Below are 57671 nucleotides of genomic sequence, written 5' to 3'. Positions count from 1 at the left end.
CGCTTCAGCCTGGTTTTCCCTTTTTCGCTCTAATCCGTCGACTCACGCTCGATGGGTTTTTTACGAGCGCAATTGGATACCAGTATCTGCGGTACATGGGCAACGACTACGTGTCATCCTTCGAAGGATGCCCACCAGTTCCTGAACCGTAAGAGCTGCCGCTGTTTCCCTTTAGATGTCAATGAACGGTTTTCTTCGCGATCTTTTCTACAGCGCGAGACTTGTTGCGAAGAGTCCTACATTTACGATCGCAGTGGTTCTTTCCCTTGCGATTGGAATCGGTGCGAACGCTGCGATCTTTAGCTTGCTTAATGGAGTATTGCTGAAGCCACTCCCCTTCGAAGATTCCGGAAGGCTTGTCGTTTTATGGGAAAAACCCTCAAGGCAACGCGAACTTCTCTGGGATGTGTCTGGACCGAATTATAAGGACTGGGTCGAGCAAGCCCGAGTCTTTGACGGCTTATCCGCTTCAACCGCTGCGACAGAGGCTACCTTGGCCACCAATTATGGCGCCGAGCGCATTGGGGTGCGGAGTGTAAGCGGCAGTTTGTTTTCGATATTGCGACTTAAGCCCCGGCTTGGTCGTTGGTTTGTCGAGGATGAATTGGGAACGGAAGAACGATCCGTCGCAATTATCGGCGATGCTTTATGGAAGAGGCATTTTGCTTCACGTCACGATGTGATCGGCCAAAAAATTACGGTCGACCGAGAAACCTACAATATCGTCGGGGTAGCCCCGCCGATTTTCGAATCCTTCGGTTTTCGGACAGCAGATGTCATTCTTCCGCTTCGTTTTAACTCAAAGGAGATGCAGAACCGCGATCTGCATCTTCTTACTGTCATCGGCAGATTGAAATCGGCAGTCACCCTTGCGGAGACTCAAGCCCAAATGAATAACATTGCCGCACAGCTCGCGAAGATTTATCCGGGCGTGAATGGCGTTCCTGAGGTTAAGATGACAGATTTGCTGGAGACACGGATTGGAGGATATCGAGGCCTTCTAGTCATACTCCAAGCGGCGATCGTTTTCGTTCTGCTCATTGCCTGTACAAACGTAGCCAGCCTTCTCTTGGCGAGGTGGACAGGCCGCCAACAAGAGTTGGCGATTCGGGCGGCGCTAGGCGCGACCCGCTGGAGCATCCTGCGTCTTTCGGCAAGCGAAAGTATCATTCTTGTATTCGGTGGTACGGTTCTCGGCATCTGGATCGCGGATGGGTTTCGGCGGGCTGTTTTGTCCGTTGCCCCGGCTGATATCCCGCGTCTGGCTGAGGTGCGAATTGATACGAGTGTATTGTTCGGCATCGCAGCGCTTTCGGCAGGCATGGCCATATTTTTTGCCATCGTGCCTTTACTCTTTTCGGGCGGAATTCAAATCAACGACTGGCTGCGCCAGAGTGACCGGTCCGGCGGCGCTGGCTTGGGACGGCAGCGACTGAGAGGTTTCCTTGTTACTTCCCAGGTAGTGCTAACCGTGGTTTTATTATCAGGCGCCGGCCTCTTAATTCGGAGCCTTTGGCGGTTACAACAGACTGATATCGGCTTCCAGTCTGGGAATCTGCTCAGCTTTCATCTTTTTCCGCAGGGCCCTCGATATAAGACAGGTGACCAGATCGCCACCTTTTATGCCATGGTCTTCGACCGCCTCAAGAATACCCCCGGTATAGGCGAGGTGGCCGCGGTCAGCCACTTGCCATTTACTTCGGGAGCAATGGGAAATCGCATAACTCAACCAGGTCGAGCACAGAATACCGGCGAGCAAATGGACGCTCAAACCGTCCTTGTGACTCCGGAATATTTTCGCACACTCGGAGTCCGAATCACCCTCGGCAGATCGTTTACCGTTACGGACGTCCAGGGAGCGCCGCCCGTAATCATGATTAACGAACATCTCGGGCGTCAACTTTTCCCATCAGAGTCTCCCATAGGCAAGCAACTCGAGATCGAACCGGCCGAGCGCCTCGATCCGGATAATGTGGAGCCGCGCGTTGCGCAAATCGTGGGAGTTGTCGCCAGCGGCAAACAGTGGGATGTCACCGAGCAGCCTCACAACGTCGTGTATATTCCTTTCGCGCAAAGCCCGGTGCCGTCCATGTTTGTAGTGGCCGAGACGCGCACTAAATCGCCGGGCTTGGCAGATCGTGTGCGCGACGCCATTTTGAAGCTGGATCCGAGTCAGCCGGTTTATGATATGGAAATGATGGCAGAACGCATTCGCGCGTCACAACTGGCACGAAGGTTCAATGGGACATTGCTGGTACTTTTTGCCATGTTCGCTTTGGTCGCGACGGCCGTCGGAATCTACGGGACGCTTGCATTTTGGGTGGCTCAGCGTACCCGAGAGATCGCTTTGCGAATGGCGATTGGCGCTAATCGACAGCAAGTAATGTCGCTCGTCTTCCGGAAAGTCGCCGGTCTATTACTTGTCGGCTTTCTCGTCGGACTTCCCGCATCCGTGGGACTTGTGCGTGTTGTTCGGTCGGCCGTTTACCAAGGCCAGCCTTCGGATGACATATTCTACGGAGTAGCCGCCTTTGATCCTCTGACAATGTGCTCCGTACTCGTTGTACTCATCGGGTCGGCTGCATTGGCAACTATCATTCCTGCATGGCGTGCGACCAGAATCGATCCGGCGCGGATGCTACAGGCTGAATAAATGAATTCGAGCGCGTGCGAATGTAAGTCTGGCGCTGCCAGGGCCGAAATCTGCGGAGAGAGACTTAAGGAATCTTATCCTTATCCATTGTCTTGATACCTTTGCTTGCTTCAATCTCAACCTGCGAAACTGGTTCAATCGATATGCCTTGCAGCAATGTTCGCGCAGTCGGAACAAAATTTTCTGCCGCAAGTCCCAACAACATGCTTGTACGCTGTTCGCTATTCGTCTGATCGCAATGGGCCCACGCGGCCGGCCAGTTTCGAGCATTATAGAAGCGCCAGAACAGTCTATTCCGGAGCTCCTCTCCGTCCGCGGACCGATATTGTTCGCCAAGGGTGTTTCCGCGCAGGTTCACGAATCCAAACTCTTGGTTGCGATCGAGAAAATTGTTTTTGTCTAAAGGATTAAAACCCCCGCCGGCAAGTTGAAACCAATCCTTGGATGGCTCATGGTCGATAGTTTGGTTTGGGTAGAAATACTGGAGATAATCGGCCGGGCGAAGATCGACTTTCCGAATATCTCTTCCCGCACTGAGCCACAAAGTCTTCCGATCCGCACCGAAGGCAATCGAGCTGCAACCCTTGATGAGGAATTGACGGACAAATCCTGACTTCACTCCGCACGGCCATAACATCAACCCCATTTCATTTGAGCTGCTCCCGAGATATGTTCCGTCCTCGTTGAACGCGACGGCATCGACCGAACCGGACTGCTCGTGATGAACGCGAGATCCAAAAGAGGATTCATTCAGGTCATAGGTAAATACTCCGGCCCCGTTCGTCCCGACGGCCAGTTGATCCCCGCGCGGGTTAATGGCTAGCGCTAAAATCGAGTAAGTCGGCACTTGCTCGCCCCGCAAGATTTCACCATTGGAAGCATCAGCCAGGAACAAATTGCCGCGCGGATCTGCTTTGGCTTTGGGACCGAAGAGGGCGCCACGCGCCTTTCCAGCGCTCGACGAAAAGATGAGTCGCTTTCCATCGGGACTGAAGGCGATCGTTTCGACGAAGAGCACTTCTGACGTCTCCCAGATCGGCCTCTGCAAATTGGCTGTATCCCAGAGGCGGACGCCCTCCCAACCCGCGGTCGCAACATGCCGCCCGGACGGCGATATCGCGACCGCTTTTACCAACCTGTGTCGTGGCGTCCACGTGGCAATCTTTTCCATGTCTGTCGTTCGCCAAAGTTCACAACGTCCTGCGGTTTCATCGGGCTCGACACTTTGACCGTCCCCAGGAAGATCGTTCCCTCCCAGTACGAGCAGATCTGCTTGTGCATTGTATGCCCATGAACTCGCTAAACCGACAGCACTAAGTTGCCGTCCGGTGATGCCTCCTGTCTCTTCCCCCACCACGTTGATCATGGTGCCGCCATTGTGCATAGTGATCGCGATGGTGGGATGGTGGGAGTCTCCGGCGAGCAGACCGCGGACATGAGATCCAAAGGTGACGTTGTCACTCGCAATCTCCCAGGCCTTGACGGTGCCGTCGTCTGAACTGGATAGCAGGTACGACCCGTCAGGCGAAAACTCAATCCGATTCACCGCATCTGAGTGAGCTAATAAATCGGCGACGGCTTGATTGATTGTCGTGTCCCAAAGACGAATTTTCCCGGATTTCGTTCCGGCGGCAAAAAAGTGTCCGTCGATACTATAGGCCAAGGAGGTAATCGGCGTTCCGTCTACCTCTTTGGTAGGGTAAGTCTTGGGCGTGGGGGAGCAGCCGTAAAAACGAATCTTTCCATCCAGTCCCCCACTCGCTACCGTGTCTCCGACTGGGCTGAAGACGATTGCATTGACCGCCTCCTTGTCGCCCTCAAAGCCAAAGAGTTTTTGCCCAGTTTCCGGATCGATAATCAAAATCTTATGGTCGGGCTCATCCGGATCCAGAAGAAGAACCTTCTGGTCGGTCCCCGCGCGCGCCGCGGATATGGCACATGCAAGCCGGCGACCGCCGGGACTAAAGCTCAAGGCCGTGATCGTCTGGGGAAGGTTTATTTTGGCATCCAGAGCGCGAAATTCCGGATCGTTGCGGGCTCCAATTTCGTATTGCCGATCAACTTCGTGCAGCGAAGCAAGCTTGCGAATTTCGATCCGGCCGCAAGTGAATCCTACGGCGACCTCCGCAGTGTCGGGATTGACGGCCATGGCGAATGCCTGACCCGGTCGCAATTGAAACGATTCCTGGATTGGCTCGGGGTGCCCTAGCTGGATTCGCACCAGCAGCCCGGCGCGGTCCAGTGCCAGCAACACGCCGCTCTTGCCCAAGAATGTAACCCGGCGGTACTCGCTATTCCAATGGGGAGACGCGGCGGACTGCTTGATAGAGCCATTTGCCGAATCCCACACTTCGATCGTTCCATCCGTGCCAGCGCTCGCGAAAATGCTCCCATCTGGGGAAAATGCCACATCGTACACAGGACCGCCGTGACCGTGCGCATATCGGGCGTCCAAGCGGCCCGACGGCAGCTGCCAGGCAGTAATGGTTCCAAAGGTGGATCCACCGTAAAGCAATTGATCGTCCTTTGAGAACCAAAACGACGAGACCGGACCTCTCCCAGGAAAGCGCTGCAAAGGACCAAGACATTTCTTCGCAGGCAGATCCCAAAGCATCGCTTTCCCTAAACGAGAATCGGGAGTTGGCCGTGAAACGGCGAAGCGCCCGGACGGGCTGACAAAACAACTGAAACCATCGCCCCACGGTTCGGATGGTGCGATGCGCTCGGTCGCTCCGCGTATGTCAGTTATATAGCAGCTACCGTCATTTCCTACAAGAAACAGGCGCTCTGTCCGGCCACACCAACTAAAAGCCTTTACGCCAGTATCGGCAATGGACGGTAGGTGAGGAAAGATTTTTCCTGTTGCGACATCGTAAACGGTCACTTTTCCGTCCGACTTTACGGCAACATAATCCCCCGTGGGACTAAGCAGGCCGGACTGTGGAAGATTCGTTTGAGGTAGTCTAATGATCTGAAGCCGATTCCCAGTGCTCTTCTCCCAAATTTCCACCGTGTCTTTTCCGGTTATGCTTAACCGTCGCCCGTGCTCGTCCAGCGACAAATACATATCTCGTAGTCCGCCCGCTAACGACTGAATGGGAAACCAAGTATCCGCATTGAAAATGGCAATTTGTCCATCGTGGCTGCAGACAGCCCAAACCTTCTCATCCAAGCTTGCGCAGGCATGGCTGACGTCACCCTCGAACCGACGGGCTCCTTCCATCGTGTTTGTCTTCAAGTTCCAAATACGCGAATATCCGGAGGCATCCAGAGAGAACAGGCGCGATCCGGGCAACGACTGAAGCAGCGTAATGGAATTCGCGTGCTGTCGGACAAGCGGACTCGACCAGATGAGAACCGGCGCGGCCAGGTTCCAACCGGCCAAACGCAAAGCGTCTTGATATTCGTCTGGGGTGGCATCCGGACTTAGAAGCTGGGGAAAGCGCTTGCTCCGTTCGCCAACAGGACCCGTTGTTGGAAAACCAACGGCACGAGACGCATAAATCGGCAGCAATGGATAAGTGCCAACTCCACCGCTGATGGATTGTTTAGCCCGCTCAAGATAAAATCTGCCCTCGCCCACGCGAGCGATATTGCGTTCAAGAAGCGCCAGGTTCCGCTGCTTTTGGGAATATCCTGCCGCGAACAATGCGCAGAGGCTCAGCCCCAGCAAAAGTGCAATCGTTACTTTTAGGATTCGCAATCTTTTCGTATTTTGATGGACGAATCTGAAGTTCCGCTTTAGTTCAAGCAGAACCGACTCAGACGGAGTCTCAAGGGGACCCGCAACAATCTCAGGAATCCGCAATCTCTCGGCGAACAGCAACCGGTACAAGCGGTGCTCGCTCGGCAGTTGGGAATAGGTCTCGTTTATATTAATCGTGACAACTCGCCTATGAGGCCTCCTCGCTACAAAATAGGTGACTTCGTCATAAACCGGTTCCGAAGATAAAGCGCCTGGGCTCAGCACGACAATTAGCATCGTGCTGCGTCGTAATGCTTGCGCTCCTTGGATTGTCCATGAGGCACCTTTTTCGAAATCCCGCGAGTCGATAAAGCACCGCAAGTCTGGCTCCAATCCGCGTACTATCGCTTCAGCGTACGCGTGCGAGTCTTTCCAGCTGTGGCACACAAAGTAGTCGTATCCGAAAGCAAAATCCCAAATGCTTTCGACCAACGTGCTTCGGCTCTCTGACAGTGGCAAAGGAAGAGGGGAGTTAATTATTGCGCTGGACTAGGGATATCCAACGCAGAGGCAGAACTCCAGCAAAAATGTGTTTGGGTGAGATCAGAACCGGTCCCACGTAGGGGCGCTAGCGCGCCCCAACAAGTTTCCTGGCTTTCGTAATCTGTGTATTATTTTGCCGAATGGAACCGCGACCAAGGCGGCGTATTTCGAGGTCGACGCAGCCCGTTAAAACGCACAGTTGGGTGCAGTAGACGTGAATGCTCAATAAACTTGCTCTAGACAGTGCGTTGCGCTTAAGGGTACACGAGTGTAAGTGCATTTGCCTGCCCCCCCTCTGGATGCTACTTTCTCCAAAAGCACCTTCAAACTGGTCCCTCTCACCACACAACATCAGAGGGTCTACAAAAGACACAACAAATTGCGGCCCCCATTCATTTATCTATGAATCTCTCAGGGAATGAGCCGCTCCAGATTATGCTTTTAATTGATGCCTCCGAAAAAGTAGTGTGTGAACACCGATCTCTCCGCCCGCCGGTTCCTCGACCTTTTTCCGGCAACAGAGCGCTCCGATGGGCGATGGAGCCACACGACCATCGCGCGAGTCTCTCTCCGAGGACGAACGCTTGACTGCGAAGATGCAGCGCCGGGTATTTTTGAGTTATGCCGCGGCAGATACGGGTGAAGCCATCGCACTTCGTGACGCTTTAGAAGCCTATGACATCCATTGTTTCTTCGCCCCGCGCGACATAGGATTGGGCACAAAGTTTGCTGGCGCGATTACCGACGCGATCGCACGATCGAGCGCTCTGGTGTATTTCTAAAGCGCATCAGATTGAAAACGCAAATACTTGAATCGAACCGACCCAGCGATCTCCCAGGCCGACGATACGATTCGACTATTGCCGAGACTCTGTGAACCTTGCAGGGTGAAGGCCACCGATGTCCGTTGATGCTCACGAGAATGTCGGAATTGTCGCCGTACGGGCCTGTTGGATTTTTCCAGTAATATCTCCTTCTAGATGACCGAATCCGCCGTCTTCTATTCGCCGTGTAGTGAAGCCTTTCTAGTACTCTGCTGGTTGATTAACGTTTATCTGGTTGTCCGTCTATGGCGCGTTAAACGCGCCGATCCTATCGGTCGCAAGCTGATTTGGTCGGTAATTCTCGTGCTGCTTCCGATTTTGGGCCTCATTTTCTATGCGGGCTTTTATCAGGCACCCAAGCCATGTTCCCACGAGAAAGACGATAGTAGCGGGCTCATTGGATAACGATCCTCCCTCCGGGACAGATAAGAATTCATGTCGAAATAGTTTTGTCTTAATGAAGAATACGAAGCCCTTTCGCGGTCCCACGTCAATGGGCATTGATCCTGAGTCTCGAGACGCTCTTGCAGGGCAATTCCTTTAGCTAAGGACGCGTTCGATAATTAGAGATAAACCGGGGAGGAAGTTGAGGGCAAAATGTAATAGTATGATCATCCAGAGACCCGTCCAAAATGAGATGTGCCGGCAGTAAGCATAAGTCGCTGCGATTATGAACAGGCCGGGGGCAACCGCGATCGCCGAAAACCAATAGAGTCTGCCGTGCATTAAACAACTCACGCCGACAGAAGCAGCCACTTGGATACACACCTTGAATCCAAACCGGCGCACCAGCTCGATAATGCCGATCATTATGAGTGATTCGATAACCGGAGCAAGAAGCAAAACTTCGAGTAGCGGGCGGCCATCGAAGCCCGGCCGCACATAGTGCGCAACATCATTTTGCGGATCGACGCGAATCTCCCAAAGACCGCCAAGCGCAATCAATTGACTCGCGATACCCCCCAGGGCGACCGCATAGCAATACATCGCGAATAGAAAAACAAATCTTGATTCGCTTCGTGGAACGAATCTCTTAAGCCAAGAGCTGCCACTGGCGATACTTTCTACACGGTCGTCTGGCGACGCATTAAGTGGAGCGCCATTGGACAGTCGCCAATCCACGGGGGAGTCGGTGGGGTCAGGCCCTTTTCCTTGCATTTTGTCAGCCATACTCATCTGCAGACCGCAACGGTTGCTCAACCGACCATGCAATCCTGCGAACTCGACGGGATCTGTAGCTAGAAAGATCGACCTTACGCGTCCAATGCAAAATGAAGGTTCGCTGACCGACGTTATTCCTGCCTCATGGTTCAGCGGGTGGGTGAAATCCTTCGCCCGCCTCAGGGCCTGGAAAGGAGGCCCAGCCCGGATTGATTTCTTCCCAGCCGCCGCCGCCGGTGGAAATCAGAGCGCTACCCAGCCCCCTAATTGGAATACCGTGGAAGTATAAAGTTCCACGGAAGGCAAAAGAATCTCCCAAATGCCAGCGGAGTATGACACGCCCGTTCACAGCAATTTCCCCGATTCCCGGCCCGCGGTCTAGTGCATAGGCACTTACCGTACTAATCGCCTCCGCGATTCCTACCTCCAAGGAGGGAACTGTGTGCATTGGTGCTACAGAGCTAAGCCGAGTTAGAAAACTCATATTCACATTTGGCCCGCCGGCGTTCACATCACCTCTGTACTTGTACTTTGGACCGAAGAATTCCAGGCCCTCTCTGAGTTCTATCCCCAAATTCCGAAGGATGGTCTCTACCAACGCGGCATTGTAGTATATCATTGAGCCGTCTGGCTGCATGGTGTTTCGTATCCCGTTTTGGTCTAACTGTGGGCGGGTATTAGGCCAATTCGTAACGGGCCCACGCCCGGGAAAGAGGAGGGGCGCCGGGCCAACGGGGCCAGCGGGAATCGGCTGGAGCCCGCTATCGTCATAAAAGTTCACTGGATCATTCCCGCAATAGCGATACAGGTTTGTGTCGCCGCCGTCGAAACCCGACGGATCCTCGCTCATGAAGCGTCCCAAACCGGGATGATAGGCCCGAGCGCGATTTTCATAGAACCCGAAGCGAGACACCCATTCGCGTCCTGCGAAAAGAATATTGTTGTTAATGTGTGTTGCCGCGACGTCGAACGGATTCCCCTCTTTATCAAAGCTAATGAAATGAGGCGTGCCAAAGGCCTCGTACCAATATTTCTCCAACAGCCGTCCGTTCGCTCCCGTTACCGCGATGGTGCTGCCGAGTCGATCCTGTATCGGGAACTGCGGCTGACCGTTGTTATCACGCGCGATAATCTCATCCAGCCCCAATCCATATAGCGAGCGTCCCCTTACAATTCCGGCGCCGTCATATTCAATGATCGACCGGGCACCATCATAGATAAAATACTTCGTGTCCTGGTTCGGGCCTTGGTTCATCTTTCGCTTAACAGTGCGGCCTAACGCGTCGTAGCCGAGCTGGTAGAGGTCTCCTCCGGCTGACACTGGTGCCGCTACTACCGCGAGGCGCGTGTCGCCACGATACGCGTAGCCCGCGTTATCGTAGGAAATGATCTCGTGTTGCGGCCCGTTACTCACGGCGCCGCCTGGGGTTTGAATATACTGGTTGAGTGGCTGTGGGTTCAGCACGTACGGCGCGCCCTGCTCCGATAAGCGATTTCCCGCAAAGTCATAAACAAAGGTTGGGACAGTCTGTGGGCTTTCAATTTCGCCATGCTCATTTACATGCAAGCCATATTGGGGGAGGGTTAGCTCGCCCGTGAAATCGTAGACAAAGGTGTCGACCAGTCCCGGTTCCTCCTCGCGGTATGTGTAACTGAGTCGTCCCATCGAATCGTACCCGTGGTGAAGATGTGACAAGGTGTCGTTCCCTGACAGGATGGCTTCTTGGGTAGGCCGGTTCAGTTCGTCCGGCGCAAAGGAAAGCGTTGTGCCATTAGTGTAATTCACACGGGCGGTCACGTTGGAGGCGGGATCGTAGGAATATTTGTAGCTTCCTTCATTGCCAGGAGTAACGTTTGGTTCCGTAATCCATTCAAGACGTCCAAGTCCGTCGTATGTGTAATCATACGAGTAAATAGGCAAGACGGAGAGGTTCTTGGGCCTTCCATCATCGTCATATCTATATTCCACCGTGGCCTGCGGGCCCGCCGCTGCAACAGCTTGCTCGTCCTCACCGGAGGTTTCGCTTACGTCGTTCACATCGTCGCCGTTTATGACCCCGTCAGTATTTACGTCCGATCGGAAATTGCTAGACTCAATATGCTGATTCTCCTGTTCCTCTACTTGCAAAACATCATCTTTGTTGATCGCGCCGTCCCCGGTGATGTCGCCGGTTAAAATATGCATTGGAACGATCAATTCTCCCGTTGTCGTGCCATTGGATAGTCCAAAAACCTTCACAGTTAACACTTGGGCGTTGCTGACATCCGTCAGATTAACGGTTACAGTATTCCCATTCGCCGACGTGTTCGCCACCGAACCAATTCCTGAATTGACTGAGGCGCCACCTACCGTTACAGACTCCGCAAAAGTTAGAACTATCGTGTACGCCGGGCCATTGCGACACTCGATTCCGGGATCGCCGGTTAGAGGCAGAGCAATGTCGAAAGCGCCAGCATCTCCGTGGGCTTTTCGAGAAGCGATAGCTATCGGAGCAATTGTGATCGCGGCGGGATTCGAGGTGGCAGCAAGAACTTGTCGTTCCCAGTTCATGCGTCCCGACCTCTGGTCGTAGTCCCGAGTAATCGTTGAGTTCGGATTGACCGCCCATGTCAATTGGCTCGCGTCGTTATAGCCGAAGTCGCTAAAATCAACGCCATTGCTCCATCGCATATGCTCCAATCGGTTTCGATCGTCGTAAGTGAATGTCTGTGTCGGCAAGCCGATAGTCGGCCGCTTTGTCATGTTTTCGTTGCCGTCATACTCCCAACCTTGCAAAATCGCACCATTGGGATATTTCATTAACGATTTCAAGTCGCGTCCATCGTAGCCGAATTCAGTGGTCTGATCTTTGGGATCTTTTACTTTCCAAACTCGACCTGACGGAAAATATTGGAAGGTTGAGATGCGATGGCGTTGTCCGTCCTGACTGATCAAGTCATGCGTCCAAAGGCGATTCATTGCGTCGTACTCACGATGAATTTTAGTTTGGTCCGCCTGTAGGATATCGCGCACATTGCCAACGGGATCGTAAAACCATTCTGTGATATACCGGGCAGGACCAGATTCAGTTGTTACTTCTGGGCTGGTGACTTTTTTCCGGCGATTACGCTGATCGTACTCAAGGTGTGTTTGGTAGGTCCGAGGATCGGTTACAAACTCTAGATTGCCCACTGGATCAAAATCGTAATGCGTAGTGGCGGCGTCGCTGCTTCCTGCCCCTTCAGTTGTTTCAATCCGCCGGAAATTTTCGTCGTAGCGGTGCGTGGTCATAATTCCTTCAGCACTCGTTATCTTACTAACTGCCGACGACGTGTGGCGATAACTGGGCGAAGTGGGGACATGAACATTCGCGCTCGGGTCGTATTCATAACTCATGACTCCAGATCGATTGTTTGGCAAAGGAAGCGTAACGGTAATAAGACGATTGTAGGCGTCGTAGGAAAAACTGGTCCTCTGCCGCAACTCGTTTTCCTGCCAGAGCTTATTACCCCGGGAGTCGTAGCCAAACGAAACGTAACTGTTGTCTGGGTGTATGATTTTCGAAATTAAGCCCCGCCCGGCAATCGCCGTGCCATTTGACCTCTCGTATTCGTAGATAGTTGTCTTTTGTCGCAAATCGGTGACGGATTTGAGTCGATCTTGCCATGGATCACCCAACGGATAGTAGGTTAGTGTTGTCTGTGGGGCACCCACCGTAAGCTCCATCGTCCCGTTCGCCGTCGGAGCTGAACGATGTTCTAGCAAGCCGCGAGGATCGTATCTCACGTGCTCGAAGTATCCATTCTTCCGTTCATATCTCGTTACCTGCCCGAAGCCGTTATACTGAAATCCTTCGTGTCCGCCGTCAGGGTAATCAATGTCGGAAACCCGCCGGCTGGACGTGTCACGCCTGTAAAAGGTCTGCTTTTCGCGTTCATTAGTCGTGCTCATCACATAATACCCACCGGGATTCGAGTCGTATTCGATTATCTGTTTTTTCGGGACTGGCGGGCTGCCGTTCGCGTTATCATCCGAGGGTGTCAAAGGAAATGTCACCTCGGTCATATGCCCTGTAACTGAATCGCGGACGAAGTCGGTTTGATTCTGCCGCGCATCCTTGACGTAACGGATAAAACCAGTAGCTCCGCTTGTGAAGTGCTCTTGCGAAAACGTATTCGTGTTCGGAGTCGCCTTGAAATCAGTCCAGCTCTTCAGGAGCCCACCCTGGTAGGTGAAGGTGCGCGAGGGCCCATCGCCGCGAGTTTCGATTCTTTTGTTCGAATTCGCGGGATCGATTGCGAGGCTGGAGACTTTGGGGCCGGGGTTTACCGGATAGTTTCCATCGAAGTAGCGCTCGCTCTCGATGAACCCATGGGGGCGATCGCTGGCGAAATCGTACACGATCCGGTTCATCGCCCCGGAATATATTGGATCGTCACAACTTCTTATAAGGGGCGGCTTGGGAGGATTCGCGAAGATCTCATTGCTGGCCTGATAGGTATATTTGGCGGTGAGCGACGAATCACCGAAATAGACCACATTGTCCAGGACGGTTGTGCCGTCGTTGAAGCTGGAATAGTGGTACTGCACGGTTCTTCCCACAATTACAGTCGGGAGGCTGCGGGCCCATTCTTCCACCCGGTCGATCGTACTATCAGAGTTGTAATATAGTTTGAGGCTTCGGCCGGCCGGCTCGGTGATGGTGTCGATCTTGCCGTTATTCCACGCAATCGTGGTTTCCTGGCCGTAGGGGTTAATGATCCCGGTGACGGCGTAAGTGTAACCCGTATGATAGATAGTATTTCCAACAGGAATGCAGAGTGGGGCCGGAGGAGAGTTGTGCGTGGTGACGTTAAACTTAATCCGACTACCATCGGACAGAATAAGAGAACACGTAACGACATCCGCCTCGGGAAATTCCAGGCCGCTCATACGATCGCCAATACCCGTCGTCGCGCTCGATCCATCCGCGTGAAACGTCACTTTTCTGCCGTCGGGATATGTCACGGTGTAGCTGGATGGCGGCATAACGTAGCAGGGATCATCCCCGATGACTTGCGTCGCGGGGCTAGTGACTTCCCATTGGTAGTTGTGACGCCAGGCGCCTCCTTTTCCGAATGGATAGTAGAGCGCGCTGGTGGCTGGACCGAGGTTGGTCCGGCTGTTCATCGTGCGAATGAAGGCGAGCGGCGTCACCGCACCCGTAACGGAGATATCCACCAGAGAACGGCGGGCATTTCCAGTCAGCGGATCGTAATTACAACCGGTCTGGACGGAGCCGTTAAACTGCCCGGAGGCGCCGGTCGGGTTACCGTAATCAGGCTCATCGGCGCGCAAAATGCCTATGAAGGTGATAAAACTTACGGCAGAAAGGGAAAGGGCGAGTCGGTAAACGAATGGGGTTTTCATAAGGTTCCTAAGTGTGCCAGGACTGGGGAATCGCGGAGAGCTTTCCCCTGTATTTGAAACGGATTCGAATCTTTTGCGTCGAATCTGAACGCGGGGATTTCACGGCTGGGATTTAAGCCAGGCGGCGAATGCCTTGGCAAGAGATATTGTCTTTTTTTTAATGACCCCTCTGCGTGCAGCGAGGTTCCGCCAGGACCCCGGTCGGTTGGAGTCACCCGCAAACCGGTCGCGAGGCCCGATGTCGCCTGCGAACTTCTATTCGCAGATGTCCATCAAATTGAACCTTGGCGACCGGTGTTAACGGACATCATAAATCTCGACGAGACCGATCCCAGTACCGCCGTTCTTGCCGCCCAAGATAGCCGTAAAACCTCCCGGCCATAACGCGGCGTAGATGCCGGACTCGGCTGCGTTGGTGGGTGCAAGATTAAGGGCGATCAACTGCGAGGCCGAAACAGCGTCGTCCTGCCAGTTGTCGTTTGAAACTAGGAGGGATCCATTACTGTCGCGCAGTTCAATTGTTGGATCAGCCAGGACGGGATCTAAACCAAACTGAGTGAGCGACGGTCCAATCCCGCGGATAACCACATGAGTAATATTGGCACCGCCAAGAATGAACCCGCCGATCATGACATTGCTGCCGGTGCGGACAAAGCCGCGCGTACTGATATTGGCCAGCCTTGATCCGCTGCCGGACTGAGTATCGTAAATTTCCACCAGCCCGACTCCAGTTCCTCCGTTTTTGCCTCCGAGGATGGCGGTATAAGCGGCAGGCGACACGGAAGCGACGATGCCCGACTCATTTGGATTTTGCAGGGCGAGACCCAGAGTGGTTAGTTGAGCCGCTTGCGAGGCATCGTCCTGCCAATTGTCATTTTGTTGCACCATGGCGCCAGTGCTGTCCCGCAAATCGAGGACGGGATCAGCTAGTGGGTCTGGCACGCCGAATTGAGACAGGGAAGGGCCAATCCCCCGCAAGGCCACCTTCTTGGATGCAGTGCCGGCCACGATAAAGCCTCCAATAAGCACGTTGTTATCGGTTTCCACTCGCATCCGGGTCGAGATATTCAATGCTTGGACCGGGGCATATTGCGTCACAAAAAATTGCTGCCCGCCGTGAAGACTGCTTCCTCGTGTCAAGTCCTGCGAAAAAAAAGTCGGCGCATAAATACGACTTCCGACCAGAAGTTGCCCGGATGAATCCAGAAACAGATCATCCGCATAGCTAAAGATCACACTATTCAGCAAAGCGCCAGTTGTCGCATTGACCCGCATGATTCTGTCAGAAAATCCAGTGTATCCGAGATGGGTCACAAAAAGGATGTTCGTTGCCGGGTTGTATTCGACCCCGCGAATGTCGTAGAAAAAATTGCCGGTGCCGGTGAGTTGAATACGCCTCACGAATGCGCCGTTGGTGGTGATTTCATCGACATAAATTGCCGAGGCAACGAGCAGGTGGCCATTTGGCAGCGGCTTCACGTCGACGATTTGCTCTTCCGTGTAGATCGCCGTCCCGGATGACGGATCCCCTAGCAGAAATCTTGTTAACTTATTCTGTCCGCAAACGTAGAGATATTGATTGTCCATCGCAATTTTCCCATAGGAAAGATTACCGGCGACATAAACCGAACCTGCATAGCTCGCCGCTACGTTGCCGTCGCTCTCCAACGCAAGAACGACAAAGCCAGAAGGACCCCGGGACAAAGTCGCATAAAGGCGTCCGTCTGCGCCGAAGGCCAGTCCTTTCACCTCTTCGCCCCAGGCAGATGGGACCGTGTATGAACCCACGACAGTTCCGACTGAATCATATTCAGTAATGACTCGGGAAGACTCGTTCGAGCTGTAGTAGTGGCCTGGAACGAAAGCAAAGGCCGCGGGCGCCATTGGCCAAACTGGTTCGGGCGTGCCGTCGCCGAAACCTTCAAATGAACGAAAAAGGACATTCCCAGCATGATCCACGATGCGCCCACGCCGGGCGTTACTATTTGGCGCCGGGACCGCAGCAGGATTGGACGGCTCCAGCACAGGCGCCTCTGCATCGAGCTCGTCTGCAACCTGCCCAGGAACCTGGCTGAAGGCGATAAGCGGGAGGATCGCGCCGCAGAAACAAGAGGCGAGCGAGCGGCGGACAATCACCAACATGTCTGATTTAATACCAAATGTTCTCATGAGGGAGGATCGGCGATTGATTATAGACCGAGATCAGTCAGGTTACACAAAATTCTCACCAGAGTGTAAGTCTTGCATGTGGAACCCAATCCGCTCTCGGCGAGAATCTCGGGCGGACTCGTTATGCCAGGATTTGTGCCAGATTGAGTTTGTCACAAAGGCCAGGTCTCAAGAGTTACGTCCCAGACAGATAATGCGCGGACCCCGAAAGGCTTTGCGGGCACGTTCAATCGCGATTGCGGTAATGGAGGCGCGGATGGGCGCTTAGCAGTGATTAGACAGTGTTGTCTGGCATGGGCCTGCAGGGGGCGACTGGAAGACGATTACCGGCGAGCAGGCTCTGATCAGTACGAATGAGATGGCTTCTTTGAAGATCTCGCGTAAAAGTGGCTTCGTTGGGCGGATGACCGATTCACTTATCTCAAAGCGCATGGCTCGATACGGGAATTGACCGAATATGACCCCATAGAGAAGCGATATATGCACACCGGCCCGCCACTCAGGCCTTGGACACAACCGCCCAATGACGTGGATTATTTTAGGAGGTCGAAAAACGAACTCGTGCGCGGCGCCATACTTTTTCCCTGCGAACGTGAGCGTTTGATGGCGAAGAGAACTCAACCGGCCTCCGCCATTATACGCGAGAAACCTGACGGCGCGCTTACGGACGACCTGCGCCCACGCCACGGTGATTCGGTTGATCGGCTATTCGACCTCGGGCCAAGACATTCCGTATCTTAGGAAGATTTTCTCCGACGCCCGCGAATGCGAGCGATGGGAAATCTACAGCCCCAAGACCTCGTTGGGGAATATCCGAGACCAGTTGATTACTATGTTGGACGTTCCAAAAGAAAAAATTTTTCTCGCTGAGCACAATTTTGGCAGAACGCGTCGCAACGGTTGACGCGATTGGATCCCGCCGGTCCGATATCTTCGTGCCGCGCGGATTGCAACTCCTTCCCAGCGGCCTTACCCTCCGCGCTTATGCTGAGCGCCGGAATCGTGGGTTTGCCGAATGTGGGGAAATCCACGCTGTTCAATGCTGTCACGCGCACCCGAAAAGCGCAGGCCGCCAATTATCCTTTCTGCACGATTGACCCGAATCTCGGCGTGGTCAGTGTCCCGGATTCCCGCCTTGAGGTCCTCTCGAAACTTTCGCATTCGCAAAAGATAATCCCGGCGGCGATCGAGTTCGTGGACATCGCGGGCCTCGTGAAGGGCGCCAGCGCCGGCGAAGGCCTCGGCAATCAGTTCCTGAGTCATATTCGCGAAGTAAACGCGATCGTGCAGGTGGTTCGATGTTTTGAGAACGCTGACATCCACCACGTCAGCGGGGCCATCGATCCGGTGCGCGACATTGAGGTGATCAACACGGAGCTCGTCCTGGCCGACCTGGCGTCACTCCAGAAACGGCATGATCGTTTGCAAAAGGAAGTGCGCGCCGGCTCGAAGACGGCCAAGGCGGAAGTCGCCGTCATCGACAAGCTCCTCCCCCACCTCGATTCCGGAAAACCGGCGCTCACTCTCGAACTGACGCCGGAAGAAAAGGAGATCGCGCGCGAGTTCTTTCTCCTGAGTTCGAAGCCGACGTTATTTGCCTGCAACGTCGCCGAATCCGATCTCGGCAGGGCAGAGAAGAATTCTTTCGTCGGCGCGGTCCAGGAATATGCCCGGAACCATTTTGCCACGGAAGCGGTGGTGATCAGCGCGCAAATCGAGAGCGAGCTGGTGGATTTGAGCGAAGCGGAGGCACAGGAATATCTGCGCGATCTCGGCGTCGAAGGCAGTGGGGTCAGCGCATTGATCCGGGCCGTTTACCATCTGTTAGGCCTGCGCACTTACCTGACCACAGGTGAAAAGGAAACGCGCGCCTGGACCATTCGGGAGGGCGACAAGGCCCCCGCGGCGGCCGGCGTCATTCACTCGGATTTCGAACGCGGCTTTATCGCGGCCGAGGTCGTTCATTACGACGACCTCGTCGGACTTGGTTCCCACGCGAAAGCGCGCGAATCCGGCAAGCTGCGGATCGAAGGGAAAGATTACGTCGTCAAAGACGGCGACGTGGTCGAATTCCGGTTCAACGTCTGATCCAACGATTATTCCGCGGCGTAGAGAATCCGGCCGCACTGCTCGCAGCTGACGATTTCCTTGCCGTTCTTCACCCGATGGGCGGTTTGGGTCGTCACCTTCATGTGGCAACCGGTGCAGACTTCGTGCTCCAGGGCGACGATCGCCGCGTCGCCTTTGCTGGCAAACAGCCGTTCAAAACGCCCGAGCAGGTCCTCCTCGATTTTGCCGGAAAGCTCCGTCCGCTCCGCGGTCAGTTCGTTCAAACGGCCCTCGAGCGTTTTCCCTTTCTCGTCCAGATCAGCCATTTGGCGGGCAATTGAATCCCGGATGCCGGAGGCCTTCTTTTCCTCCGCGGCCAATTCGGCCTTCGCCTTTTCGGCCTGATCCATCAGTTCGAGTTCCTGGTCCTCGATTGAGCGAATCTCGTTTTCGTAACGCTCGATCTCATTGCCCATGGCGCGAAACTCATCGTTCTTGCGCGTTTCGTATTGCTGGGTCTTCAGGCGATTGATGCTCTCCTGGCGGGTGCCCGCATCCAGCTCGAGCTTTTTCCGGTCCATTTCCAGATGCTGGGCCTTGCTCTTGAGAGCAGCAACCGCGGCCGCACTGGCTGCCAGCTGGGCCTCCAGACCCTGGCGCTGCTGCGGCATGGTCTTGATCTCGGCCTGGATTTGCCTGATCTTTTGCTGCCGTTCTTGAAGAACGAGCAATTGCTCCAGCTCCGTTTGCACGCGCGAATGTTATGGGCGGACGCAAGAGCCGTCAATCGCATCGGCGCGAAGGCCGGCAAGAGGCCATTCGCTCAATACGTCTCCACCGGCGAACGCTTGCCATCCTCAGGGCTGCGCCGGGCCGCCTCTTCTTCACCCAGGACCGCCACCCGCAGGTCCCAGATCTCGCGGTCGACTTCCCGGAACTTCGTTTCCGAAAAGGCGTCGGGCGCCGCCAGCTTCGTTTTTGTGCGAGCGACGTTATCGAGGGCACGCTGAATTTCGTCGGCCGGAAGTTTTCCAAGGACGGAATGGACCTCGTCGATGGCGGCAATGCGATGGCAGATCATGACCCAATCGTTGCCGGCCTCGATCGCCAACCGAATCGTATCTTCGAGGCCGTACTCGTTGAGGATCGCGCCCATATCCAGATCGTCGGTCATGATCAGGCCCTCGAACCGAAATTCGTCTCGCAACAGATTCGTGATGATCTCCCGCGAAAGCGAGGCGGGCCGTTTCGCCGAATTAAAGGTCGGATACCACCCGTGGCAGATCATCATGCTATCGACCGCGTTAGGGCCTCCGGCGAAGGCCCGGAAGACAGCCAGCTCCTCCCTGTCCAGCTCGGCACGGCTGCGCTCGATCTTCGGCAGATCGTGATGCGCGTCCACGGTTGCGGCCGAGTAACCGGGAAAATGTTTGCCGCAGCTCAGGATCCCCTGCTCGCGCATGGCCTCATTGAAAGCCCCGGCCAACCGCGCCACCTGCTCAACGTTCTTGCCGTAGCAACGGCCCCGGAGCGAATTATCCGCCTCGTCATCGAAGGAAATATCCAGGACCGGGCAGAGATCGAGGTTGAATCCGAAGAGCCGCAGAAGCCGACCGGTGATGTCCCCGTGCCGCTGGACGAGAGCAACGTCGTTGCGATCCCGCAATTGCTGGGCGTTTGGCGGCTCGTTGCCGATCAACCGGAGCCGGGAAACGCGGCCTCCCTCCTGGTCGATCGTGATGATCGGCTCGATATCGCTCAGGTCCCGCAGATCGTCGATCAGCTTCCGAAGCTGCGCCGCGCTTTGGATGTTGCGCCCAAAGAGAATGAAGCCGCCCGGCTGGATTCGCCGAAACAAGGCGGCGCTTTCGGAATCGAGTTCGTAGCCGGGAACGCCAGTGAGGATCAATTGACCGAGCGGAGCGCTTTTCACGAGGTCCACTTTACTTTTGGCGTCGAACTGCGAAACAAGATTTCACGCATTGAAAAAGATCGGCATCTTCGGAGGCACCTTCGACCCCATTCACCACGGGCATTTGCTCCTGGCCCGCGATGCCCTGGAGCAACTTGGGCTGGACAGCCTGCTTTTCATTCCAGCCGCGCGCTCTCCCCACAAGACAGGGCAGAAACCGGCCGAGGCCGATCTGCGCGTGGAAATGATTCGTGCCGCGATCGAAGGCGAGCCGCGCTTATGTCTCGATGAGCTGGAGCTAGCGCGCCCCGCCCCTTCCTACAGCGTGGAAACCATCGAAGCGCTGAAACGGCGCGAGCCGGATTCCGAATTCATTTATCTCATCGGCGAAGACAATGTCGCGCAACTGCCGAGCTGGCATCGTTTCGCGGAACTGGAGAAGTTGGTGCAATTCGTGGTGCTCGATCGGAGCGGCCTGAAGTTCGAGCACCCGTATCCTGTAATTCACCGGCACATCGATATTTCCGCGACGGACATCAGAAACAGGGTTGCCAGCGGGCAATCCATTCGTTATCTCGTACCGCCCGCCGTCGAACAAATCATCCGCGAGCGTCAGCTTTACAGGGAGACTTAGAAATCACTGCCGAAAACCTAGCCAGGAGTTGCGCGGACCTCGCGGCGAACAAGAAGGGAGAGGACATTGTCGTCCTCGATCTCCAGGGAATCTCGACCTTCACGGATTTCTTCGTGATTTGCTCGGGGACCTCGGAGCCGCATCTGAAAGCGATCGCTGCTGAAATCGAAGAAAGATTAAAAGACGACCACGGCGTGCGCCCCGTTTCCGTGGACGGCTTCCCGGCGAGCCAATGGATCGTGCTCGATTACATGCAGGTCATCGTGCACGTTTTTCGTCGCGAAAAACGCGAGTTTTACAGCCTCGAAGACCTGTGGGGCGATGCGCCGCGCCTCGCCTGGGAACCGGCGGAAGAACGGCAATAGCAGCTTGCCAAATCCCGGCGCAGCCTCGATTACTTCGCGGTGGGTCTCGCCGGCGCCGTCGGCGTTGCAGTCGGCGCATTGGACCCGGCAGGCGACGGCTTCACCTGGGTTGTCCCAGGCGCCACGGCACCCGGAGCCACCGTCACCGGCGCTTCCGGCGGTTTGACGCTTAAAAGCTCCACTTCAAAAATCAGGGTCGCGTTTGGACCGATATCACGTCCCGCCCCACGTTCGCCGTAAGCGAGTTTCCCGGGAATAAAAAGCTGGTACTTGGAACCCGGCTTCATCAGCTGCAACGCTTCCGTCCAGCCGGGAATGACGCGGCTAACCGGGAAGGTCGCAGGCTCATTCCGCTTGTAGGAACTATCGAATTCCGTCCCATCGAGCAGGGTCCCTTTATAATTCGTCACCACCGTATCGGTCGCCTTGGGCGGATCGCCACTGCCTTCCTTCAGGACTTTGTACTGCAGCCCGCTTGCCGTCGTTTTCACTCCGTCCTTCTTGGCGTTTTCCGCCAGGAATTTCTCCCCTTCGGCGGCGTTTTTTTCCGCTGCTTTTTTCGTGTTTGCCGCCTGTTTCTCCATCATTTCCTTTTGAAAATCCTGCAGGACCTTGTCCCGATCTTCCTTCTTCATCGCTTCCTTGCCGGCGAGAGCGTCCTTGAAGCCGGCAAAAAATACGTCGGAGTTGAGCTCGACACTTTGCTTCTTGAAAGTGGTGCCAATATCATGGCCAATGCTGTAGCTCGCTTTGTCCTTTTGATCTTTGAGCTGTACTTTATCCTCGGCTAAACCAATCGAAGCCGCGCCAAGAACGGCCAGGCAAATAATGATACGTTTCATAAAAAGAAGAAGGCCGCGCGCAGTTGGGATTGTGAATCTAGGCGCTGCGGGAACTGGCACGCTAGAGAGGAAACCCGGATCGTCAAGCGCAGCCCTCCCGCCCCGCCGGAGCCTCCCCAGCCTCCTCGTGGCGGCCCTCGTGATCGCCGCAGCCTCGAGCAGCATCGCCGCGATCAATCTCTCGCCCGCCGAAACCCGCCGGATTGGAAATCGGATCTGGCAAAACGAATGCGGCGGGACAGTGGCCGGCCTGACTTCCTGGAATTCCGGGGAAAATTTTGCCTCGCTCGGCATCGGGCACTTCATCTGGTACCCGAAAGGCGTTCGTGGCCCGTTCGAGGAAAGTTTTCCGAAATTTGTCGCGTTTGCAGTCGAGCGAGGCACGGTGCTTCCAGCGGTTTTGAAAGCCAGGGGGGAGTGTCCCTGGAATTCCCGCGCCGAATTCAACCAGGCTGCCCAAAGCGCCCCAATGAGGGAATTGCGCGCCTTCCTCGCCAAAACGATCGATCTTCAGGCGGAATTCCTCGTCAAACGGTTGCAACAGGCGCTTCCAAAAATGCTGGCAGAAAGCGGGGGAGGCAACACCGCCCGGGTGCAGCAGCGCTTCGACCGGGTGGCAAGCTCCGCCATGGGATGTTATGCGCTGGTCGATTACGTGAATTTTAAAGGAGAAGGTGTTCTTGCCACGGAGCGTTACGCAGGACAGGGTTGGGGATTGTTACAAGTGCTTCAGGGAATGTCGCAGGAAACCAATGGACGTGACGCCGTCAAAAGCTTCGCGGAATCAGCTAAAACCGTCTTGAGAAACCGGGTCCGAAATTCGCCACCGGAGCGGAACGAAACACGCTGGCTTCCTGGCTGGCTCAAGCGAATCGATACTTACACCGGAAGCTAAATCAACGTGAGCTCTGTTTTTATTCGATCCAGCTTCGTCGCAGGGTGTGTCGCTTTTGCCCTGGCTTCGGCGTCCGGCCAGATCCCACGGCGGACTCCGCCACCCGCCCCGGCCAAAACGACCCAGACGCGCCAAAACCCTCCCAGGCTCGCGCCTTCCACTTCACCGGCCGCTCCCCAGCCGATGAAAAAAGCCAGCGACCTGATCTCAAAGCAACTCCCGATTAGCACCAACAACGCCGTGCTTCAGAAGACGACGCCCGAGAACTCGCACGTCATTGTTTCCCTGACGAAACAGCGCGCTTATCTGATGACCGGCGAAGAAATCGCCATCGACAGCCCAATCTCCTCCGGGAAACGGGGCCACACCACTCCGAGCGGCAATTTCACCGTGCTCGAAAAGGACAAAGATCATCACTCCAGTCTCTACGGCGACTACAAGGATTCCCAGGGCCGAACGGTGAGGGGCGGAATCAGCGCCCGGATCGATTCGGCGCCCAGCGGTACCCATTTCGTCGGTGCCTCGATGAAATGGTTCATGCGCCTGACGGGTGAAGGCGTCGGAATGCACGTGGGAATTCTCCCGGGCTACCCGGCGTCGCATGGTTGCGTTCGCATGCCGGAGCCGGCTGCGGCTGCCTTTTACGCGCACGTGAAGGTCGGCACGCCGGTCCGCGTCGATCCCTAACTCGCGATCAAGGCGCGCCGGAGCATTTCGAGCGCGGCCTGGGCGGTCAGCTCTTTGAACGTCGGCCGATCGTCCGGGAAAAAACGCTTCTGGATCTTCGTGGGTTGATCCGGGGCCGCGAGCGCGATGAAAACCGTGCCGACCGGTTTCTCGTCGCTGCCGCCGGAAGGGCCTGCAATTCCCGTGGTCGCCAGAGCGAAATCCGCGCTGCTTTTTTTGCGAGCGCCTTCCGCCATCGCGGTGGCGACCTGCCTGCTCACGGCTCCGTGTTCAGCAATCAGGGCCGGATTGACTCCCACGGCGCCAGTCTTCGCCTCGTTCGAGTAGGTCACGTAACCGGCAAGCAGAACCGCGGAGGCGCCGGGGACATTTGTCAGGCGGTGAGCGAGGTAGCCACCGGTGCACGATTCGACCAACGCCAGCGTCCGATTCTGTTCCGTCAGCATTTTCACGACGACCGTTTCCAGGTTGCTGCCATCGGTCGAAAAGATCGAGGGACCGAGCTTTTCGGTGACTATTTGCCGGGCCTGCGCAATGACCGACGGTGGGCCTATCAAACGAAGATCCATCTCTCCGGGGCGAGCACAATAGCCAAGCTCGAGGCCCGGAAGTTTCAGCAATTGTTCGCCGACCGCTTCTTCCACGAGCGATTCTCCCATTCCCGCGATCCGCAGCACCTGTCGCTCAACCGCCGCGTTTTCCGGGGGAACGATTTTGCCCAGAAGCGACAGGACCGAACCGCGAAACATCGGGTGCAATTCCCGCGGCGGACCGGGCAAAAGGAAAAGATGGGGGCGCTTCAGTTCGCCGTTCGCCGGCAAATAAAGTCCCGGCGCGCTGCCGTGCTCGTTGGGGAGGACCGTTGCGCCCTCGGGAACATCGGCCTGCCGCGCCACCCGATCGGTGAGCCGGAATCCGCGCCGCGCCGCCCTTTCCTGGATCGCGCTCAGGATCGCCGGATCGTGTTCCAATTTCAGACCGAAAAGATCCGCGGTAATTTCCCGGGTGATGTCGTCCGTCGTCGGGCCGAGTCCGCCCGTGATGAAGATGATCTCGGCCGCGCCCAAAGACTCCTCGATAGCCTTTCGAATCGCCTCTCCATCCGGCACGGTAATCTGCCGGTCAATGCGCAAGCCCAAAGGAAAAATCTCGCGGGCAATAAGGGAAAGGTGGGAATTCAGGACATCCCCAAGGAGTAGCTCGGTGCCGGTGTTGATGACGACGACGCGCATGAGAAACCACAAAACGTTACATCGTTAAATGGTTACAGCGAAAGCTCCGCCGATGTAACGCTCTTAACGATTAACGAATAGCGGCCGCGCAACGGCTACGCCGCGTCCTTGTCCTGCTTCTTCCGAATCAGCGGAAGCTTCTTCCCTTCCACCACGGCCCGATTGATCGTGACCTCGGCGATATCCTCGCGGCTCGGCACGTCGTACATGATCTCGAGCATGATCCGCTCCAGCATGGATCGCAGGGCGCGCGCCCCGGTTCCCTTGGTCACGGCTTGCGCTGCCAGGGCCTTTAAGGCGTCCTTGGTCACGCTCAGCCGCACGCCTTCCATCGAGAACAGCTTGGTATACTGCTTGATCATCGCGTTCTTGGTGTCGGTCAGGATCGCGACCATCTCTTCTTCCGTGAGGGCATCGAGGGCGCTGATAACGGGCAAACGTCCGATGAACTCCGGAATCATTCCGAAACTGAGCAAATCTTCCGGCTCGACGTGCCGGACAGCTTCTTTCGCCAGCGCAGCCTCGACTTCCAAAGTGGGGCTGCCGAAACCCATCATCCGCTGACCGATCCGCTTCTGCACGATCTTGTCGAGGCCGACAAACGCGCCGCCGCAGATAAACAGAATTTTCTCGGTATTAACCTGGATGTACTCCTGATGCGGATGTTTCCGGCCACCCTGAGGCGGAACGTTGCAGGTGCTGCCTTCGAGAATTTTCAGGAGGGCCTGCTGGACGCCTTCACCTGAGACGTCGCGCGTAATGCTGACGTTGTCCGTCTTGCGGCCAATCTTATCGATCTCATCGATGTAGACGATGCCGATCTCCGCGCGTTTCACGTCGTAATCGGCATTTTGGAGCAATCGCAGAATGATGTTTTCGACGTCTTCACCCACATAGCCGGCTTCGGTGAGGGTGGTGGCGTCCGCGATGCAAAAGGGCACATCGAGAATCTTGGCGAGCGTCTTGGCCAGAAGGGTTTTGCCGGATCCGGTCGGGCCAATAAGCAGGATGTTGCTCTTCTCGATTTCAACGTCCGCGAAAGGATCGGGCTGAAAAGCCGCGGAAGTATCGGCGGGCGTCGAACTTTGAAGGACCCGCTTGAAGTGATTGTGGACGGCTACCGACAGCGTTTTCTTCGCGATATCCTGCCCGATGACATATTGGTCGAGCGAGCGCCGGATATCCGCCGGTTTTGGGACCCGAATATTTGAAGACTGCCGGCGCGCATCTTCGTTTAGTTCCTTGTCCAGGATGCTCTTGCAGACATTGATGCAGCTATCGCAAATATAGACGCCCGGGCCGGCGATAAGTTTGCGCACCTCCGCGTGGCTTTTGCCACAGAAGGAGCACATTGTGAGGTTCGAAGCGCGCGCCATGGTAAAGGGCTAAAATAGCAGCTTTTATTCCTCGATCTTCCGGGGCAAAGCGGCTTCGGCGATGGCCGCCGCACCCTCTGGGGAGGCGCCATCCAGGAGCTTCGCTTCCTTGCGGGATTTGATGACCTCGTCCACCAGGCCATACGCCTTCGCTTCGGCCGCCGACATGTAATAATCGCGATCCGAATCCAGCCGGACCTGGTCCTCCGGTTTGCCCGTGTGCTGGGAGATAATCTTGATCAGGCGCTTCTTGAGCTTGAACATGTATTCCACCTGCCGCTCCACATCGCTCGCCTGCCCCTGCGCCCCACCCGATACCTGGTGGATCATGATATCCGAGTTCGGGAGCGCGAATCGCTTCCCCTTGGTTCCGGCGCAAAGCAAAACCGCCCCCATGCTGGCGGCCATACCAAGGCAATAGGTCGTCACATCGCAGGTCAGGAATTGCATCGTGTCGTAGATCGCAAGGCCCGCGGTCACCGAGCCACCCGGCGAATTAATGTAAATATTGATGTCCTTCTTCCCGTCCTCCATTTGCAGGAAGAGGAGCTGGGCAATGACGAGATTGGCAATGTGATCGTCTATCGGCGTTCCGATGAAAACGATCCGGTCCTTCAGCAACCGGGAATAAATATCGTAGCTCCGTTCACCCCGGCCGGTCTGTTCGACCACCATCGGAATGAGGACGGATTGAGAGAAATTTTTGTTAGTGGCGGTCATTTTTTATTCCGTCGGCGCGTCGGCCGCCGGTGCTTCGGAGGTCGTTTCAACGCTAACATTCGACTTTAGGAAATCAAGGGTCTTACCCAGCAGGATCTCTTCCGCGAGGCCGTTCATCCGGTCGTTTTCTTCAAATTCTTTCCTCATTTTTTCCACGGAAACGTTGTAATGCGCGGCCTGCGCGCGGATGCGTTCGTCCAGTTCCTGCCGGCTCACCTCGAACTTCTCCTGTTCGGCGATCCGGTGAAGAATGAAGTTCGTTTTCAGACGGTGCGCGGCGAGTGAACCAGCCCCCTCGATCAGCTCCTTCTCTTTGCCTTTGAGTAATTCGTCGGGCACGCCTCGCTCACGATTCCGATGCACCAATTCATTGAGCGCCCGCCGCGTCTCGTTTTTGAGCAGGCTCGGCGGCAGGTCGAAACTGATCCGTTCGTGCAGGAACGTTACGACCTGTTGTTCCTTGACGCGTTCGATCTCATGCTCCTTCTCGTGCTCGAGATTGTGCTCGATCGTGTGCCGCAAGTCGGCCAGCGTCTTGTCCGGCATGAGCTTCGCCGCAAAAGCGTCGTCCACCGCGGGCAGGACCTTCTCCTTGATCTCATTCAAGGTTACCGCGTAGTCCGCTTTCTTCCCGCCGAGTTCGGTGACGGGAAAATCGTCGGGAAAGAGAACCTGCACGCTTCGGGTATCCCCGGGCTTCATCCCGACGATTTGCTCGCAGAATTTCGGAAGAAAATTCTCTGGCGCGAGGTGCAGCCAGAATTTCCTCCCGCCATGAAGATTCTTGCTCGCCTCCGGCACGATCTCGCTCACCGGCACACCGTCGATCGCGCCGGTGAAGTCGATGACGGCAAAGTCTCCCATGGCCAGCTCGCGCTCCGCGACGTCGACGAAATCGGCTGACTGATCGCGTAGACGCTCGATGGCGGTATCGATTTCGGCCTCGGTGACCGCTGTGCTCGGCAATTGCACGGGAATGTTTTTGTATTCCGGAAGCTCGAATTCCGGGGCCGTCACGATCGTCGCGCGGAAGCGCATCGAGCGGTCTTCGCCAAATTCGACGTCACCCACGTCGGTCAGGGAAACGACCCGCAACTGCTTTTCCGCAATCGCCTCGTGGTAGCTCTTGGAAACGAGCGCCTTGGTCAGCTCCTCCTGAATTTCCTTGCGAAACTTCTTTTCGATGACCTGACGGGGCGCTTTGCCGGCGCGATATCCCGGAATCCGGGCATAACGCGAGTAATTGGCCGCGATGGCGTCCCATTCTTTGCGCACGTCTTCGGGAGGTAATTCTATCCGCAGGGTGGCGACGCCTTGCGGTTGATTCTCGACTTCTACTTTCATTTGCGCAGCGACGTTACGGGCGTGCCGCGTGATGCGCAAGGTAGGGACGCCGCGCTTGAGGCGTCCGGACGGCGCCGCGCACCGTCCCTACCAATCCACCTGTTCGCCGCGCACGTAAACAGCGTGCGTCCGCGAGACTCCAAAGTAATACGACAGCTCCCGATAATCGGGACAATCGTAGACGACAAAATTCGCGTCCTTGCCGGACTCGAGCGAACCGATCCGGTCGCCGCGGTTCAGACTGTAAGCGGCGTTTATTGTCGCCGCGGTCACGCTTTCCGCCGGCGTCATCTTCATTTGCGTGCTGGCGAGCGATAGCACCATCGGCATCGAGGGCGTCGGAGACGAACCCGGATTGAAATCCGTGGCGAGAACCACGCCCAGGCCGGCCTGAATCATTTCCCGCGCGGGCGGATAACGGGTTTTGCCCAACGCGTAGACCGACCCCGGCAGCAGCACAGGTTGAACGCCTGCCTCGGCCAGTGCGGTAATTTCGGCCGCGTTCACCTGCTCGAGGTGATCCGCTGTTGCCGCCCGGAGCCGAGCCGCCAGAAAAGCTCCCCCCGAATTCGCTAATTGATCGACGTGCATCCGCAGCCGGAGACCATGCTCCTGGGCCGCCCGGAGAATCCTTTCCGAATCGGCTATGTCGAAATAGCCGCGCTCGCAGAAAATATCGCAGCTTTCGGCCAGTTGTTCTTCGGCAACCCGCGGCAGCATTTTGTGGATAACGAGCGCGACATACTGCCCGGGGGCGTTTTGGAATTCGTCCGGAATCGCGTGGGCGCCGAGAAAGGTCGGCACGAATTCGATCGGCGTCTCTCGACTCAAGCGGCTAATCACGCGCAGAATCTTCAACTCGTCCTCTAACGTTAATCCATAACCGGACTTGGCTTCGACGGTTGTCGTCCCGCCCTGAAGAAACCAATTCGCATGCTTCTTCGCCTGCGCGAGAAGCTCATCTTCCGACGCGGCCCGGGTTTTGCGCACCGTCGAGCGAATCCCGCCTCCCCCGGCCGCGATTTCCTCGTAGGTGGCGCCGCGCGCTCGCATTTCAAATTCATCCACCCGATTTCCACCAAAAACGGGATGGGCGTGAGCATCCACGAACCCTGGCAACACAACTTTCCCCTCGGCCTCCACAATGAGCGTGTCAGCCGGCAGCCCCTTCTCGATTTCGTCCGAGTGGCCGGTCTTCACGACCTGACCGTCTTCCACGAGCATCCCCCCGTTTCTTAAGACGGCCAGCTCACCCATTTCCTCCCCCACCCTGGGCCGCTTTGGACCAGCCAGGGTAACGAGTTGGGTTGCGTGAAGAACAGCGAGCGTTTTCAACTTTTTAGCCGTTGTGCAACCCCCGAGGCGAAAGCCAGGAAAAACGACGCTGCCGCCAGGACGGTGCAATCGGCGACGTCTTTGGTCGGATCGACTTCAACAATATCGATGATCCGAACTAACGGATGCGCCCCGCACAGATAGGCTCCTCTCCTCAACATCCACGGCGAAAGCCCGCCCGGCCGGGAACCGGCACACGCAGGGGCAAAGGCGCGATCGAGCACATCCAGATCGAGATTCACATAAATGGCGTCGGTTTTTGCAGCCAGCAATTCCAGGGCATCCGACACCGCCGACTCAATTCCCCGCGTCTGGGCCTCGTCTGCCGTGAGGATGGTGATCGCAGAGTCGTGCGCCACCTGGGCGCAGGCCGGCGAATTGGTAAAAGGCTGAATCCCGATTTGGATAATGTTCGTTCCCGGGAGTCCCGCGCGCAGCAAAGCGCGAATTGGGTTGTCCGGCGTCGGCCCGCCTTGGAGATCGCGCACGTCGTGATGCGCATCGAAAGTGAGCAGGCCGCAGCGCGCGAACGGAAGGTTGAGCGCGTGCACAGCCGGGTAGGTGATCGCGCTGTCTCCGCCGAAGAGCACGTTGGCAACGCTCTCCGTCGCCGCTTTCTTGATGCTCTGAACCGTGCGAAAGAATATTTCTTCAACCGATCCATCCGCCAGGGGGGCATCCCCAAAGTCCAGGACCGACAACGAGGCGAGGTCGATCCCGTCGCCGGGATCGTAAAGGCTGTAGCGATCGAGGGCCTGCCGAATCGCGGCGGGCGCCAGCTCGCACTGGCCGGGCGTTCCGCCGCTGTTCAGCGGAAGGCCGAGAACTGACAGGGCGGCGGGGCCTGACTTTCGTTGGGCCAGCCACTGAGAAGCGCGTGGCCAGTTAGGATCTTCGCGGCTCACCCGAGCTTGCTTTCAACAATTGAGTGAATCTTCCTGAACTCAGATTCGGAGCTGGCGCTGACTTTCTGCAACTTGTCCTGAAGCGCGGATTTGAATTGCTCGTCCTTCAAGCCGGCCAGGTTAATGCGAACATTCATGCCCGCGCCTTCAATGCAGGCGCGCAAGGCAAGGAGGCCAACTCCCACGTCAGAAATCGAAGCGGGATTCCCGCTCTCGGCCATCTCGCCCAAGAGTTGATAAGCGTTGAACGCCGTCTCCATCACTCGCAACGGAATCTCGGCGGCATATTTGTTGGCGGATTGGATGGCGGCCGACCGCGCCGCTTTTTCTTCGGGTGATTCCTTGGGCAAAGCGAATGCCGCCATCACTTTGTTGAACGCCGCCGTATCTTCATCCACCAGGAAGAGCAGCTCATCCTTCAGCCGCTGCGCCTTCACCGCCCAGTCGCTGAAATAGTTGAGCTTATCGTCCCAACCGCGCTTGCCCGCAGAAAGATTGGCGACCATCCCGCCAAGCGAAATCCCAAGGGCGCCCATCAACGCGGCCACGGAACCGCCGCCCGGCGCCGGCGAATCGCTCAAGGTCTCGTTGCAGAACTGCCGCAGGTCCATCTTCACCAGCGATTTCTTGGCAGCGGATTCCATCTTGAATTCGATGATCTTCTCTTTGGGATCGAACGGTTTCAACTCACTTAATCCCATCGAGCGAACGGCGACGTCGATGAGTTCCTCCTCCGATGCGCCTTCCGACCACTTCTGTTTCCGAAGAAAATATCGGCCAGCTTCCACCAGACATTTCTTTGGGAGCATCCCAACGATTTCCGAACCCGTGACGCGCAGCCCGCGGTTGCTGGCTGATTCGCTGCAGGCATCGAACGCGGCGTGTAACGGCGTCTCCTCCAGATTGGTCAGGTTCATGGAAACCTGCGCCATTCCATATTCCTCCACATACCAGCCAATCGCCTTGACGTGCTTCAACGTTCCGGGAATGCGGACCGGTTCCCCGTTCTCATCGAGCACCGGCTTCCCGGAAGGCGTCCCATCGTCTGTCTTCACCCGGCCATTTTCACGCACGTCAAAAGCGACGGAATTGGCTCTGCGCACCGCTCGCGTATTCAGGTTTGCATTGTAGGCCACGAGAAAATCCCGGGCCCCGATTACCGTCGCGCCCGACTTTTCGCTGAAAACCGCAGGCCCAAAATCCGGTTTCCAGGCAGGCTCTTTTATCTTCTCGAAAAAGCCTTCGTACTCTCCCGCCCGGATGACCGAGAGATTGGACCGGGAAGAATCGCTCGCTGCCTTTTCGTAGAGATAGACTGGAATCTCCAGCTCATCGCCGACGCGTTTCCCCAAGGTCCTGGCGCAATCGATCGCTTCTTCCCAGCTCACGTTATTCACCGGAATAAACGGGCAAACATCCGTGGCACCCATCCGCGGGTGAGCGCCCTTGTGTTTTCGCATGTCGATCAGCACGGCCGCCTTTTGGATCCCACGGAACGCCGCTTCCACCGCGGCCTCGGGGCTGCCCGCGAAGGTGACCACTGTCCGGTTGGTGCTGGCGCCCGGATCGACATTCAGCAGCGAGATTCCATCCACGGATGCGATTGCGTCCGTGATCTGCCGAATGATGTCCAAATTGCGGCCTTCGGAAAAATTCGGGACGCACTCGATGATTTTTTTCATGACGTTACCAAATCAATCCCGCGCCTTCGGTTCCATTGGAATTCGGACGCTGTGAGTCCCGGCAAAATCAATCGCGCGCTGATAGCCGGCATCGGCGTGACGCAGGACGCCCATGCCCGGATCGCTGGTCAAAACCCGCTCGAGTCTTCGTTTCGCGCTCTCAGTTCCGTCCGCCACTACTACCATGCCGGCGTGCTGGGAATAACCGATCCCGACTCCGCCACCGTTGTGAATGGAGATCCAGGAGGCGCCCGCCGCCGTATTCACCAAGGCGTTCAGCAACGCCCAATCTGCGATCGCGTCGCTGCCATCGATCATCCCTTCGGTTTCGCGGAAGGGAGAAGCGACCGACCCGGTGTCGAGGTGATCGCGACCGATAACGATCGGCGCTTTGATCTCGCCGCGCCTGACCAATTCGTTCATGGCCACGCCAAATTTGGCTCGCGCGCCAAATCCGAGCCAGCAAATCCGCGACGGCAGGCCCTGGAAATGGATCCGCTCCCTGGCCAGCTTGATCCAGCGGGCAAGCGTCTTGTCCTCTGGGAAGAGTTCGAGGGCGAGCTGGTCGGTCCGCGCGATGTCCGCCGGATCACCACTCAACGCGACCCATCGGAACGGCCCTTTCCCTTCACAGAAGAGCGGCCGAATGTATTCGGGAACGAAGCCGGGAATATCGAACGCGTTTTCTACTCCGGCCTTTTTCGCCTGCGTCCGGATGTTGTTGCCGTAATCAAAAGTGATCGCGCCCATTTTTTGCAGCGCGAGCATTGCCTCCACGTGCATTCCCATCGAACGCATTGACTTCTCGACATATTTTTCGGGATCGCTCGCGCGCAACTCCAGCGCCTCGGCGAGCGACATCCCGTTCGGGACATAACCATTGAGCGCGTCGTGCGCGCTCGTCTGATCGGTGAGGACATCGGGCACGACCCCACGCTTCACCATCTCGGGCAAAACATCGGCGCAATTTCCGACCAGGCCGACCGAGAGAGCTTCCTGCTTTGCGCGCGCCCGATCGAGCAATTCCAGCGCCTCATCGAGCGAGGTAGCCAATTTATCGCAGTACCCGCTCTGCAATCGCTTCTCAATCCGCGCTGAATCGACGTCCACACCGAGGAACCGCGCCCCATTCATCGTCGCGGCCAGGGGTTGGGCCCCGCCCATTCCCCCGAGGCCGCCGGTAACGACAAATTTTCCTTCCAGGGTGCCGCCGAAATGTTTGCGGCCCGCTTCGGCAAAGGTTTCAAACGTCCCCTGCACAATTCCCTGGCTGCCGATATAGATCCACGAGCCGGCCGTCATTTGGCCATACATGGTGAGCCCCATTCGCTCGAGGCGGTTGAACTCCGCGTAGTTCGACCAATGCCCGACCAGGTTTGAATTCGCGATCAAAACACGCGGCGCTTCGTCGTGGGTCCGGAAAACGCCCACCGGTTTGCCGGATTGGATGAGAAGTGTCTCGTCGTTCTCCAATTCCCGGAGCGAGCGGACAATCGCGTCGAACGCTTCCCAACTCCGCGCCGCTCGACCGGTTCCGCCATACACAATGAGCCGGTCCGGATTCTCGGCCACCTCCGGATCGAGATTGTTCATGAGCATTCGCAGGGCAGCTTCCTGGTGCCAGCCTTTGCAGCTCATTTCGTTGCCGCGCGGAGCGCGAATGGGTCGTGGACTGCTCATTGTTTTTCCGTCTCGCTGTCGAACACTCCCTCGCGTATGGCGCGAGCGACTCGGGCAATGTCCGATGACATCGATCGGTCGGCATCCACTGCCTCGGAAAGAGATCGCACTTGTTGATACGCCCGCTCAACCCCGGCCCCGCTTTTGAGAGGACGCCGAAACTCCAGACCCTCCGCCGCCGCCAGAAGCTCGATCGCGATCAGGTGCTCGGCATTCTCGACAATAGTGCGCAGCTTCAGCGCGGCCGTCATTCCCATCGAGACATGATCCTCTTTTCCGCCCGAGGTCGGCAGATTGTCCACGCTGGCCGGATGCGCCAGGACTTTCGCGTCGTTCAACAAAGCGACGGCCGCGACGTGCAAAATCATGAAACCGGAATGCGTTCCGGCATGGGGAGTGAGAAAAGGCGGCAGTCCTTCGCTCGTGTCGGGATTTACCAGCCGGTCGGTCCGGCGTTCGCTAATGCTCATGAGATCGGTCACTGCGATCGCCGCGTAATCGAGGGCGAGCGCAAGCGGCGCCCCGTGAAAATTACCACCGGAAAGAACGTCGCCCGTCTCGGCAAAGACCAATGGGTTGTCCGTAGCCGAGGCCGATTCGACCTCCAGGACCTCTTCGCCGTGGCCCAGCGCCCCTCGCACAGCCCCGTGCACCTGAGGCATGCACCGCAGGCTGTAGGCGTCCTGGACGCGCGGATCGTTCGCGAGATGGGACTGCCGGATTTCGCTGTCCTGGAGGAGCTGACGCAGGTGCTCCGCGACCGCTTGCTGCCCTGGATGGGGCCGCGCGCTGTGAATCCGGGGATCGAACGCGGTTGGCGTGCCTTTCAACGCCTCGAGGCTCATGGCTCCCGCAATGTCTGCCACATGTGCCAGTCGGTTAGCTCGGAACAACGCCAGGCCTCCGACGGCGTGCATCGCCTGGGTGCCATTCAATAAGGCAAGCCCTTCTTTTGCCTCCAGGACGACTGGTTGCAATCCGGCTTTCTCGAGAGCTTCGCCGCTCGGCAGGCGTTCCCCATCGTAAAACGCCTCCCCTTCCCCGATGAGCGTGAGAGAAAGGTGCGCCAGCGGCGCCAGGTCCCCGCTCGCGCCGACGGAGCCTTTTTCCGGAACCACTGGGATGACCCCGCGATTGAGGAGTTCGCAGAGCAGCTCAATCACCTCCAGACGAATGCCGCTCAAACCGAGCACGAGAACGTTCGCCCGGAGAAGAATCATGGCCCGAACCTCTGGAATCGAGAGCGGATTGCCGATGCCGCAGGCGTGGCTGCGAACAAGGTTCAGTTGCAGTTGGCGCAACTCTCCCGCCGCCACATGGACGTCGGACAATTTGCCAAAGCCGGTGCTGACCCCGTAAACCACCCCACCCCGCGCCACGATATCCTCGATGACCTTCCGCGAGGCGTGGATCGCGGCGTGGGCGGAGGCCGCAACTTCGAGCTTCACGTCGCCATGAGCGACCTGCGCGATTTCCGAAAGTGACAGGGGACGGCCGGTCAACTGCATGGGTCGCATCTTATGAAGTAGTTCGAGAAAAGAAAGGTGTAGCTGCCGCTGTCATTGGGCGAAGTCAGACCGGGCCGACCCTGCCCGCAGACGGCGGCAGCCCGGCGTCGGCAGCACTGCCAGGAAAGAAGAGAAAAAAGGCCAGGCCGACGAGACGACCTGGCCTTTTGGTTAAAGCTATCCGCAGACGGACAACTGACGGTTATTTCGAGTAGGTCGAGGTCGTGGTGGTGGCTGCTTCCTTGTGTTGAGAGCAAGCCCCCAAGCTCAACGCACCGGCCGCAATGGCCACGATCATGATCGCTTTTAAAATTTTCACTTAATATTTCGCCTCCTTTCCGAGCAAGTTGCTGCCGTCATTTAGGCAGTTAAGACCCCTGACGCAACGCTTTTCTCGACTTTTTTCCGGGGCAGGCCGACCCCCTTTTTACGCCCTGATCACTACAGGAGTCCCGATCTCCACGCGGTCGAAAAGCTCCACTAAGTCCGCACTCCGCATTCGAATACAGCCGTGGCTGGCGGGTTGGCCAATTTGTTCCTCATGATTCGTCCCGTGGATATAAATGAAACGATCGTGGGTGTTTGCATTCCCCGGATCGAGCCCATCGAGCCAGAGGATTCGCGTCATGATCAGGTCGTCTGCCGCCAGCATCTTCTTGGTCGCCTTTACTGGGCGGCGACTCTTGAACACCGTTCCCGGGGGCATCGCTCCTCCGATTTTCTCCGAGATTCGAAATCTGCCGGTTGGCGTTTTCATGCTTCCCTCTTCGGATCCGAGGCCAAACTTGGAAGTTGAAACGGGATAGGCAGCCAGTTTTTGCCGGCCCGATTTCAAAGTGAGTCGCTGCGCTGGGACCGAAATCTGGATCGTGGGCTGGACACTTTTCTTCATTCGAAACGGCGGTAGGATGCGCTGTGGCCAACGCAAGAAAACCCTACCACATCGCTGTTGTCGGCGCGACGGGAGCCGTAGGCTTCGAATTGCTGCGGGTTCTTGAGCGGCGCGCCTTTCCGGTGAAGGAGCTGTTGCCTTTGTGTTCGGAGCGTTCCGCGGGAACCACTGTTTCGTTCCAGGGAAAAGAGATCGTCGCCAGAGTGCTTTCGGCGGCGTCATTCCAAGGCATCGATCTGGCGTTCTTCAGCGCTGGCGGCGACATTTCACGGGCGTTTGCACCCATCGCGCGAGCGGCGGGCGCAGTAGTGATCGACAATTCTTCTGTCTTCCGGATGGAACCCGACGTCCCGCTGGTTATCCCGGAGATCAACGGCAGCGACGTTCGCGACCACCGCGGATTAATTGCAAATCCCAATTGCACGACGGCGGTCGCGCTCATGGCGCTTTATCCGCTTCACCGCGCGTTTGGCGTTCGACGTGTGATTGCCTCGAGTTACCAAGCCGTTTCCGGCAGCGGCGCGAGAGCGATCAAGGAACTAAGGTCCCAGGTCGAGGCGCACGCCGCAGAACGCCCCCCCCAGGCCGAGATCTATCCTCATCCAATCGCGTTCAACGTGTTGCCGCAGGTCGATCACTTTTTGCCCAGTGGCTACACGAAAGAGGAAATGAAAATGCAAAACGAAGGCCGCCGGATCATGCACCTGCCGGAGTTCCGTGCCTCGGTCACCTGTGTCCGCGTGCCGGTTTATCGGGCTCATTCCGTGGCGATCAGCGCCGAATTCGAGCGGACCGTTACCGTGGAAGAGGCGCACGAAGTTCTGGCCAAAGCTCCGGGGCTTGAGCTGGTCGATGAGCCGCAGAATAACCGCTACCCGATGCCCCTTTTCACCGCGGGCAAGGACAACTGCGAGGTAGGCCGGGTCCGCCGTGATTGTGCGCTCGAAAACGGGCTTTCCTTCTGGGTCTCGGGCGACCAATTGCTCAAGGGCGCGGCGCTCAATGCCGTTCAGATCGCGGAATTGCTCTGAGCCCCCCGAAACGCTAAAGCGAAATGGCCCCGAAATTCCCCAGGGCCGCGCAATTCCAAGCTCGCCAGTCTTATTGACCAGGCGATGCCGAGGGTTCGGATTTCTTTTTGTCCGGACCCTTCCGAGAATGCTCTGGCGGCGCCGGTGCGTTTGGTCCGGGGCCTGGAGGCGGTGCGACGCGCTCAATCGGCTGCTGAGGTGGCCCTCTCCGACTCGGAATCTCCGGCTGCGGTGGCATCGGATGTTTGGCCGGACTGTCCGCCTGCACATCGCGATTAGGCGGCCCAGGAGTCGGTTCGTTTTTCTGCTTTCGGTTGTCGGGCGGCAGGTTGCTTGGTGGAGTTGGAATAACGGGCGCCGCGCCGGAGGGCATGGCCGACGGTTTTTGCTTCTTCGCGCCTTTGTCTCGCGAGGGCGGGACGTTTGGTTGCGGAGCATCCACGCTCGGAGCAGACGGTCGAGTGATCGGCGGAGATATCCGGTCGCGATCGTCGGGCGGCTGATTGCGCTTTGGCCCCGGGCTCCTGGCCGGCGTCGTCCCTGTCTTTGGACCTGCCGAAGCCGCCGGGCTTGCTCTGACCGACGGCGCAATAGTAGCCGCCGGCGCGGCAGACGAAGCTCCCGGGCTCTGCTCCGCGTCCTCGCGCGGCTTCGCACTAGGCGGCGGCACCGTCTTGGGATCCTCCGCCTTCATCTTTTGCTTCAACTCCGCCTGAGCCTTCGCATCCCCTGCGGGTTCCCATCCGCGTTCAACCGGCGCCTGCGCGAGTTTTTCCTTCACGACTTTCGGAGCGATGGGCTTGGAAGGTTTCTGCAATTGCTGCGGGGCCGCGATCACCAGCTTGTCTCCTTGCACCTTCATAACCGATTTTGAGCGTGCCGCCGCGAGAGGATCGGCGTCGGCTTGCCGCTGTAAGGTCAGCCGCTGAATCGGTCGGGCCGAGTAGCGGCTCAACGAGTTGTAATCCGGCCCATAATTGTAAACCGTCGAATTCGTGTAGGTGATATTTGTCACGTTCACCGTCTTGGTGATGTAGGTGACATTCTGTTCCGGCGCGAAAATTCGCTCCCGCAGAACCGGCTCACCGATGTAGCGAATGTCGATGAAATTGTAATAGCCAGGGCCGATGTCGAACTGGACATCGACCTGTGAATTGATCGGACTGTTGTCGTAAAACACATCGCCACCACCGCGTGGGGGAAGAGGCGCCCACCCCACATAATCACCGCCCGTTCTCCAGGAAACCCAGGCGGGCCCCCATTCGCGCCCGGGAACCCAAATCCAGCCATGACCCCGCAATCTGATCCAGCGGCCATAATGGTACGTGGCCCAGCCGAAATCTTCGTAGGATACCCACGTCCATCCTACGTCCGTGTAGGCCCAGTAACCATCAGCGTAGGGCCGCCAGCTCGAGTTGCTGACCGCAACCGCCGGTTGCCAGCAATACCCGTAGTCCGCTACCTCGACCCAGTTTCCGTCCGATCCAAGGCTGTCATAGAAAAAGTCGATCGAAATGTCTGTCCTCGCTTCGACCTCCCGCGGAGCAGGCAGCACCAGTCCCAGCACCGCAATGGCCAGAAATAGTCGTTTCATAGAGGTGTGTCGGAGTTAGACCCTCGGCCACCGAGGGTTATTCACTGCAATGTAAATCGGGAACGGGCGATGCCTCGCGTGCCTGGCCACTGATTACCGTGGCCGCAAGACGACGAACGACCGCGTTCGGTGCCGGCAGACGGAGAGAACGTGGGTGCCATTCGGATCGAGCGCACCCACCACCCTTTTGTATTCGGCCACGGAGGTGACCGGCTGCTGATTCACCTCTTCGATCACGTCGCCGGCCCGCAGTTCGCCCGCATCCCCGTCGATCTTGGTCACGAGCACGCCGCGGATCCGGTTGGGAAGGTCAAGGCGCCGAACCGCGTCCGGCGTCAATTCAGCCACCTCGACCGGGCCGAGCGGGCTAGCGTCATCCGGTTCGGTCTGCGGCTCATCCGGAGTCTGGGGCGTTTGCGGCTGGCGCGGGTTTACGCGGGAGGTCAGATAATCGGCCGGTTGTTCCTTAATTTCCGCCGTCAACTTGAGCGCACTTCCGTTTCGGGTGAGCTCGACCTCGACCTTCTTGTTCAGCTCCACCTGGGAAACCAGGTTGCGCAATTCCGTGATGTTCTTCACCGTGTGGCCGTTAAACTTCTGGATTACGTCGCCCCTTTTGAGGTTCGCTTCCGCTGCGGGAGAATTCGGGACCACATCGTCAACTACCACGCCGTCAGGATCCGGAACCCCCGGCGTGGACGGTCGCGCCTGGATGCCAAGGTATCCGCGAAGGATGCGGCCGTTCTTGAGCAAGCTTTCCAGCGCGCTCTTCACCGAATTGGAAGGAATGGCAAACCCGATGCCCTGCGACCCTCCGCTCCGGGAAATGATCGCCGTATTGATGCCGATAATCTCACCCCGCAGGTTCACCAGCGGCCCGCCGCTGTTCCCCGGATTGATCGCCGCGTTCGTTTGCAGGTAATCGCCGAAGCCGTCGACCCGATTCGGCCGGCCTCTTGAGCTGATAATTCCGTCCGTGACCGTTTCCTCAAACCCAAACGGGTTGCCGATCGCGAGAACGAAATCGCCCGCCTGCACCGCGTCTGAATCGCCAAACTTGAGCGGTTTGAGACCGGCTTCGTCGATTTTCAAAACAGCCAGGTCCACCACCGAATCGGCGCCCACCAGCCGCGCCTTTTTGGTTTTCCCATCGCTCAATTGCACCTCAATTTCGTCCACCTGGTCGACCACGTGATTGTTCGTAATGATGTGGCCTTCCGCCGAAACGACCACACCGGAACCGAGGGAATTTTGGACCATCGCCTCCTCATTTGGATTGCGAAACTGGCGTGGGTTCCGATTAAAAAACTCCGAGGGATCGAGTTGATATTGGCGCCGAATAGCCACCTTCTTCGAAGTCTTGATGCTGACCACCGCGGGAAGGATGCTGCTGACCAGGAGCCGTCGTTCGCGATTAAGGTTTTCGAGTCCCGGGATGTCCTTCGGATCGACGCTGGCGTTCGTGGCCAGCGAATATTTTTCGGGCGCGGTCGCGAGGAATTTCAGGCCGCCCGTCTTGAGGCGATAATCATAGAGGGCCGAAATACCGGCACTCACCAGCAACACGAATAAGAGGAATTTAAGGAGATTTTTCATCAGCTGACGTTCGAGAAGGTTCGTCCGTGTTGTTCGACAATCAATCTTCGAAAACGTTGATTCTCGGGAGTCTCGAGCGCGGGATCGACGGCCAGGATTCCTGTCGCCACGGCCCGCGCCTGTCGCATCAGGTCCGCGTCTTTGATCAGGTTTCCCAGCTTCAAAGCCGGCAACCCGCTCTGGGCCGTCCCCAGCAAATCCCCCGGGCCGCGCATCTCCCAGTCGGCTTCCGCGACTTTAAACCCATCCGTTGTCCCTTCCAGGACACGAAGTTTTGCGACTGTCTCCTCCGACTTCTCGTCGCTGAGTAAAATGCAATACGACTTGTGGCTGCCCCGGCCAATCCGGCCGCGCAATTGGTGTAGTTGCGCGAGCCCGAAACGCTCCGCATTTTCGATCAGCATCAGCGTCGCGTTCGCGACATCCACGCCAACTTCGATCACCGTCGTGCTGATGAGCACACTGGTATCGCCGCGTCGAAACCGTTCCATGATAGCCTGCTTCTCCGCTGCCGGAATGCGCCCGTGCAACAACTCGCAGCGAAACGGCCGCAGCCGCTCTCGCCACTGCTCGAATTCTGCCGCGGCCGCTTTCGCCTCCAGTTTTTCGCTTTCGTCGATCAGCGGATACACCACGTAGGCCTGACGTCCGGCTTCCAACTCCTTTCGCATGAAGATCATGACCTCGGGCAGCTTTTCGCGGTCTCTTGCCGCCGTCACAATCTTCCCGCGATCCGCTGGCATCTCGTCGATTACCGAGACATCCAGATCCCCATATACCGTCATGGTCAGGGTGCGCGGAATCGGTGTCGCCGTCATGACCAGAACGTCCGGCGCCGGTTCTCGCGCCGTCAGCCGTGCCCTTTGCGAGACTCCAAACTTGTGTTGCTCGTCGATGACCACCAACCCGAGATGTTCGAAAGAAACGCCTTCATAAAGGAGCGCATGCGTTCCGATAATGATCTGCGGTCCCTTGTTTGTTTCCGGTCCCGCCGACGCATCAGACGCAAACAAGGGCAGAGGTGCATTCTCTTCCTGCCGGGCCCCGGTCCGCAGCGCCAGCAACACTCCCAATGGTTCGAGCCAGCGGCACAACACGGCATAATGCTGCTCGGCGAGGATCTGCGTGGGCGCCATCAACGCGGCCTGGAATCCGGATTCCACCGCAAGGAGCATCGCGGCGATCGCGACGACGGTTTTGCCTGAGCCGACATCGCCCTGCAAAAGGCGATTCATCGGGTGCCTCGACGCCAGATCGCGGCGAACCTCGGCAATCACGCGTTCCTGCGCAGCGGTCAGATCGAAAGGCAGTCCGCGCAGGAATTTTTCCAGTAACGCACCTTGCCCGGCGTGTTGCTGCCCCCTCCGCAAAACAGCTTCGTTTCGCCGGGAGCCGATCACCATTTGCATCGCGAAAAACTCCGAGAAAACGAGGTGCTCCCGCGCGGCCTCGCATTGCGCCGTCGTGGACGGAAAATGAATCTCATGAAGTGCGTGCTCGCGCGCTCCAAGCTTCATGCTTTTGGGCAATAAGGTCGGCACAGACTCCGGATCGAGGTTCTCCAGCGCCTTGAAGATCAGCCCGCGAAAGACCCGCTGCGACAATCCCTCCGTCGCCGGGTAGATTGGCGTGATCCGTCGAAAATGCACCGAGACCTCCTCGTCGTTCTCGATCACTTCGAACTCCGGATGCTCCAGGCACATTCGATTCTTCCGCAAACGCGGTTTGCCGAAAACCACCAGCCGCTGGCCGGTCGCGATCATTTTCTGGACGTAATGCAGATTGAACCAGCGGAGGACGAGCGGCTGGCTCAGTGCGTTCGCATTCGTTTCTTCCAGCGTGGCTTCGAAGATTTTTTTCCAGCCGCCGAACCGAACCAACCGTGTCTTGACGACCTCGCCGCACACCAGCACCGGGGTGTCGCTCTCCTCTCGCGGGAAGGCGGCAAAGTGGGACCGGTCTTCGTAGCGGCGGGGGTAATGAGTCAAGAGGTCCTCAGCGGTTTCGATCTCGAGACGCCGGAGCGCCGTCAATCTCGGCCTCGGAATCCAGTCCAGCTCTTCGAGCGGTTGCGAGTACTGGATCATGCGGAGGTGACTGCCGTGCGCACGGCTTCAACCTGGATCTGGAGTCGGGTTTCTCCTTCGTATTCGTCGGCGCTAAGGCGAAACGCAATATCCCAGGGCGGCTTCGGCAAGGGCGAAGTGGCGCCATCGAAAAAGATCGCGCGCCGAAAACGGTTCTGTTGTCGCAGACGCAAGACCAGATGCTTTTCCTTCAGGACCTGGGGCTCCGCGGCCAGCTCGACGCCACGCGCGAAAAACAACGGGTGGGCATTGGCGTTGCCAAACGGCTCCAGGGCCTGGTGCCAGCGAAGCAGCTCGTCGTTGAGCTGGGGAAAGCTCAACTCATGGTCGAGTTGCAGGCGCGGCTGAAGATCTTCTTCCGACAACAGCTCGCGCGCCGTCTGTCCAAACGCACTGGCGAAAGCCTCGAACTTTTCTTCACGCACCGCCAGGCCAGCCGCCATTTCGTGTCCGCCGAATTTCTCCAGGTGCGCCGCGCAATGATCAAGCGCCTCAACCAGCGACAAGCCGGCAATGCTGCGCCCGCTTCCTTTTCCAAGTCCGGCTGCGTCGAACGCAACCAGAAGTGTGGGGCGATGATATTTTCGGGCGAGACGAGACGCCACGATCCCCAGCACGCCCGGATGCCATTCCCGCGACCCGAGGACAATTGCCGCGTCGCGCTCCGGATCGAATGTTGTCGCCAACTTCTCTTCGGCCTCATCGTGGATGGTTCGTTCCACCACCTGGCGTTCGCGGTTCTGCGCGTCAAGAAATGTTGCCAGCTCAGCGGCTTCTGCTTCGTCGCTCGTAAGCAAGAGCCGCAGCGCTCTCTCCGCGGTAGCGAGCCGGCCAGCGGCGTTCAGCCGTGGCCCGAGGCGAAATCCGATGTGCTCCGCGGCTACTGGCGCGCGCACGGCGGCAACTTCCATTAACTCCCGCACGCCCGGCCTTTTCGACGTTGCCAATTCCCGCATTCCACGCTGAACAAAAATTCGGTTCTCTTTCTCCAAGGGCACGATGTCAGCCACCGTTCCGAGCGCGACGAGATCGAGGTTCGCCCTTAGATCGAAGCCGGGAGCCGGGCGCGTCTTCAAGAGTGCGTGGCAAAGCTTGAAAACGATCCCGACGCTGCAGAGGTATTCAAAGGCGCAATCCGTCTCTATTTTCGGATTCACGACCGCGACACAATCCGGCAGAGCAGATTTTGGTTCGTGATGATCGAGGACGATAACGTCGATGCCTTGCTCTTTCAGCGACGCGATTTCCGCCAGCGACGACGTGCCGCAATCGACCGCGATCAAGAGTTGGGGGTGATGCTGCTCGCAACAACGCTCGACGCTTTCCTTACTCAGCCCGTAGCCCTCCTCCATTCGCAGAGGCAGGAACAACTCGGGCGCTGCGCCGTAGCTTCGGAGCATTTCAGCGAGGAGCGCCAGGGAGGTTACGCCGTCGACGTCGTAATCGCCAAAGAGGACGATGCGCTCCCCGCGGTCGATTGCAGCCAAAATCCGCGCGACAGCGGCCGGCATATTCGGCAACAGGAATGGATCGCCCAGCGAGCGGAGCCGCGGTTGGAGGAAAGCAGTTACTTCATCCGCACAACTGAAGCCCTTCCGTTTGAGCAGCTCAACAATGCAGGGAACGCCACAGATCTCCGGCCATTTGATTTCGGCACCGCCGTTGTCGCAAGCGGACGCGACGATCCAGCGCGTATCCATGACCAGGGGCCGGCGGTTTGAAACCGCCGTATTTTCGGCCGGCGGCTTCAAACTGCCGCTCCTTGAAGTTGAAGCTTCCTCGCGAGCGTTTGGGCATTGAAGGGCGCGTGCACCTTGGCGTCGTTATCGAAATAAACGTAGACATCCCGTTTGCCGGCGGTGGCCTTTTGATCAGAGACAAGGGTTGCGCCCCTCGGCTGTTTCCCTTTTCGCCAATGCGCGATTCGGCCAGCCCACCAATCGAGTTCCTCATCGCTGTAACCGCTCACGTAAAGCTTCTCTGCGCCGTGCAGCCGGCAGTAGACGAAATCGGCGGTAATGTCCTCCGCATAAGGCCATTTGCCCGCGGTATCCGCGACGACAAACGCGATGTTATGCCGGCGCAGAAGCGCAAAAAATTCGGGAACCATGAAACTAGGATGCCGGATTTCAACCGCGTGGCGAATTGGCCGCGTGGCGTCGGTCTTTGTCCAGGCGCGGCCTTTCACTTTTGCGTCGTGCTTCCGGGCAAGCCTTGCGGCAGCGCGAGTCTCGCGCGGCAGCATCTCGAAAAAATCTCTGAAACGCCCTTCGTTCCAGCCAAAATTCGGGGGAAATTGCCAGAGGATGGGTCCAAGTTTTTCCCGGAGGCACAGGACACCCGATGCGAAAAAATTGGCCAGCGGCGCTTCGATGTTCCGCAACTTCTTCATGTGCGTGATAAAGCGGCCGCCTTTGACGCTGAAAACAAACCCCGGCGGCGTTTCAGTAAACCAGCGCTGATAACTCGAAGGCAGCTGGAGCGAATAAAAGGAACCGTTGATTTCAATGGAGTTAAATTCGCGGCTGGCGAATTGCAGCTCCAGACGGTGGGCCAGCTTCCTGGGGTAAAACCGCCCGCGCCAGCCCGCATAAGTCCAACCAGAGATTCCGATGCGCAGGTCCTGGCGGGGCCATTTCGTCGCCGGCGCCGTCAAATGATGAGCCGCGAGTCGTGCCACAGAATGCCGTGTTTCTCACAGAGTTTGCGAAAGGTGGACAAGCCCTCCTTTTCCCGCAGCCCAAACTCGTAGCTCAAACATTCGCGGAGATAATATTCGCAAAACTCCGGACTGAATTCTTCTTCCGCCGCAATCAGAACGTCGAATTCACGCAGGTTGTTGTCGCGGCAGGCGCGCAGCCGGTCGGCAATCGCTTTCGGCGCGGCTACCTCCGGGCGGATGAGCCAAAGCGCGTAGACAAACGGGAGTTGGGTGCGCTTTTCCCATTCTTCCCCCAAGTCCCAAAAGTTGAAAGTGCTGGCGCAATCATCCCGAAAACGAATGGCCTGATCGCCAATAAAAAATTTGGCCAGCCGGGGAGTGATGGCTCTCTGAATGAGCCGGGAGCGAACTACAAATTTAGGCGACAATCCATTCTCCGCCATCAGACAGCGCAACAGGTTGATCGAGGTCTGCGACGCGGGGTCGACCTCGATTTCCTCGATTTCCTCAAGCGTGCCGGAGTGCGCTACGAAAACGCTGTGGACTGGTCCGTGCGAGGAAATCGAAATGCCGTCGACGAGGGTGTAGACGGGGTTGCGGAGAAACTCGAAACTGGAAACCAGGGCCACATCGAGCGAGCCGCTGGCCAGCCGGTCACAAAGCACGTTCGGATGATCGAAGACTACGTCTCCCGGCCAGCCATGGATGAGGGGACGGGCGTTGAGGTACTTAACGCAACCGATCCGCAGAAGCCCCGGCTCCGCCACGCGTCAGGCGTAAACCAGTTCGGACTCCTCGGCGGGTGGAGCCGCCGCGGCCGTTCTTTTCTTGGGCAGATGTCGATAGAAGCTGTCTCGCTGGACCGGTTCGCGGCCGGCTTCGCGAATAATGTGCTCGAGCGTGGCGACCGTTTGTTCCTGCGGCGTCGTCGCGCCGGCCATGTGGAAGATTTTTTCTTCGATGATCGTGCCATGCAAATCATCAACGCCGTAACTGAGCGCGATCTGGGCCAGCGGAAGTCCAAGCGAAACCCAGTAGGCCGTGATGTGATCGAAATTATCCAGGTAGATTCGGCTGACCGCGAGATTGCGGAGCTCTTCGATGGCCGAAGCCCGCTTGATGTGCGCCAGCGCCGGCGTTTGCGGCTCGAAAGCAAATGGCACAAATCCGGTGAACCCGCCGGTCTCATCCTGCAGCGCACGCAGTTGGCGCAGATGATCGACCCGCTGCGCCAGGGTCTCGATATGCCCGTAAAGCATGGTCGCCGTGCTGCGGCCGCCCATGCCATGCCAAATGCGATGAACTTCCGCCCACTCTTCCGCCGTCTCTTTCCCGCGGCAGATTTCGTCACGAACCGCAGGATCAAAAATCTCCGCGCCGCCGCCGGTGAGCGCTCCGAGGCCTGCCTCGCGCAACAGCTCCAGCGTCGTCTTGATTGGCAACTTGAAGACGCGTTCGGCCAGGTGCCGGGCCTCGATCGCGGTGAAAGCTTTGATGACCAAATCCGGATCGAGCGCGCGCAGTTCGCGCAGGAGCCGCAGATACCAATCCTGTTTCAAACTCGGGTGCAGCCCGCCGACCATGTGCACTTCCGTAATTCCGAGCGTAAGCGCATCGCGAACGGAGCCGACGATTTCCTCGATCGAGAACTCAAAGGCATGCGCGTCCCGCTTCCGTGCGGCAAAAGCGCAGAACTGACAGGAGAGAATGCAGATGTTCGAATAATTGATGTAGCGATTGTGAATGTAGGTCGCGAAGTTTCCGTTCTTCCGCGCACGAACTTCGCTCGCCATGAGACCCAGCGCATTGAGATTGTTTGAGCGATACAGCTGGAGAGCCTCGGCTTCCGAAATGCGCTCCCCGACCTCGACCTTTTCGGCGATTGACCGAAGATCCTGCGGAATAAAGGATAGATTCATCGAAAGGTGGCGGCGCCGAATTTCGCAGGCATGATGCACATGCTCTTGTTCTGTTGCAACCGAAAGCAGGGAAGAAGGTTGAATCGTTACCAACTAACTTTCCGTGACCATTCAAACGCCCGAGGCTTTATTCATCAACATGTCCGGCAATGAACCAAGCCCGCCGGGGCGTGCCCAGGAGGACGCTGAGGATGTCCGGCTGATGCAGTTGGTCAGCAGGGGGGATCCGGCTGCGTTCGAGAAGCTTGTGGAACGGCACCAGCGGCTGGTGGTGGGGACGGTGGCCCGAATGCTGGGCAATAACGCCGACGCCGAGGACATCGCCCAGCAGGTCTTCGTGCGGGTCTGGAAAAGCGCGAGCCGTTATGTCGCCCGGGCGAAGTTTACGACCTGGTTGCTCAAGATTACGCGCAACCTGGTTTTCAACGAGTTACGCCGCCGATCCCGCCACGCCCAAGTGCCGCTGCACCCTGACCCGGAGGAGGAAGAGCGGCCGTTGAGGGACGAAGGGGCGGTGGCGCCGGATGCCTCGTTGCTGGAGGCGGAGCTGCAGCAGGCGATCGATGCCGCTATCGCGCGCCTGCCCGAAACTCAACGAATGGCGGTCATCCTCCGGCGTTACGAGGAGCTCAGCTACGAGGAGATCGCAGAGGCGCTCGATCAATCCGTCTCCGGGGTGAAAAGTCTCCTTTTTCGGGCCCGCACAGAATTGCGGGCGAGCCTGAGCCGCTACCTGTCGGGATAAACAAAGAGGGCGGACCTCTTGCGAGAATCCGCCCCCTCTCAACCCCACATCTTTATGCTGTTAGTAATCTCGTCCGTTTGCGGTGCTCTTGAAGTCCACGGATTGCGTCGTTGTCACCTCGGTGCGGCTGGAAGCCGGTGCAGGTGGTGTGCCCGGTTTCGGGTAATCCGCCGATACATGCCGATTCGAGGTGGGTACGAGACGCACGGCGCCCTTCGCATTGTTCCGCCAGCCGTTCGGGTCGGCGTATTCCTCGCCGGAATGATGTAGGCCACTCACCTGATCTTCGAGGCCGGTGCCATAATGTTGATCAATGATGGTCGGCGTAACAAACACCAGCAGGTTCCGCTTCACCCGAGCGTTTAGTTTTTCCTGGAAAAAATAGCCGAGGATGGGGATGTCGCCCATAATGGGAACCTTGGTGCGTGCCTTGGTCACCTCATCCTGAAGCAACCCGCCGATCGCCAGGGTGTCACCGCTCTTGATTAGAACGTTTGAATCGAGCGAGCGCGTGTCAACAACCGGGCTGGTCACGGTCGCGCCCGCAAATTGGAACGGCTGATCTGCCACCTTATTGCTAATCTCCGGCTTCACGGCCAGGGTGATGAAATTATCTTTGTTAACAGATGGCTTGACCACCAGGGTGTTGCCGAATTTCTTGTCCTGGAACCCACCAAATACAGCGGTGGCGGTCTGTTCGTTGAAATTCAGCTGCGGCACGGGTTGGGCACGAATGATTTCGATCTTCGCCTGCATGTTGTCCGCCGTGACGACCCGCGGGTTCGCGAGGAACTCCGCGTCCGAGTCTTCATTCAGCATGCGGAGCGTGACAGAGAGCTGCGGCGCCGAAAGGATTGCGAATTGGCCCCCGAGGGGATTTCCCGCCTTATCCATGATGAAGTCCCACGCATTCAACTTGCCATTGGTAATAGGCACTGATGGCGGCTGTCCGGGAGTTGTTACCAAGTATGGCAAACCTGTTACCGGGTTTATCACCGTTTGAGTCGTCCCGTTGGTCGCCAGAGTGCTGCCACCCAATTTTAGAGTTTGGGCGTTATTCGATCCACCAAAGACGCCGCCCCAGTTGATTCCGTATGATTGCCTTGGGTTCGCCGTCACTTCCACGAGGCGCGCTTCGATCATTACCTGCTTCGTCGGCTTGTCGATCTGAACCAAAAGCTTGCGGATAGCATCGATATTGCCGCGGGTTTCGCGGTAGAAAATCGTGTTAGTCCGTTCGTCGACTTGCGGCGGATCCTTGCTGGAAAGTTGCGCTGCGATGAGCGGCGCGGTTTCCTTCGCCCGCGAATAGCTGAATTGGTAGCTATCGCTCTCGGTCGGCTCCGCCGTGCGTTCCGCCGCAGTTTTTATGTAATATACGTTATCGATCTTATCCAGAAACAGCCCCTTGGCTTTGACGATGATCGTGACGGCCTGCAACGCGGTCACGTCTTCAAGCCGCATCGTAACGGTTCCGGTAACGGCTTCGCTCACGACCATGTTGATCTTGGCCTGGCGCGCCAGAAGTCGCAGAACGGCACCAACGTCGTCACCCTGAAATTCACGAACGCCCACGCCACCGTTGTCCGTTACGTTGTCTGGCTCGACTGGGCCCGCGCCGGTTGTCTGCGTCGTGGTTGTGGTCGTAGCGCTGGTCGGAGGCACGCTGGCGGACGGGGCCGCGTTAGGGTTCGATGCCTGGACGAGAAGCAACGAGCTGTCACTTTTCGTAGTCGGAGCTGTCGGGAGCTTGGGCGAGACGGGCTTGGTGCTCGTGTCAGCCACTGGCGCAACAGGGGCGATTGGCGCCTTTTGAAGCGAATCCGTCGGACTCGAGGCGGGTCCGGTCGCAGGAGAGGTGGTCTGCGCTTTGACGAGGGACAATGCGGCGAATATGGCCGCGGCCGCGTAGGCAAATGTTTTGAAGCGATTAGGCATAAATATGTATGGGACGTTGAGTGCGGGACGGATTAAAGCAGGAAGCAGACCAGCCCAACCCGTGCCAACCCGCAGCGCCACGGCTTCCGCGACTCGTCAGCCTAGCGCATTCGCCAGAGGTCAAGCGCCCCGGGCCGCAGCGATAAACGCTCGGAGACGGCCGTGGTCTTTGACGCGTTCCGAGGACTCGACTCCGCTGGTGACGTCGACCCCGAAAGGCCGGACCAGGGCGACTGCATCCGCTACGTTTTCCGGCGTCAGGCCGCCCGCGAGGATTACGCGAAGCTTCGGGTTCGCTTTGACGAATTCCCGCGCAAGCTCCCACCTGAAGGCTCGCCCACTTCCTCCGAATTCGCCGGCCCGCGCCGAATCCAGCAAAATCGTCCGAGTGCAAAAAGAGGGCGCTTCCACCACCGAAGCTTCGTCCGAGACGGGAAGGGCCTTGGCAAAACGAATTCCCTCTTCTGCCAGCCGGCGGCAAAACTCGGGTGTTTCCTGGCCATGCAACTGAAGTGCCGCAATCCCCGGCAGGGCCGCCGCCGCCATCGCTTCGTTCCAATCTGGATCGACCAGCACAGCCACCTTCGCGACATCTTCTGGCAACGCGGCAATCCAATCTCGTTCCCCAATTGGGACGTATCGCCTGCTTCCTGGAAAAAAATTGAAGCCAAGAGCATCGGCTCCAAACTCAATTGCCGCGACCGCATCTGCGGCTCGGGTTAACCCGCAGATTTTGACGCGTGGCCTGACGAACTTGTCGTCCCCGCCGTCAAACATGGGCCTCCTTGCGCCGGTTCGCCTAGGCGGCCGTCGCGAACCCCAACGCCGGCTTACTAAAATCCGGCGCGGGCATTTCGTTCACCAGCTTCACGATCCCGTCCTGCCACCTTTGGCTGATAGACTGAAGGTAAGGATCGTCCTCGTCCAAATGGGCGCGCAATTTCGCCTGAAACGAGTCGGTTTCGTAGCACAGAATATCAATCGGCGGCCCGACCGCGACGTTGCTGGTCATCGTCGAATCGATCGAAATCATTCCAACCTTCACCGCATCGGCCAGGCCGGTTTCGTAGCTGAAACCGCGATCCAGAATTGGTTTTCCATATTTTCGCTCGCCGATTTGCAAAAATGGACAATCGCGCGTGGCGTGGATGCTATTCCCCTGCGGATAAACCAGATACACCTCGGGCGGGAACCCGGCGATCTGGCCGCCGACAATCAGGTGAATGTTGAAATCGAATCCGTCATTCTCGAGAGCAGCACGATCTCGCCGCTCGACTTCGCGGACCTTTGATCCGACATAACAAACGGTCTCGTAAAGCGTCTTTCGGTTCGTGATTCGCTCGCGGGCTTCATCCTGCTTCCCAGCATGAATATCCTCGTCGATCAAGGCGATGGTGGCTTGAGTCAGCGAAAGGTTCCCCGAGCTGAGAATACAGATCACCCGTTCGCCCGGCTTCTCGTAGATTCGCATCTTGCTGCACATCGTGATGTTGTCCATGCCCGCGCTCGTCCTCGAGTCGGACAAAAACACCGCGCCCGCGCGGCAAAGCATTCCCAGGCAATAAGTCATTGGAGTTTGTCTCCCGGTTCGATTACTCGGCCCTGCACCTGTTTTATCTGCGTATGATGCGTCAACACATGAACGCGCCCGTCACTTCCGCGAAAGAAGGCGCTCAACAACCAGCTGACGATGCCGATCCAAATAGCTCCCCAGAACGCGCTGCCGTAGCCATCCACGTGAAATCCGCCCACAACGCTCCCCACCCAATACAGCATCAATCCGTTCACGAGCAGGATAAAAAATCCCAGCGTCAGCAAAATCAAGGGGGCGCCCAGAATCAGCAACACCGGACGCACGAAGGCATTGAGGATGCCGAGGAGTAAGGCCGCGCCGATCAGGGCTCCCACGCTGTCATATCGAATTCCGCTGAGCAACGACGCTGCGACCATTACCGCCACCGTCGTGATAAACCAGCGAATCACAAAGTGTCGCATGGAGCACGGTAGGCGAAATCAGTCTCCTCGCGCAACCGCTTTGCAAAATCCGCTTGCAACCCCCTCTCGACCGGTATTCGGTCTCGCAAGCATTCCAAGCAACTAAACGTGGCCAAAAAATCCAAAAACGAACCTGAAAAACAAGCGGACACTCCGGCTCCAAGCGCCTCCGGCAGCGGTCCGAAACCAGCCGCGCGGCCCGCTAAAAAGCCGCGCGTCACCGCCGCGAAGCCGAAAGCAAAAAAGGCCGCTGCCAAAGAGAAGACTCCCAAAGCCGCGCCGGCACGCTCAGCCGCACAGCCTGCGCCGGCTTCCACGCCAGCCGAGCCTTCCGATGAGGCAATCCGCCTGCGCGCCTACTTTCTCGCCGAGCGGCGAGCCAGGCTTTCCCTTCCGGGAGATTCCGCTCACGATTGGATCGAAGCGCGCCGTCAATTGCTCGAAGAGGCTGCCCGCTAAGCTTTCAGCGAAGGCGCTCCATCGCCGCCAACCAGCGTCCGCGGCGTTACACGGTCTGCACTCCCGGCAGACACTCTTTCACCTTCTCGATCAAGCGATTGATGGCGAACGGCTTCGGGATCAATCCGCGAACACCGGCCTCGTGTAATAGTTCCTGGGCACGCTTCTCCTCCCCCTTGCCGGTCACGAGCAGAAGCGGCGGGACAATTCGCGGAGGGATAGAGTGATTGTAAACCTTTCCAATGAGAAAGAACAGCATCGCGCCGTCGATCATCGGCATCGAGAAATCGAACAGCATCAGGTCGTAGGTCTTTTTCAGGGCGAGCTCGAATCCGTATTCCGGCTTGGGCGACGTATCCACCTCGCAACGCAAGAACGAGGTCAGCGCTTCGCGCATCACCCGCATCAGCGCCACGTCGTCGTCCACAATCAGAATTTTCTTTGCTGCTCCCTCGCTCATAAGGGACGCTTGCGCCAAAGGGCAGCGCGTTTCAAGTTTTTATAGATGGAAAATATCCTGACTGATCTGGAGGCCGCGTTACGCGAACGCCTGGCGATCATCGCCGACGAACAAAGCAGGCAAGATCCCCATCGCCATACCGAGCGGTTACGAGACGTGTCGGAAAAGATTGAGAGCCTCGAACAACGCCTGCCGTCGAAAGTCGACCCAGAATTGCGCCATTTCCTCCAGCGCCGCAGCTACAGCAAAGCGCTCGAACTCCTGGAACGCCCGCCTGGATAGATAGTCTCTTACCGCGAGTACAACTCGACGATCAACTGCTCGTTGACCATCGGTTGCATCTCATCCCGGGTCGGGATGCGAGAAACTTTGCCGCTAAGGGCGTCACGGTTGGCGACAAGCCAATCCGGAACCGGAGCAATCTGGGTTAGCTCCAGATTCCGCAAAGCGAGCTGCCGCGATTTCGGCCGGTCTTTCACCGTCACCTCATCGCCTGCTTTGACGTTGTAGGAAGCGATGTTCACGTTGCGGCCATTCACCTGGACGTGGCCGTGAGAAACCAGTTGTCGGGCGGAACTGCGGGTATTGGCCAGCCCAAGCCGGAAGACGACGTTATCCAGTCGCGTTTCCAAGAGCTGGAGCAGCGTTTCACCGGTGACGCCGCGCTTGCGCAGAGCAGTTTGGAAAATGCGGCGAAATTGTTTCTCGAGGAGGCCGTATTGATACCGAAGCTTCTGCTTTTCCCCCAACGCGATCGCGTAATCGGATTGCTTACGGCGTGAGCCTTTCGGCCCATGCATTCCCGGAGGATAATTCTTTCGCTCGAGCGCTTTCGCAGGTCCAAAGAGCGGCACGCCATAGCGGCGGCTGACTTTCGTTTTCGGTCCGGTGTATCTGCCCATTGGAAGAAAAGTAAGAAGTAGGAATTAAGAATTAAGAAAGATCAGACGCGGCGCTGTTTCGGCGGGCGGCAACCGTTGTGAGGGACGGGGGTGACGTCGCGGATGACGGTGAGATCAAGCCCAATAGCCTGAAGAGCGCGGACGGCGGATTCTCGGCCTGCGCCGGGACCCCGCACGAGAACTTCGACTTCCTTGAGACCGTGACCCATGGCTTGGCGCGATGCGTCCTGGGCCACCATCTGAGCGGCGTAGGCGGTGCTTTTGCGCGAGCCTTTGAAGCCAACTTTGCCGGCACTCGACCAGCCAATCACGTTTCCCTTCAGATCGGTAATCGTGACAATCGTGTTGTTAAAAGTGGAAAGGACGTGAGCGATCCCGGTATGAACATTCTTGCTCCCCTTGGCCTTAATGATCTTGGGCTTTTCGACGTCGTTCGGGTCGAGCGAGAGATTCTCCTTGGGCGCCTCAACCGGAGCGGCGGTCTCTTCCTTCTTCGCTTTGGCCGCTTTTTTGGCTGGCTTGGCGGGAGCTTCGGGAGCAGCCGCCGTGACCGGCGCCGCCTCGGGGCCTGCCGCCGCTGGAGTGGTTTCCGCTGTCGCAGCTTGCGTGTCAGCTGAAGGAGCAGCGGCCTCCGCGGCCTCCGGCTTTGCCTTCGGAGTTTTCGCCTTCGGCTTCTCGGCGCTGCTCGGCGTTTCGGGATTTTTTTCTTCGGAATCTGCCATGGCTGAAGTTCTTAAAAGTTATACCTTGCCGGCCTTCGCATCCTTATTGCGGATGACGCCGACAGTCTTTCGCGGCCCCTTCCGCGTCCGGGCGTTGGTGGAAGTGCGCTGCCCGCGGACGGGGAGTCCCCGCCGGTGGCGGATGCCGCGATAACAGTTGATCGCCTGAAGCCGCTTCAAGTTGCTCTGCAACTCGCGGCGAAGATCGCCCTCGATGAGCATCTTGTTGCCGGTAATCGTCTGGATGATTTCGTTAATCTGATGCGGAGTCAGATCTTTCGCGCGCAGGTTCGGATCGATATTCGTCTGTTCCAGGACACGCTTCGCTGTGCTCGGCCCAATGCCGTAGATATAAGTCAACGACGCTTCGATGCGTTTGTCCGCCGGAATCTCAACTCCTAGTAGTCTGGGCATAAAAAATTAACCCTGGCGCTGCTTGTGACGCGGGTTCTTGCAGATCACGCGGACAACGTTCTTCCGCTTCACGATCTTGCACGCTTCACAAAGCCTTTTTACTGATGGTCGAACTTTCATAACAAATCGATTCGGGAGGACAAAAAACGCGGAGATCGGCTCCGCGTCGTCATTTCTGGCGGTAGGTGATCCGCCCCTTTGACAAATCGTAGGGAGAAACCTCTAGCATAACTTTGTCACCTGGCAAGATACGAATGAAATGGAGGCGCATTTTACCGGAAATGTGGGCCAGAACCCGGTGCCCGTTGGGCAACTCGACGCGAAACATGGTGTTGGGCAGTAACTCTACGACTTTGCCTTCTACTTCAATTGCGTCTTTCCGCGCCATGTCAGGATTTCAGGCTCTTCCTTCGTAATTAGAACGGTGTGTTCGAAATGCGCCGAGGGCATTCCGTCCGCCGTGCAAACTGTCCAGCCGTCATCGAGCAGTTTGACGGAAGCGGTCCCGGAATTAATCATCGGCTCGATGGCCAGGGTCATCCCCGCCTTCAGCCGAGGGCCGCTGCCGCGCTTTCCGTAATTCGGCACCTGGGGTTCTTCGTGCAGCTTGCGGCCGACCCCGTGCCCGACAAATTCACGTACCACATTAAACCGCTCCCGCGTCGCCACCTCCTCGATGGCAGCGCAAACGTCGCCAAGCCTGACCCCTTCGGAGGCAATTTCAATCGCACGCCGTAGAGCCGACTCCGTCACCCGGAGCAATCGTTCGGTGCGTTCCTCGATCATGCCAACGGGAACGGTGGAAGCGGTATCTCCTACCCAACCATCCTGGACCACGCCGATGTCGAGCTTCACGATATCGCCGTATTGAACCCGGCGCTGGCTGCCAATCCCGTGCACGATCTCGTCATTGAGCGAGATGCAAATATTGCCGGGGAACACCCGGTGCCCGAGCCGATAACCCAAAAAGGCGCTTTGCACGCCGGCCTCCTGCATGAGATCCGCGGCAGCCTGGTCGACTTCCTTCGTGGAAATGCCGGGCCGCACCAGTTCGCTCACCCGGTCGAGAATCTCGCTCGCGGTGCGGCAAGCCTGCCGCATTTTGTCGATCTCCTTCGGACTTTTGATCGGGATCATGCCGGTTGCTCGATCAACCGCGAGATGTCGGCAAAAACCTCTTCGCGATCGCGATTGCCGTCGATCTTCCGCAGACAGCTCAGCCCCGAATAGTGGTCGGCGACCGGCTGCGTCTTGCTGTTGAATTCTGAGAGGCGCGTTTCCAATACCGCGGCGTCGTCGTCCGTCCGCCGGATCAGCGGTCCATCGCAATAAGGGCAAATCGCGCGCTCGGAAAACACGGCCGCCCCCTCGCTGGTGGTGAACCCGCAGGATTGGCATTGCAGTCGATGGGAGATGCGTTCCTTGATGGTGTCCGCCGAAACGTCGAGCCAGATCGCAAGATCCAAGGGCGTGTGATGACGAAGCAAAATTCCCTGGAGCGCTTCAGCCTGCGGAATCGTGCGCGGAAAACCGTCGAACACGAATCCGTGCGCGCCATGGAGGCGCACCCAGTCCTCGATCAATTCAATGATGATCTTGTCGGGAACGAGCTCGCCGTGCTTGGTTTTTTCCGCCGTCTCGATCCCGAGCAGCGTCCCCAATTCCACTTCTCTTCGCAGGATTGCTCCCGTAGACGTCACCGGAATCCCAAAGTGCCGCGTGATCATTTCGGCCTGGGTTCCTTTTCCGGAACCGGGCGCACCGAGAAGCACCAGTCGCTTTTTCACTTAGTGTCCGTGGAGAGCGATTGCGACCCCGGCGATCACCAAAATTGCGATGCCGACATAAAGCCACATGAGGGTCGTGCTCCGGGCCGTCTCTCCGCGAGCGTAACTGGCGCGGTCGAAGCGCGCGCCGCGGATGCGTCCCTTACGCAGGAAACCATCGTAATGGCGCTGAATGAGGTGCGTCTCCACCTGCCGCATCGTGTCCAAAATAACACCCACGATAATCAGCAGGCTGGTTCCACCAAAGAATTGCGCGGTGATCTGGGGCACATTCAGCCACTGGCTGAGCAAACTGGGCAGAACGGCAATGATCGTGAGGAAGATTGCCCCCGCGAAAGTCAGCCGCGTCATCGTGTAATCGAGAAACTCCGCCGTCGGCTTGCCTGGACGGACACCGGGAATATAACCGCCGTATTTCTTGAGATCGTCGGCGATCTGCGACGGCTGAAATTGGGTTGCCACCCAGAAATAACTGAAGAAGAAAATCATCGCCGCCAGAAACACATAATGCATCCAGCCGACTGAAAGCATGTCCGCGATCCAGCGCGCAGTCGGGCTGTTGGGAAACATGAATCCAACGATCGTGGTGGGGAACAAAAGGATCGCCCAGGCAAAAATGATCGGCATGACACCCGCGTAATTCACCTTCAACGGCATGTATTGAGTGCCGCCGCCATATTGTTTTCGGCCGACGATTCGCTTGGCGTATTGTACCGCAATCTTTCGCACACCCTGGGTGATGGCGATGACACCGGCGATCACCAGGAACAGGAACAGAATCATCAGCACCAGGATGGCTGGATTCATTTGCGCAGCGCTGCCGGGCTCGGACGGAACAAACGTCTTCCACGCCTGAGCCAGTGCTGCGGGCAGCCTGG

Annotated in this window: 48 protein-coding genes; 11 read left to right on the top strand and 37 right to left on the bottom strand. The window is 57.5% G+C overall.

Going from position 1 to position 57671, the window contains the following annotated elements; translation table 11 throughout:
* Positions 1 to 181: 181 nt before the first annotated feature.
* A complete protein-coding gene (locus tag VJU77_13790) occupies positions 182 to 2653 on the top strand; it encodes an ABC transporter permease (protein HKP04420.1) in 2472 nt (823 codons plus the stop codon).
* Positions 2654 to 2717: 64 nt separating this feature from the next.
* On the opposite strand, the gene VJU77_13785 is transcribed toward VJU77_13790, so the two are convergent.
* Positions 2718 to 6785, bottom strand: coding sequence for a TIR domain-containing protein (locus tag VJU77_13785; protein ID HKP04419.1), 4068 nt, complete (start codon positions 6783 to 6785; stop codon positions 2718 to 2720).
* Between the two features lie 626 nt (positions 6786 to 7411).
* On the opposite strand from VJU77_13785, the gene VJU77_13780 reads away from it, so the two are divergent.
* Positions 7412 to 7663, top strand: a complete 252-nt coding sequence (locus tag VJU77_13780; protein ID HKP04418.1) for a toll/interleukin-1 receptor domain-containing protein — start codon at positions 7412 to 7414, stop codon at positions 7661 to 7663.
* A gap of 582 nt (positions 7664 to 8245) precedes the next feature.
* On the opposite strand, the gene VJU77_13775 is transcribed toward VJU77_13780, so the two are convergent.
* From VJU77_13775 to VJU77_13765, 3 genes are all read right to left on the bottom strand, one after another.
* Positions 8246 to 8875, bottom strand: coding sequence for a hypothetical protein (locus tag VJU77_13775; protein HKP04417.1), 630 nt, complete (start codon positions 8873 to 8875; stop codon positions 8246 to 8248).
* Between the two features lie 133 nt (positions 8876 to 9008).
* Complete coding sequence (locus VJU77_13770; protein HKP04416.1) at positions 9009 to 14255, bottom strand: RHS repeat-associated core domain-containing protein; 5247 nt, start codon at positions 14253 to 14255, stop codon at positions 9009 to 9011.
* 297 nt (positions 14256 to 14552) lie between these two features.
* Positions 14553 to 16424: a hypothetical protein gene (locus tag VJU77_13765; protein ID HKP04415.1), complete on the bottom strand. Its 1872-nt coding sequence runs from the start codon at positions 16422 to 16424 to the stop codon at positions 14553 to 14555.
* A 984-nt stretch (positions 16425 to 17408) separates the two neighbouring features.
* Between VJU77_13765 and ychF the strand changes: the two genes are divergently transcribed.
* Positions 17409 to 18512: a redox-regulated ATPase YchF gene (ychF, locus tag VJU77_13760; protein HKP04414.1), complete on the top strand. Its 1104-nt coding sequence runs from the start codon at positions 17409 to 17411 to the stop codon at positions 18510 to 18512.
* Positions 18513 to 18520: 8 nt separating this feature from the next.
* Here ychF and VJU77_13755 read toward each other — a convergent pair whose 3' ends face one another.
* Entirely contained in the window at positions 18521 to 19225 is a 705-nt protein-coding gene (locus tag VJU77_13755) for a C4-type zinc ribbon domain-containing protein (protein HKP04413.1), read from the bottom strand.
* Between the two features lie 71 nt (positions 19226 to 19296).
* On the bottom strand, positions 19297 to 20406 hold the full coding sequence (locus tag VJU77_13750; GenBank protein HKP04412.1) for a glycoside hydrolase family 3 N-terminal domain-containing protein: 1110 nt from the start codon (positions 20404 to 20406) through the stop codon (positions 19297 to 19299).
* A 49-nt stretch (positions 20407 to 20455) separates the two neighbouring features.
* Between VJU77_13750 and nadD the strand changes: the two genes are divergently transcribed.
* On the top strand, positions 20456 to 21019 hold the full coding sequence (nadD, locus tag VJU77_13745; GenBank protein ID HKP04411.1) for a nicotinate-nucleotide adenylyltransferase: 564 nt from the start codon (positions 20456 to 20458) through the stop codon (positions 21017 to 21019).
* A complete protein-coding gene (gene rsfS / locus VJU77_13740; GenBank protein HKP04410.1) occupies positions 20947 to 21384 on the top strand; it encodes a ribosome silencing factor in 438 nt (145 codons plus the stop codon). The genes nadD and rsfS overlap by 73 nt, the downstream gene beginning before the upstream one ends.
* A gap of 29 nt (positions 21385 to 21413) precedes the next feature.
* Here the strand turns inward: rsfS and VJU77_13735 are convergent, their stop codons facing one another.
* Positions 21414 to 22226 (bottom strand): FKBP-type peptidyl-prolyl cis-trans isomerase, encoded by an 813-nt coding sequence (locus tag VJU77_13735; protein HKP04409.1) that lies wholly within the window; start codon positions 22224 to 22226, stop codon positions 21414 to 21416.
* Positions 22227 to 22353: 127 nt separating this feature from the next.
* On the opposite strand from VJU77_13735, the gene VJU77_13730 reads away from it, so the two are divergent.
* Both VJU77_13730 and VJU77_13725 read left to right on the top strand, forming a co-directional pair.
* A complete protein-coding gene (locus tag VJU77_13730; protein ID HKP04408.1) occupies positions 22354 to 23121 on the top strand; it encodes a hypothetical protein in 768 nt (255 codons plus the stop codon).
* Between the two features lie 183 nt (positions 23122 to 23304).
* Positions 23305 to 23808, top strand: coding sequence for a L,D-transpeptidase family protein (locus VJU77_13725; protein HKP04407.1), 504 nt, complete (start codon positions 23305 to 23307; stop codon positions 23806 to 23808).
* Here VJU77_13725 and VJU77_13720 read toward each other — a convergent pair.
* From VJU77_13720 to VJU77_13675, 10 genes are all read right to left on the bottom strand, one after another.
* Complete coding sequence (locus tag VJU77_13720) at positions 23805 to 25040, bottom strand: CinA family nicotinamide mononucleotide deamidase-related protein (GenBank protein HKP04406.1); 1236 nt, start codon at positions 25038 to 25040, stop codon at positions 23805 to 23807. The two genes, VJU77_13725 and VJU77_13720, sit on opposite strands and share 4 nt — an antisense overlap.
* Positions 25041 to 25135: 95 nt before the next feature.
* Complete coding sequence (clpX, locus tag VJU77_13715; protein HKP04405.1) at positions 25136 to 26416, bottom strand: ATP-dependent Clp protease ATP-binding subunit ClpX; 1281 nt, start codon at positions 26414 to 26416, stop codon at positions 25136 to 25138.
* Positions 26417 to 26440: 24 nt separating this feature from the next.
* On the bottom strand, positions 26441 to 27136 hold the full coding sequence (locus tag VJU77_13710; GenBank protein ID HKP04404.1) for an ATP-dependent Clp protease proteolytic subunit: 696 nt from the start codon (positions 27134 to 27136) through the stop codon (positions 26441 to 26443).
* Positions 27137 to 27139: 3 nt separating this feature from the next.
* Complete coding sequence (tig, locus tag VJU77_13705; GenBank protein ID HKP04403.1) at positions 27140 to 28480, bottom strand: trigger factor; 1341 nt, start codon at positions 28478 to 28480, stop codon at positions 27140 to 27142.
* An 87-nt stretch (positions 28481 to 28567) separates the two neighbouring features.
* Positions 28568 to 29815, bottom strand: a complete 1248-nt coding sequence (gene hutI / locus VJU77_13700; GenBank protein ID HKP04402.1) for an imidazolonepropionase — start codon at positions 29813 to 29815, stop codon at positions 28568 to 28570.
* Positions 29812 to 30720: an arginase family protein gene (locus VJU77_13695; GenBank protein HKP04401.1), complete on the bottom strand. Its 909-nt coding sequence runs from the start codon at positions 30718 to 30720 to the stop codon at positions 29812 to 29814. Before VJU77_13695 ends, hutI begins: the two co-directional genes overlap by 4 nt.
* Positions 30717 to 32402 carry a glutamate formimidoyltransferase gene (gene ftcD / locus VJU77_13690; protein HKP04400.1) on the bottom strand — a complete coding sequence of 562 codons (1686 nt, stop codon included), beginning with the start codon at positions 32400 to 32402 and terminating at the stop codon, positions 30717 to 30719. Before ftcD ends, VJU77_13695 begins: the two co-directional genes overlap by 4 nt.
* Before the next feature lie 12 nt (positions 32403 to 32414).
* On the bottom strand, positions 32415 to 34082 hold the full coding sequence (gene hutU, locus VJU77_13685) for a urocanate hydratase (GenBank protein HKP04399.1): 1668 nt from the start codon (positions 34080 to 34082) through the stop codon (positions 32415 to 32417).
* Positions 34079 to 35599: a histidine ammonia-lyase gene (hutH, locus tag VJU77_13680; protein ID HKP04398.1), complete on the bottom strand. Its 1521-nt coding sequence runs from the start codon at positions 35597 to 35599 to the stop codon at positions 34079 to 34081. Before hutH ends, hutU begins: the two co-directional genes overlap by 4 nt.
* Positions 35600 to 36017: 418 nt before the next feature.
* The gene (locus VJU77_13675; GenBank protein ID HKP04397.1) at positions 36018 to 36482 is read right to left on the bottom strand and encodes a L,D-transpeptidase; all 465 of its coding nucleotides are present in this window, start codon (positions 36480 to 36482) and stop codon (positions 36018 to 36020) included.
* Positions 36483 to 36505: 23 nt separating this feature from the next.
* Here VJU77_13675 and VJU77_13670 point away from each other — a divergent pair, with 23 nt between their 5' ends.
* Positions 36506 to 37513 carry an aspartate-semialdehyde dehydrogenase gene (locus VJU77_13670; GenBank protein HKP04396.1) on the top strand — a complete coding sequence of 336 codons (1008 nt, stop codon included), beginning with the start codon at positions 36506 to 36508 and terminating at the stop codon, positions 37511 to 37513.
* Between the two features lie 70 nt (positions 37514 to 37583).
* Here the strand turns inward: VJU77_13670 and VJU77_13665 are convergent, their stop codons facing one another.
* The 7 genes from VJU77_13665 to mqnE form a co-directional block, all read right to left on the bottom strand.
* The gene (locus VJU77_13665; GenBank protein HKP04395.1) at positions 37584 to 39107 is read right to left on the bottom strand and encodes a DUF6600 domain-containing protein; all 1524 of its coding nucleotides are present in this window, start codon (positions 39105 to 39107) and stop codon (positions 37584 to 37586) included.
* Positions 39108 to 39200: 93 nt separating this feature from the next.
* The gene (locus VJU77_13660) at positions 39201 to 40703 is read right to left on the bottom strand and encodes a Do family serine endopeptidase (GenBank protein ID HKP04394.1); all 1503 of its coding nucleotides are present in this window, start codon (positions 40701 to 40703) and stop codon (positions 39201 to 39203) included.
* Positions 40703 to 42790, bottom strand: coding sequence for an ATP-dependent DNA helicase RecG (gene recG, locus VJU77_13655; GenBank protein HKP04393.1), 2088 nt, complete (start codon positions 42788 to 42790; stop codon positions 40703 to 40705). The genes VJU77_13660 and recG overlap by 1 nt, the downstream gene beginning before the upstream one ends.
* Positions 42787 to 44490: a single-stranded-DNA-specific exonuclease RecJ gene (recJ, locus tag VJU77_13650; GenBank protein HKP04392.1), complete on the bottom strand. Its 1704-nt coding sequence runs from the start codon at positions 44488 to 44490 to the stop codon at positions 42787 to 42789. Before recJ ends, recG begins: the two co-directional genes overlap by 4 nt.
* 47 nt (positions 44491 to 44537) lie before the next feature.
* Positions 44538 to 45470, bottom strand: a complete 933-nt coding sequence (locus VJU77_13645) for a DUF72 domain-containing protein (GenBank protein ID HKP04391.1) — start codon at positions 45468 to 45470, stop codon at positions 44538 to 44540.
* Complete coding sequence (locus VJU77_13640; protein HKP04390.1) at positions 45443 to 46219, bottom strand: menaquinone biosynthesis protein; 777 nt, start codon at positions 46217 to 46219, stop codon at positions 45443 to 45445. The genes VJU77_13645 and VJU77_13640 overlap by 28 nt, the downstream gene beginning before the upstream one ends.
* 3 nt (positions 46220 to 46222) lie before the next feature.
* Positions 46223 to 47371 carry an aminofutalosine synthase MqnE gene (mqnE, locus tag VJU77_13635; protein HKP04389.1) on the bottom strand — a complete coding sequence of 383 codons (1149 nt, stop codon included), beginning with the start codon at positions 47369 to 47371 and terminating at the stop codon, positions 46223 to 46225.
* Positions 47372 to 47474: 103 nt separating this feature from the next.
* On the opposite strand from mqnE, the gene VJU77_13630 reads away from it, so the two are divergent.
* Positions 47475 to 48116 carry a sigma-70 family RNA polymerase sigma factor gene (locus tag VJU77_13630; protein ID HKP04388.1) on the top strand — a complete coding sequence of 214 codons (642 nt, stop codon included), beginning with the start codon at positions 47475 to 47477 and terminating at the stop codon, positions 48114 to 48116.
* Between the two features lie 60 nt (positions 48117 to 48176).
* Here the strand turns inward: VJU77_13630 and VJU77_13625 are convergent, their stop codons facing one another.
* The 4 genes from VJU77_13625 to VJU77_13610 all read right to left on the bottom strand — a co-directional run bounded on the left by VJU77_13625 (position 48177) and on the right by VJU77_13610 (position 52049).
* Positions 48177 to 50054, bottom strand: a complete 1878-nt coding sequence (locus VJU77_13625; GenBank protein ID HKP04387.1) for a hypothetical protein — start codon at positions 50052 to 50054, stop codon at positions 48177 to 48179.
* A gap of 120 nt (positions 50055 to 50174) precedes the next feature.
* Positions 50175 to 50831, bottom strand: a complete 657-nt coding sequence (locus VJU77_13620) for a phosphoribosylanthranilate isomerase (GenBank protein ID HKP04386.1) — start codon at positions 50829 to 50831, stop codon at positions 50175 to 50177.
* 22 nt (positions 50832 to 50853) lie between these two features.
* Entirely contained in the window at positions 50854 to 51624 is a 771-nt protein-coding gene (locus tag VJU77_13615; GenBank protein ID HKP04385.1) for a hypothetical protein, read from the bottom strand.
* Positions 51621 to 52049 (bottom strand): phage holin family protein, encoded by a 429-nt coding sequence (locus tag VJU77_13610; GenBank protein HKP04384.1) that lies wholly within the window; start codon positions 52047 to 52049, stop codon positions 51621 to 51623. Before VJU77_13610 ends, VJU77_13615 begins: the two co-directional genes overlap by 4 nt.
* A 108-nt stretch (positions 52050 to 52157) precedes the next feature.
* On the opposite strand from VJU77_13610, the gene VJU77_13605 reads away from it, so the two are divergent.
* The gene (locus VJU77_13605) at positions 52158 to 52508 is read left to right on the top strand and encodes a DUF2934 domain-containing protein (GenBank protein ID HKP04383.1); all 351 of its coding nucleotides are present in this window, start codon (positions 52158 to 52160) and stop codon (positions 52506 to 52508) included.
* A 46-nt stretch (positions 52509 to 52554) separates the two neighbouring features.
* On the opposite strand, the gene VJU77_13600 is transcribed toward VJU77_13605, so the two are convergent.
* Positions 52555 to 52968 (bottom strand): response regulator, encoded by a 414-nt coding sequence (locus tag VJU77_13600; GenBank protein ID HKP04382.1) that lies wholly within the window; start codon positions 52966 to 52968, stop codon positions 52555 to 52557.
* Positions 52969 to 53013: 45 nt separating this feature from the next.
* Between VJU77_13600 and VJU77_13595 the strand changes: the two genes are divergently transcribed.
* Positions 53014 to 53250, top strand: a complete 237-nt coding sequence (locus VJU77_13595; protein ID HKP04381.1) for a hypothetical protein — start codon at positions 53014 to 53016, stop codon at positions 53248 to 53250.
* Between the two features lie 8 nt (positions 53251 to 53258).
* On the opposite strand, the gene rpsD is transcribed toward VJU77_13595, so the two are convergent.
* From rpsD to VJU77_13555, 8 genes are all read right to left on the bottom strand, one after another.
* A complete protein-coding gene (rpsD, locus tag VJU77_13590; protein ID HKP04380.1) occupies positions 53259 to 53870 on the bottom strand; it encodes a 30S ribosomal protein S4 in 612 nt (203 codons plus the stop codon).
* 41 nt (positions 53871 to 53911) lie between these two features.
* A complete protein-coding gene (gene rpsK, locus VJU77_13585) occupies positions 53912 to 54283 on the bottom strand; it encodes a 30S ribosomal protein S11 (GenBank protein HKP04379.1) in 372 nt (123 codons plus the stop codon).
* A 327-nt stretch (positions 54284 to 54610) separates the two neighbouring features.
* Positions 54611 to 55006 (bottom strand): 30S ribosomal protein S13, encoded by a 396-nt coding sequence (gene rpsM / locus VJU77_13580; protein ID HKP04378.1) that lies wholly within the window; start codon positions 55004 to 55006, stop codon positions 54611 to 54613.
* 6 nt (positions 55007 to 55012) lie between these two features.
* Positions 55013 to 55126 (bottom strand): 50S ribosomal protein L36, encoded by a 114-nt coding sequence (rpmJ, locus tag VJU77_13575; protein ID HKP04377.1) that lies wholly within the window; start codon positions 55124 to 55126, stop codon positions 55013 to 55015.
* Between the two features lie 49 nt (positions 55127 to 55175).
* Complete coding sequence (gene infA, locus VJU77_13570) at positions 55176 to 55394, bottom strand: translation initiation factor IF-1 (GenBank protein HKP04376.1); 219 nt, start codon at positions 55392 to 55394, stop codon at positions 55176 to 55178.
* Positions 55367 to 56143: a type I methionyl aminopeptidase gene (gene map, locus VJU77_13565; protein HKP04375.1), complete on the bottom strand. Its 777-nt coding sequence runs from the start codon at positions 56141 to 56143 to the stop codon at positions 55367 to 55369. The genes infA and map overlap by 28 nt, the downstream gene beginning before the upstream one ends.
* Positions 56140 to 56793: a nucleoside monophosphate kinase gene (locus VJU77_13560; protein ID HKP04374.1), complete on the bottom strand. Its 654-nt coding sequence runs from the start codon at positions 56791 to 56793 to the stop codon at positions 56140 to 56142. Before VJU77_13560 ends, map begins: the two co-directional genes overlap by 4 nt.
* On the bottom strand, positions 56794 to 57671 hold an 878-nt coding region (locus tag VJU77_13555; GenBank protein ID HKP04373.1), incomplete at its 5' end, for a SecY family transport protein.

The sequence above is a fragment of the Chthoniobacterales bacterium genome, assembly GCA_035274845.1.
Taxonomy (GTDB): Bacteria; Verrucomicrobiota; Verrucomicrobiia; order Chthoniobacterales; family UBA10450; genus AV80.
This window is presented reverse-complemented; position numbering and strand designations above follow the sequence as displayed.

Bases quoted from the DNA above. Each gene is read 5' to 3' on its own strand.
- VJU77_13790 (HKP04420.1), top strand. From the start codon at position 182: ATGAACGGTTTTCTTCGCGATCTTTTCTACAGCGCGAGACTTGTTGCG.
- VJU77_13780 (HKP04418.1), top strand. From the start codon at position 7,412: ATGGGCGATGGAGCCACACGACCATCGCGCGAGTCTCTCTCCGAGGAC.
- VJU77_13775 (HKP04417.1), bottom strand. From the start codon at position 8,875: ATGGCTGACAAAATGCAAGGAAAAGGGCCTGACCCCACCGACTCCCCC.
- VJU77_13770 (HKP04416.1), bottom strand. From the start codon at position 14,255: ATGAAAACCCCATTCGTTTACCGACTCGCCCTTTCCCTTTCTGCCGTA.
- VJU77_13765 (HKP04415.1), bottom strand. From the start codon at position 16,424: ATGAGAACATTTGGTATTAAATCAGACATGTTGGTGATTGTCCGCCGC.
- ychF (HKP04414.1), top strand. From the start codon at position 17,409: ATGCTGAGCGCCGGAATCGTGGGTTTGCCGAATGTGGGGAAATCCACG.
- VJU77_13735 (HKP04409.1), bottom strand. From the start codon at position 22,226: ATGAAACGTATCATTATTTGCCTGGCCGTTCTTGGCGCGGCTTCGATT.
- VJU77_13725 (HKP04407.1), top strand. From the start codon at position 23,305: ATGAAAAAAGCCAGCGACCTGATCTCAAAGCAACTCCCGATTAGCACC.
- VJU77_13720 (HKP04406.1), bottom strand. From the start codon at position 25,040: ATGCGCGTCGTCGTCATCAACACCGGCACCGAGCTACTCCTTGGGGAT.
- clpX (HKP04405.1), bottom strand. From the start codon at position 26,416: ATGGCGCGCGCTTCGAACCTCACAATGTGCTCCTTCTGTGGCAAAAGC.
- VJU77_13710 (HKP04404.1), bottom strand. From the start codon at position 27,136: ATGACCGCCACTAACAAAAATTTCTCTCAATCCGTCCTCATTCCGATG.
- tig (HKP04403.1), bottom strand. From the start codon at position 28,480: ATGAAAGTAGAAGTCGAGAATCAACCGCAAGGCGTCGCCACCCTGCGG.
- ftcD (HKP04400.1), bottom strand. From the start codon at position 32,402: ATGAAAAAAATCATCGAGTGCGTCCCGAATTTTTCCGAAGGCCGCAAT.
- hutU (HKP04399.1), bottom strand. From the start codon at position 34,082: ATGAGCAGTCCACGACCCATTCGCGCTCCGCGCGGCAACGAAATGAGC.
- hutH (HKP04398.1), bottom strand. From the start codon at position 35,599: ATGCGACCCATGCAGTTGACCGGCCGTCCCCTGTCACTTTCGGAAATC.
- VJU77_13675 (HKP04397.1), bottom strand. From the start codon at position 36,482: ATGAAGAAAAGTGTCCAGCCCACGATCCAGATTTCGGTCCCAGCGCAG.
- VJU77_13665 (HKP04395.1), bottom strand. From the start codon at position 39,107: ATGAAACGACTATTTCTGGCCATTGCGGTGCTGGGACTGGTGCTGCCT.
- VJU77_13660 (HKP04394.1), bottom strand. From the start codon at position 40,703: ATGAAAAATCTCCTTAAATTCCTCTTATTCGTGTTGCTGGTGAGTGCC.
- recG (HKP04393.1), bottom strand. From the start codon at position 42,790: ATGATCCAGTACTCGCAACCGCTCGAAGAGCTGGACTGGATTCCGAGG.
- recJ (HKP04392.1), bottom strand. From the start codon at position 44,490: ATGGATACGCGCTGGATCGTCGCGTCCGCTTGCGACAACGGCGGTGCC.
- mqnE (HKP04389.1), bottom strand. From the start codon at position 47,371: ATGAATCTATCCTTTATTCCGCAGGATCTTCGGTCAATCGCCGAAAAG.
- VJU77_13625 (HKP04387.1), bottom strand. From the start codon at position 50,054: ATGCCTAATCGCTTCAAAACATTTGCCTACGCGGCCGCGGCCATATTC.
- VJU77_13620 (HKP04386.1), bottom strand. From the start codon at position 50,831: ATGTTTGACGGCGGGGACGACAAGTTCGTCAGGCCACGCGTCAAAATC.
- VJU77_13615 (HKP04385.1), bottom strand. From the start codon at position 51,624: ATGACTTATTGCCTGGGAATGCTTTGCCGCGCGGGCGCGGTGTTTTTG.
- VJU77_13610 (HKP04384.1), bottom strand. From the start codon at position 52,049: ATGCGACACTTTGTGATTCGCTGGTTTATCACGACGGTGGCGGTAATG.
- VJU77_13600 (HKP04382.1), bottom strand. From the start codon at position 52,968: ATGAGCGAGGGAGCAGCAAAGAAAATTCTGATTGTGGACGACGACGTG.
- VJU77_13595 (HKP04381.1), top strand. From the start codon at position 53,014: ATGGAAAATATCCTGACTGATCTGGAGGCCGCGTTACGCGAACGCCTG.
- rpsD (HKP04380.1), bottom strand. From the start codon at position 53,870: ATGGGCAGATACACCGGACCGAAAACGAAAGTCAGCCGCCGCTATGGC.
- rpsM (HKP04378.1), bottom strand. From the start codon at position 55,006: ATGCCCAGACTACTAGGAGTTGAGATTCCGGCGGACAAACGCATCGAA.
- rpmJ (HKP04377.1), bottom strand. From the start codon at position 55,126: ATGAAAGTTCGACCATCAGTAAAAAGGCTTTGTGAAGCGTGCAAGATC.
- infA (HKP04376.1), bottom strand. From the start codon at position 55,394: ATGGCGCGGAAAGACGCAATTGAAGTAGAAGGCAAAGTCGTAGAGTTA.
- map (HKP04375.1), bottom strand. From the start codon at position 56,143: ATGATCCCGATCAAAAGTCCGAAGGAGATCGACAAAATGCGGCAGGCT.